This is a genomic window from Streptomyces sp. NPDC090077 (genome assembly GCF_044747545.1).
Taxonomy (GTDB): Bacteria; Actinomycetota; Actinomycetes; order Streptomycetales; family Streptomycetaceae; genus Streptomyces.
This window is the reverse complement of record NZ_JBIVEG010000022.1, coordinates 57672-114290: the sequence shown is the minus strand read 5'-3', so window position 1 is coordinate 114290 and position 56619 is coordinate 57672. Positions and strand designations below refer to the sequence as shown.

Genomic DNA, 56619 nt, shown 5'->3' with positions numbered 1-56619 from the left:
CACCGCTGGTCGGGCCGCCACGGGCGGTCTGCAGGGACTTCGGGTCGGCCGCGTAGATGACGGCCTTGCGGCACTCGATGTTGTCGAACGGCGCGACCGTCTGCGGGAAGGCGAAGTAGCGGATGTAGCCCGTGAACGGGTTGTCCGCGTTGGCCTTGAGCTTCTCGTCCTTGAGGATCTTGTTCTTCGCGGCCTGCTGGACACCGGTGCCGTCGACGGCCATGTCGATGTCGCCCGAGAGCAGGCGCTGGTCCATGTCGTCCGGGTTGGTGGTGACCGTGAAGGAGACCTTGTCCGGCAGACCCTTGCGGATCGGGTCCGTCTTCGGGTCCCAGTTCTCGTTGCGGACGAAGGTCGCGCCCTTGCCGGCGGTGAAGCTCTCGACCTTGTACGGGCCGGTGGACATCGGCTTGTTGGTGTACGTGGCGCCGGTGTCCTTGCCCGCCGGGACCGGCGAGGAGGACGGCATGGCCAGCAGGTAGCTGAAGTCGGAGTTCGCGCTCGCCAGGTTGAAGACGATCGTCTTGTCGTCCGGCGTCTCGACCGTCTTCAGACCCATCTTGTTCGGGTCGGTGTCCTTGTACGGGCCGGGGTACTTCTGGCCCTGGTCGAGGAGGTCGATCAGGTAGGTCGGACCGCCGGACAGCACGTCCTGCGCGAAGACGCGCTCGACGCCGTACTTGATGTCCTTCGAGGTGATCGGCGTGCCGTCCTCGAACTTCACCCCGTCCTTGAGCTTCAGGGTGTAGGTCTTGCCGTCGTTGCTGATGACCGGCAGGGCCTCGGCGAGGTCGGGGACGACCTTCGTGCCGTCCTTGCCCGGCTTGGCGTCGTAGGCCAGCAGGCTGCGCACGTAGAGGCGCTGCATGTTCCAGACGAAGCCGTAGTAGGCGCGCGCCGGGTCGAGGTAGTCGACGTCCTGCGGGGACCAGAGCTTGAGCTCGCCGCCCTTGGCGTCCGAGGGGTTGATCACGGCGGTGGCGGCACCGCTGTAGCCCTTGCCGCTGTCGCCGTCGGCCTTGTCGTCCTTCTTGGCCGCGTTGTCACCGCACGCGGCGGTCATCGAGAGGGCGGCGATCACGGCGGTGATCGCGAGAGCCTGCTTTCTGCGGGTCACGGTTGTCCAACCTCCATAGGTGGTGAATCGAAGAAGCGGTTCAGCTGCCCTTGGGGTCGAGTGCGTCACGCAGCCCGTCCCCGAAGAGGTTGAACGCCAGGACGGTGATGAAGATCGTCATACCGGGAACCACCATGTACATGGGGTCGTCCTGGTAGATGGGGACGGCGTCGGAGAGCATCTTTCCCCAGGAAGCGGTGGGCGGCTTGACGCCGGCGCCCAGGAAGCTGAGGGCCGCTTCGGTCAGGATGTTGGTCGGGATGATCAGCGTCGCGTAGACGAGGATCGGCGCGACCAGGTTCGGCAGCAGTTCCTTCAGGAGGATGTAGCCGCGGCCGGCTCCGAGGCTGCGCGCGGCCTCGACGTACTCGCGCTCCCGCAGGGAGATCGTCTGTCCCCGGACGATGCGGCCGATGTACGGCCAGCCGAAGAAGCCGATGACCAGGATGAGCACGCCCATCCGGACGCCCGAACCCTCGAAGCCCCAGACGGAGTTGGGGACCACGGAGACCAGGGCGATGGTGAACAGCAGCTGCGGGAAGGCCAGCAGCAGGTCCATCAGGCGGCTGATGACCCCGTCCACCCAGCCGCCGAGGAACCCGGCGAGGGCGCCCAGGAGGCTGCCGAGGACGACCGAGACGAAGGCCGCCAGGAAGGCGACGACCAGCGAGATGCGGGCGCCGTAGACGATCCGGCTGAACACGTCGCGCCCGTTGGTCGGTTCGACGCCCAGCAGGAAGTCGGAGCTGATGCCGCCGAAGGAGCCGAGCGGTGTGCCCAGGTCCGGATCGATCATGTCCTCGTGGAACTCGTTGGGGTCGTGGCCCAGCAGGTTCACGATCAGCGGCGCGAAGACCGCCACCAGGATCAGGAGGATCACGATCACGCCGCCGGTCAGCGCGACCTTGTCGCGCTTGAGCCGCATCCAGGCGATGCGGCCGGGCGAGCGGCCTTCGATGGCCTTGGCAGGGACTTCGGCTACGGACACGGGTGCGGGTGATTCCGCGTCCGTGTCGTGCAGTGGTGCCGTCATCGTGGTGGGGACCCCTCTCGGCCGACGGGTGGTCGGCCCATGCCCGCCGCTGTGGCGGCGTTGGTGCGGAGTGGCGCTCCCGTGCTCGGGGCACGTGAACGCGTACGAGGTGCGAGGTGCTGGCAGTGCTGGCAGTGCGGCCGTGCTGTGGGTGGAGCAGGGTGCGGTGCGTGCGGTGCGGTGCAGCTGAAGTGCGGGAAGTGCGGAAGCGCCACGTCGGGACGAGCGGCGGAGTCCACGTGCCGAACCGGGTCCTGGAGGACTGACCGGCTCTTGGGTGGGGAGTCTTCATTGGGCGCTCGACCAGCCGCCAGACCCGCAGATGAATGGATGCGCAACCGTGATCTGAGGCCGGGGTTCCCGTTATCCGGACTCCGTTCACGGCTCAGCGGAGCAAGACCGTCCGTTCGGTACGCAAACGGACATCACGCCCAACTGTAGGGAGGAGCACGCCAATTGGGCGCCCACCTACGGCGAAATCCGGACAAGACGAAGGCCGCCGGGAACCGTGGTTCCCGGCGGCCTGGTGTCCGTCGGACGGGGTCGTCCCAGAGTGCGGGCGCACCCCGGAAATCCCTGTAGGGAGCTCGGGGAAAGCGTCTCCCCACCCCCCTGAGGAGGTCAGTAGGCGGCGGCCTGCCCCTCGCGGTCGTAGAAGGGACGGGTCTGCGAACGCAGCCACATCGCCACCGGATCGTGCTCGTCCGCGAGCGCGACCGTGCACACCGGGACCCCCTCGGGCACGACGCCGACCGACTGGCGCATCATCTCCCGCACGGACTCCAGCGCGGGCGCCGAGGCGTCGTACAGGTCGAGTCCCACCGCGAGGTACGCGGACCCGAGCGAGGGCTGCACCCAGGCGCGGCGCAGCGACCGCACGGCCGGCGTGCGGTGCGCGTGCTGGGTCAGCAGCCCGTAGAACTGCGGGAGCTCCAGGGCCGGCTCGGACAGCCGCAGCGGGCCCGCCGGCATCCGGTCCAGGCCGGTGGCGACCCGGCGCAGGTCGGCCCAGGGGATGCCGAGGCCGCCGCCCTGGGCGTGCGGGTTGACCCACAGGCCCCAGCGGTCCGGGTAGAGGGCGCGGGCGATGTCCCGGCCCGTGACCACCTCGTAGCCGCGGTTCCAGCCGCTCGCGGCCAGTTCCTGCGGCGAGGTCACGCAGGGGGCGTAGCCCAGCCCCTCGACCTCCATGCCGCCGTACTGGGCGTCCGGTGAGCCCGGCTGCCCCTGCCACAGGAGCATCCACAGCCTGCCCTCGGCGAGGGCGTGCAGGAATGACTCATAGCTCTCATAGCGCCCGGGAGTCACCTGGCGCAGCATGTGCTCGACCTGCCCGGCCGCGGCCGTGCCTGACGCACTCACCCGGTACCCCTCTTCGTCTTCGTCCGCCCGTCGTCCACACGTCCCGACCAGCTTAAGCGGCGCTACGGGAGGTAGAAGGGGCGTACGCGCTCACGAATCCACTCCGTGACCGGGTCCTCGGCGGCGTCCAGCAGGATCAACTGCACCGGCCAGGGCGCCGGTACGCGGCCCAGGGCGCGGCCGAGCGCCTCCAGCGGGGCGCTGCGGGATTCGGGATCCCATCCCACCAGGCGGACTCCGATGTAGAGCTGGGGCTCGCCGCCCTCGACGCTGGCCAGGCAGCGGTGGGCGGAGGCGACGGCTCCGGTGGCCCGGAACTCCTCGGCGGCGACGGCGAGGAAGTCGACCGGGTCGTCCTGCCAGTCGGGCTCGAAGAGCCGGACGCGGCCGCCGGTGGCCGGGCCGTCGAGCTCGCTGCGCCCGGCCCGGCACAGCTCCGCTACGGCGGCCGGCGGCAGCGGGACCCCGACGGCCCCCTCGGGGTTCACGGCGATGCCGAGCTGCGGGGGCAGGCCACGGGCGAACTCGACGGCGGGGGCCACCGCGAAGTCCATGGCGGGGCCGGCCGCGAAGCGGAACTGGGCCTCGGAGCTGTAGACGGGGACGTACGCCGCGCCGTCGATCAGCATCGTGGGGAGGTCGAGGGAGGTGCTGTCGGGGCCGCCGCCGGCCGGCAGCGGGATCCAGACCTGGCTGCGGCCGAGCGCCTCGATGATCCGCGGGCCGGCGTCCGCCCGGCCGAGCGCCGCCCCGAGCACCTGCTCCAACTCGTTCGCCGGCCAGCCGTTGCCTTGCGCCTGCATCTGCCCGTGCCTCCGTGTGGGTCCGCCTTGTGTGGCCCCGAGGCTATCGGGGCCGGGGCCGGTGGGTCGGGTGCGGGGGGCTGCGCCGCTGCGCGGGGCGAGGTCCCCTGCCCTCCCCCGGACCCCGTTGCGCTCGAACGCCGCGCGGGCCGGAATCCGGGGGCGGAGTCAGCTCCCGAACGTGATCCGGGTGACGGCGGCAGCCGAAGGGCGGTCCAGGAGGGTGACCGAGGCGCAGCCGCGGGGGGCGCGGCCGGCCTCCGCGCCGCGCAGCAGCCGGGACACCGCCCCCCGGTGCCGGGCGAAGGCGTACGCCGACACCCGCCGGCCCCGGACCGCCTGCCCGGACAGGGCCTCCTCGGGGGTGGTGTCCAGCAGCAGCAGGTGCAGCGCCCGCCCGCGCCGCCGGGCGACGGCGGCCAGCAGGCCCCGGACCCACGGCTGGGTGCCGCAGTCGTGGACCACCACAGAGGCGCCGGAGCGCAGCTCGCGCCAGAGCCCCCCGTAGTGGGCGGCGCGCACCAGCGGCCGGTACACCGCGTACGGCAGGCGGGACGGCATGCGGCGCTCCCAGCGCTCCCGGGTGTCCTGCGAGTCGATGCCGGCTTCGGCGGCCCGCTTGATCAGGGTGCTCTTGCCGCCGCCGGGCAGCCCGGAGACCACCACGATGTCCCCGGCGGCGTAGCCCAGCCGGTGCGGCCGCGCGGGCTGTCCGCGCAGGTCGCGGACCGGTCCGCCGCCCGCCGCGGGCCGGGCGGTGCTCCGCGCCGCCGGGACCGCCCCGACGGCGCCTGTCGTCGTAGCCACTCCGAGTCTCCGCACAGTGATCGTCTCCCCCGAATCGGGCCGCGAGGGCCCCATGCCCACTGAATGTAAAGAGACGGTAATCCGACGGCCCCGGTTGCGGCCGGGCATTCCACAGCGCGGACGGCCGGCCCCGTCCGGACCGCAGGTTCTTCCGGGCCCCTCTGCCCTCTCCCGGCCGTCCCGTGCAATGATGTGCGCCATCTGGACACCAAACTGCATACCGGCCGCTTGAATCCGCGCGGGAGAGTCCCGGCAGGCCGTGAGGCCGTGCCCGGGCGCCGAAGGAGCAAGTACCTCCCTTGAATCTCTCAGGCCCCGTACCGCGTGGATGAGGCAGATCTGAAAAGCGAGCCCCGCCGCGTCCGTCCCCGACGGACGTCCGGCGCGTGCTCCACCCAAGGTGCAAGTCGGCGTTCCCCCTCCGGGAACTCTCGGCGAACCTCTCAGGTTCCGATGACAGATGGGGAGGAACCTCCTCGTCATGTCATGCCCTGGGACCCGGGAGCCACACCCATGAGCACTGCCCCCCGCCTGACCGCGCTCGACGCGCTGCACCGCTCGCTCGGTGCGACCATGACCGACTTCGCGGGCTGGGACATGCCGCTGCGCTACGCCAGTGAGCGCGACGAGCACAACGCCGTGCGCACCAAGGCCGGCCTGTTCGACCTGTCCCACATGGGCGAGATCACGCTGACCGGCCCGGAGGCCGTGAAGGCGCTGGACTACGCCCTCGTCGGGAACATCTCCACCGTCGGCGTCGGCCGCGCCCGCTACACGCACATCTGTCAGGAGGACGGCGGGATCCTGGACGACCTGATCGTCTACCGCCTCGGCGAGACCGAGTACATGGTCGTCGCCAACGCCTCCAACGCCCAGGTCGTGCTGGACGCGCTCACCGCGCGCGCCTCCGGCTTCGACACCGAGGTCCGCGACGACCGTGACGCGTACGCGCTGATCGCCGTCCAGGGCCCGGAGTCCCCCGGCATCCTGAAGTCGCTCACGGACGCCGACCTGGACGGTCTGAAGTACTACGCGGGCCTGCCGGGCACCGTCGCGGGCGTGCCCGCGCTGATCGCCCGTACCGGCTACACCGGCGAGGACGGCTTCGAGCTGTTCGTCTCCCCCGAGCACGCCGTGCAGCTGTGGCAGGCGCTGACCGAGGCGGGCGCGGGCGCCGGTCTGGTGCCGGCCGGCCTGTCCTGCCGCGACACGCTGCGCCTGGAGGCGGGCATGCCGCTGTACGGGCACGAGCTGACCACCGCCCTCACTCCCTTCGACGCCGGGCTGGGCCGGGTCGTGAAGTTCGAGAAGGAGGGCGACTTCGTCGGCCGCGCCGCCCTGGAGGCCGCCGCCGAGGTCGCGGCCACCAAGCCGCCGCGCAAGCTGGTCGGCCTGATCGCCGAGGGCCGCCGCGTCCCGCGCGCCGGCTTCCCGGTCGTCGCCGGCGGCGAGGTCATCGGCGAGGTCACCTCGGGCGCCCCGTCCCCGACGCTGGGCAAGCCGATCGCGATGGCGTACGTCGACGCGGAGCACGCCGCGCCCGGCACCTCCGGCGTCGGCGTGGACATTCGCGGTACGCATGAGCCGTACGAGGTCGTGGCCCTGCCCTTCTACAAGCGGCAGAAGTAACCCTCGTACCGGGCTCCCCCGTCTCAGTACGCAAGACCACCATTCGTATCCACCTCCCCGCATCCAGGAGAATCAGGTCATGAGCAACCCCCAGCAGCTGCGTTACACCAAGGAGCACGAGTGGCTGTCGGACGCCGTGGACGGCGTCGCGACGGTCGGCATCACGGAGTTCGCGGCCACCGCGCTCGGTGACGTCGTCTACGCCCAGCTCCCCGAGGTCGGCGAGACCGTCACCGAGGGCGAGACCTGTGGCGAGCTGGAGTCGACCAAGTCGGTCAGCGACCTGTACTCCCCCGTCTCCGGTGAGATCACCGAGTTCAACCAGGACGTCGTGGACGACCCGTCGCTGGTGAACTCCGCCCCGTTCGAGGGTGGCTGGCTGTTCAAGGTGCGCCTGTCGGAGGAGCCGAAGGACGCGCTCTCCGCCGACGAGTACGCCGCGCTCACCCACTCCGACAACTGACACCCCAGGGGCCCTGAATGTCCGTTCTGAACACCCCCCTCCACGAGCTCGACCCCGACGTCGCCGCCGCCGTCGACGCGGAGCTCGTACGCCAGCAGTCGACCCTGGAAATGATCGCGTCGGAGAACTTCGCTCCGGTCGCCGTCATGGAGGCCCAGGGCTCGGTCCTGACCAACAAGTACGCCGAGGGCTACCCGGGCCGCCGCTACTACGGCGGCTGCGAGCACGTCGACGTGGTCGAGCAGATCGCGATCGACCGCATCAAGGCGCTGTTCGGTGCCGAGGCCGCGAACGTCCAGCCGCACTCCGGTGCGCAGGCGAACGCCGCCGCGATGTTCGCGCTGCTGAAGCCGGGCGACACGATCATGGGCCTGAACCTGGCCCACGGCGGTCACCTGACCCACGGCATGAAGATCAACTTCTCCGGCAAGCTCTACAACGTGGTCCCGTACCACGTCGGCGAGGACGGCCAGGTCGACATGGCCGAGGTCGAGCGCCTCGCCAAGGAGTCCAAGCCGCAGCTGATCGTCGCCGGCTGGTCCGCCTACCCGCGCCAGCTGGACTTCGCCGCGTTCCGCCGGATCGCGGACGAGGTCGGCGCGTACCTGATGGTCGACATGGCCCACTTCGCGGGCCTGGTCGCCGCGGGCCTGCACCCGAACCCGGTGCCGCACGCCCACGTCGTCACCACCACCACGCACAAGACCCTCGGCGGTCCGCGCGGCGGTGTGATCCTGTCGACGCAGGAGCTGGCCAAGAAGATCAACTCCGCGGTCTTCCCCGGCCAGCAGGGCGGCCCGCTGGAGCACGTGATCGCGGCCAAGGCCGTCTCCTTCAAGGTCGCGGCCTCGCCGGAGTTCAAGGAGCGCCAGGAGCGCACCCTGGAGGGCGCGAAGATCCTCGCCGCCCGCCTGGTCCAGGACGACGTCAAGGCCGTGGGCGTGGACGTGCTCACCGGCGGCACGGACGTGCACCTGGTCCTGGTCGACCTGCGCAACTCCGAGCTGGACGGCCAGCAGGCCGAGGACCGCCTCCACGAGGTCGGGATCACGGTCAACCGCAACGCCATCCCGAACGACCCGCGGCCCCCGATGGTCACCTCGGGTCTGCGGATCGGCACGCCGGCCCTCGCGACCCGCGGCTTCGACGCCGAGGCGTTCACCGAGGTCGCCGAGATCATCGCGCAGGCGCTGAAGCCGAGCTACGACGCCGCCGACCTCAAGGCGCGCGTCTCGGCCCTGGCCGGGAAGTTCCCGCTGTACCCGTCGCTCTAGGCGCGGACCGGGGGCCCGGCCTTGTTTCCCACAAGGCCGGGCCCTTTTCATGACCGCCCGCACCCGTACGGGCACTCCCCGGCGCCCCGCACCCCCCTGACGGGGCCGCCCGGGCCCTCCGGCACCGGAACGCGACCCGGCTCACTCCTGGCGGCCCCGTCCGGGAGGCGAACCGTTCATCTCCACGCGTTACGCTCGTCTGCCGGACAAAATCCGCAGATCACCCCGTCTTGATCACCACACCCCTGCCCCCTCTCCACCCCACGAGCAGACAAGGGAGTCCGCCAGTGGCCATCTCCGTCTTCGACCTCTTCTCCATCGGCATCGGCCCGTCCTCCTCCCACACGGTCGGCCCGATGCGCGCGGCGCGCATGTTCGTGACGCGGCTGAAGAAGGACGGCCTCCTCGCCCAGACGGCCGCCGTGCGGGCGGAGCTCTTCGGTTCCCTCGGCGCGACCGGCCACGGCCACGGCACGCCCAAGGCGGTCCTGCTCGGCCTGGAGGGCCACTCCCCCCGCACGGTGAACGTCGAGACCGCCGACGACGAGGTGGAGCGGATCCGCAAGAGCGGCAAGCTGCGGCTGCTGGGTACGGACATAGGCGGTGCCCACGAGATCGACTTCCACGAGCCGAGCCAGCTGATCCTGCACCGCCGCCGCTCGCTGCCCTACCACGCCAACGGCATGACCCTCTTCGCGTACGACGCCTCCGGCGCCCCGCTGCTGGAGAAGACCTACTACTCGGTGGGCGGCGGCTTCGTCGTCGACGAGGACGCGGTCGGCGAGGACCGGATCAAGCTCGACGACACCGTGCTGAAGTACCCCTTCCGCTCGGGTGACGAGATGCTGCGCCTGGCGAACGAGACGGGCCTGTCGATCTCCTCCCTGATGCTGGAGAACGAGAAGGCCTGGCGCACCGAGGAGGAGATCCGCGAGGGCCTCCTGGAGATCTGGCGGGTCATGCAGTCCTGCGTCTCGCGCGGCATGTCCCGCGAGGGCATCCTCCCGGGCGGCCTGCGCGTCAAGCGCCGCGCCGCGTCCACGGCGCGCCAGCTGCGCACCGAGGGCGACCCGATGATGCACCGCAGCGAGTGGACGACGATCTACGCGATGGCCGTCAACGAGGAGAACGCCGCGGGCGGGCGCGTGGTGACCGCCCCCACGAACGGCGCCGCGGGCGTCCTGCCGGCCGTCCTGCACTACTACGTGAACTTCGTGCCCGGCGCGGACGAGGACGGCGTGGTCCGCTTCCTGCTCGCCGCGGGCGCGATCGGCATGCTCTTCAAGGAGAACGCCTCGATCTCCGGCGCCGAGGTCGGCTGCCAGGGCGAGGTGGGCTCCGCCTGCTCGATGGCGGCGGGCGCCCTCGCCGAGGTGCTGGGCGGCACCCCCGAGCAGGTCGAGAACGCCGCCGAGATCGGCATGGAGCACAACCTCGGCCTGACCTGCGACCCGGTCGGCGGCCTGGTCCAGATCCCCTGCATCGAGCGCAACGGCATGGCCGCCGTCAAGGCCGTCACCGCCGCGAAGATGGCGATGCGCGGGGACGGCAGCCACAAGGTCTCCCTCGACAAGGTCATCAAGACCATGAAGGAGACCGGCGCCGACATGAAGATCAAGTACAAGGAGACGGCCCGCGGCGGCCTCGCGGTCAACGTCATCGAGTGCTGATCCCCGGGATCCGGGAAAAACGAAAATGACCTCCAGTTCGGGGTTTGGACCGAGTTGATCACGCTTGCGAGGGAAGAAGCAGGTCCGGGCTGGTTTCTCGATGATCACGTGCGCCACTCTGGTCACGCGACGTCGCGTCACCCCCGGGCGGTCGGCCAACCGCCTTACCCCCTTGCTGTTTTGCGTACTGGAGGCTTCACCATGGCAGGCATCCGCAGCATCCGCGTGATGGCGGCGCTCGCATCGCTCCCCCTCGCCGCCGCCCTCTTCACGGGCACGGCCCAGGCGGACAACGGGGCCGGCGCCGCCGGCACCGCCTCGAACGCCGCCCTCGCCGGGATCCTCGGCAGCGGAGTGGGCGGCAGCAACCTCGGCAACTCCTCCACCGCGCAGCAGGTCGCGTCGGGCTTCGGGGCGTCGAACCAGAACAACGGCGCCCAGGCCAACGGCTCCGGCTTCACCGCGATCGGCCAGTCCAACAACCACGACTCGCTGATCTACAACCCGCTGCCGTAGCGGCCGGCCGCGCGGCCGGTCCGCCGCGCGCCACCGGGCCCGCCCTCCCCCCGGAGGGCGGGCCCTTCGCGTTCCCGTGGCCGAAAAGAGGCCCTGCGGCCCGGCTGCTCGGGACCTTCGGCCCCGGAGCGCGCCGCCGGGCCGGGGATACCGTGCCGGAAGGGCTGCGGGAAGACCCTGCGCGCGACGAGAGGCAGCCGCCGATGGCCACCATCACCGAACAGAGACTCCTGCCGCTCCGGCTGGAAGCCGCCCCCCTGTCCGTCCCCCTCACCGGCCGGTTCGTCTACCGCACGGACCGCCCGTACGAGGTGGCCGTCGACTTCCGCGGCGCCGGGACGCACCTGGCCCGCTGGGTCTTCTCCCGGGAGCTGCTGCTCGACGGGCAGAGCAGCGCCACCGGCGAGGGCGACATCCAGGTGTGGCCGCGCTGGAGCGGCTCGGAGCCGCGCGTCCTGCTCGGCTTCAGCAACGGCGAGCAGAGCTGCGTGGTCTCCGCCCGCGCCAAGGACGTGCGCGAGCTGTGCCGGCGGATGACGGAGCTGGTGCCGGTCGGGCAGGAGCGGCGCCACTACGACCTGGACGCACAGCTGAGCGCGCTGCTGGCTTTCTGAGGCGGCGCGCGCAACCGTACGCCCCCCGGCGGTGTCCTATGAGATGACAGGCAGTCCCCGTCTCACGGAACCGGGGAGACATCATGCGTCACCCGCACCGCCGCCGGCTCGTGGCCATCGCCACGGGTGCCCTGCTCACCGCCGGGCTCGCGCTCTCCGCGTCACCGGCTTCCGCCGCCACCACGACCACCCGCACCCAGACGCCCCTCGTCGTCAACGCCCGCTGGGGCGGGCACTGCACGTACGACCGGCTCGTGATCGACCTCCAGGGCTACGTGCCCCCGGTCACCGTCACGCCCGTGTCCGAGCTCGTCTACGACGGATCGGGCCAGCCGGTACCGCTGGCCGGGAAGTACTTCCTGGAGATCCGCCTGCACCCGGCCGCCGGTCACAACGACGCCGGGCAGAACGTCTACCAGGGCCCCAGGCTCCAGAAGATCTACCTCAGCAAGCTCAAGGGCATGGCCATGACCGGCGACTACGAGGGGTACGTGACCTTCGGCGCCGCCTTCGACACCAAGCCGACCTGGAAGACCTCCGTCCTGCACGCGCCCGAGCGGCTCGTGCTGGACTTCCCGCACCCCAACACCTGCTGACCCGCGTACCGCCCGGAGCCCGCCGGCCCGCTGCTAGCGGTGTTCCGGGTTGGGGAAGTCGAAGCGGCAGCCGGCGTCCCACAGGGAGCGCTGGTTGCCGTGGGCCGGCATGCCGCCGGAGCGCTTGAGGAGCGCTGCCAGGTGCATCAGGTTCCAGGACATGAAGGTGGTGTTCCGGTTGGTGAAGTCGTTCTCCGGACCGCCCGAGCCCGGGTCCAGGTAGGAGGGGCCGGGGCCGGCCTCCCCGATCCAGCCGGCGTCGGCCTGGGGCGGGATGGCGTAGCCGAGGTGCTGGAGGCTGTAGAGGACGTTCATGGCGCAGTGCTTGACGCCGTCCTCGTTCCCCGTGATCAGTGCTCCGCCGACGCGCCCGTAGTAGGCGTACTGGCCGTGCTCGTTCAGCAGCGACGAGCAGGCGTAGAGCCGCTCGATGACCTGCTTCATGACGGAGCTGTTGTCGCCGAGCCAGATCGGGCCGCACAGCACCAGGATGTCGGCGTCCATGATCCGGCTGTACAGGACCGGCCACTGGTCGCTGTCCCAGCCGTGTTCGGTCATGTCCGGCCAGACGCCGGTGGCGATGTCGTGGTCGACGGCACGGATCAGCGAGGTGCGGGCGCCGGCCGACTCCATCACGGCCCGGCTCCGCGCGATCAGGCCCTCGGTGTTGCTGGTCTCGGGGGAGCGTTTGAGGGTGCAGTTCACGTAGACGGCGGAGAGGTCCTCGTAGCGGGGGCTGTCGTCGTCGGCCATGTCCTCCACCGTGCCGGGCGCCCGGCGGACCGGCCAGCGGGCGGGGCCCGTCCGGGTGCGCGGCGGGGCGGCGGCCGGGTGGCCGGATCGGTCCGGGTTGTGACGGTCCGTACGGACGACTAGGGTCGTCTGGCCTTGGTGTTCGGGAAACCGGTGGGAAACCGGTGCGGCCCTCGCCACTGTGATCGGGAAGTCCGGCTCCACTCCCTCGCGGGAAGCCACTGGGCCCGCGTGGGAGACCGCACGGGCCCGGGAAGGCGGAGCCAGGGCATCAGTACCCGTGAGCCAGGAGACCGGCCGGGGCGCGTCGTCCATCCACGAGGTGCTGGAGAGGTCTCCCGAACCATGCATATAGCCGAGGGGTTCCTGCCCCCTTTGCACGCGGTCGCCTGGGGCGCCGCGTCCGCCCCCTTCGTCGTCCACGGGGTCCGCGCGCTGACCCGCGAGGTGAAGTCGAACCCGGAGAGCACCCTGCTGCTCGGAGCGTCCGGTGCGTTCACTTTCGTCCTGTCCGCCCTGAAGATCCCTTCCGTGACGGGCAGTTGCTCCCACCCGACGGGGACGGGGCTCGGGGCCATCCTCTTCCGGCCGCCGATCATGGCGGTGCTCGGCACGATCACCCTGCTGTTCCAGGCCCTGCTGCTGGCCCACGGCGGGCTCACCACGCTCGGCGCCAACGTCTTCTCGATGGCCATCGCCGGCCCCTGGGCGGGCTACGGGGTCTACCGGCTGCTGCGCAAGTCCGGCGCGCCCCTGATGGTGACCGTCTTCTTCGGCGCGTTCTTCGCCGACCTGGTCACCTACTGCGTCACCTCGGTCCAGCTGGCGCTGGCCTTCCCCGACCCGGCGAGCGGCTTCCTGGGCTCCCTGGAGAAGTTCGCGGGCATCTTCGCCCTCACCCAGATCCCGCTCGCGATCAGCGAGGGCCTGCTGACGGTGCTCGTGATGCGGCTGCTGATGCAGTCCAGCAAGTCGGACCTGGTCCGGCTCGGGGTCGCGAAGCTGACCGGCGGCAAGGGCGCGAAGCAGGAGGCGGCGGTCTGATGACCAGGAACGCGAAGATCAACACCCTGCTGCTGCTCGTGGTGGCGGCACTGGCCGTGCTCCCCCTCGCGCTGGGGCTCGGCGACGGCAAGGAGGAGCCGTTCGCCGGCGCCGACGCGCAGGCGGAGAGCGCCATCACCGAGCTGAAGCCGGACTACGAGCCCTGGTTCTCCCCGCTGTACGAACCCCCCTCGGGCGAGGTCGAGTCCGCACTGTTCGCCCTCCAGGCGGCGCTCGGGGCGGGCGTGCTCGCCTACTACTTCGGCGTCCGCAAGGGCCGCCGCCAGGGCGCGGCGCAGGCCCTCGCACAGTCCGGGGCCGGGGCCGAGCAGACCCCGGAGCCGTAGGCGGTGCTGCCGATCGACGTGGCGGCCCACTCCAGCCGCTGGCGGGGGCGCCACCCGCTGGAGAAGGCCCTGCTGGGCCTCGGGCTCACCGTCACCGCGGTGTGCCTGCCGCCCTGGCCCGGCGGGCCGCTGGTGGCGGCCGCGACCCTGGCCGTGCTGCTCGGCCCGGCCGGGGTGGCCCCGCGGCAGCTGTGGCGGGCCTTCCGGATCCCGCTGGGCTTCTGCGTGACCGGGGCGCTGCCGCTGCTGGTGTCGGTGGGCGGCCCGGACGGCTTCCTCGCCCCGGCCCCGGACGGGCCCCGGCACGCGGCCGAACTGCTGCTGCGCACCTCGGCGGCCTCGCTCGGAGTGCTGCTGTTCGCCTTCACCACCCCGGTCTCCGACGTGCTGCCCCGGCTGGTGCGGGCCGGGGTGCCGGCCCCCGTCGTGGACGTGGCCCTGGTGATGTACCGGATCGGCTTCCTGCTGCTGGACTCGGTGGCGCAGGTCCGGCGCGCCCAGGCGGCCCGGCTCGGGCAGACCGGCCGGGCGGCGGTGTGGCGCTCGCTGGCCGGGCTCGCCGCGACCTCGTTCGTCCGGGCCTTCGACCGCGCGGCCCGGCTCCAGGAGGGGCTGGCGGGGCGCGGTTACGACGGCGCGCTGCGGGTGCTCGTGCCCGAGGCGACGCTGTCCCGGCGGTTCCTCGCGGGGTCCGCCGCCCTGCTGGCCGCCCTGGTCGCGGGGACACTCGTACTGAAGGAGCTGTGGCTGTGACCCCGTTGGTGGAGCTGGTCGGCGCGGGGTACGCGTACGAGGACGGCCCGGCCGTGCTGTCCGGGGTGGACTTCGGCATCGCCGAGGGCCGCGCGCTGGTGCTGCTGGGCCGCAACGGCAGCGGCAAGACCACCCTGATGCGGTTGCTGAGCGGTGGCCTGCGGCCCGGTTCGGGCTCGCTGCGGCTGGGCGGCGCGGAGGTGGCGTACGACCGCAAGGGGCTGGTCCGGCTGCGCACCTCGGTGCAGCTGGTGGTGCAGGACCCGGACGACCAGCTGTTCGCGGCCTCCGTGGAGCAGGACGTTTCCTTCGGCCCGATGAACCTGGGGCTGCCGGCGGCGGAGGTCCGCGAGCGGGTGGACGCCGCGCTGGCCGCGCTGGACATCACGGCGCTGCGGGACCGCCCGACGCACCTGCTGTCGTACGGGCAGCGCAAGCGCGCGGCGATCGCGGGCGCGGTGGCGATGGCCCCCCGGGTGCTGATCCTGGACGAGCCCACGGCCGGGCTCGACCCGGACGGGCAGGAACGCCTCCTGGACGTCCTCGCGGGACTGCGCGCGGCCGGCACCACGGTGGTCATGGCCACCCACGACGTGGACCTCGCGGTGCGCTGGGCCGACGACGCGGCCGTGCTGACCCCGTCGGGGATCCGCACGGGCCCCGCCGGGGAGCTGCTGGCGGATCCGGAGCTGCTCGCGTCGGCGGGGCTGCGGTCGGCCTGGGCGCCGGTGGTGGGCGCGTTCCTGCGGGCCCGGGGGGTGCTGGCGGACGGGGCGCCGGGGCCGCGTACGCCCGAGGAGCTCGCGGCGCTGGGCTGAAATCGCCCGCACCTAGGATGGCGGCATGTCGCTGCCGCACGCCATCCTCACCGCCCTGCTGGAGAAGCCCTCGTCGGGGCTGGAGCTGACCCGGCGGTTCGACAGGTCGATCGGCTACTTCTGGTCCTCGACGCACCAGCAGATCTACCGGGAGCTGGGGCGGCTGGAGGAGGCGGGGCTGATCCGGGCGCTGCCCAGCGAGGTGCCCGTGCGCGGGCAGAAGAAGGAGTACGAGGTGCTGCCCGGCGGCCGCGCGGAACTGGCGCGGTGGGTGGACGAGAGCCAGGACCCGAAGCCGGTGCGGGACGCCCTGCTGCTGCGGATCCGGGCGGCGGCGGTGGTCGGGCCGCAGCGGCTGGGGCCGGAGCTGCGGCGCCATCTGGAGCTGCACCGGGCGCAGTTGGCCACGTACGAGGCCATCGAGGCGAAGGACTTCCCGCCGGGCCGGGACGCGGCCGCCGACCGGCTGCGCCGGCTCGTGCTGCACGGCGGCATCGCCCTGGAGGGGTTCTGGCTGAGCTGGCTGGAGGAGGCCCTGGCCGAGGTGGAGGCCCTGGCCGCGGCGGAGCCGCCGGAGGGCGGGGCCTGACGCGCCCCCGCCCCGGCGGGCGGGGCGGGGGCGGACGTGCTTACTTGTTCAGGGAGGCCCAGAACTCGTCGAAGCTCATCAGCTTGTCGCCGTCGCTGTCCTTGGCGGCGATCACGGAGTCCGCGACCGCGGCGGTGACGTAGTGGTCACCCATCGCCTTCATGGCCGCGCTGTACTCGTCGGCCGTGACGAAGCCGTCACCGTTCACGTCGAACTGGTCGAACGTCGCCCGTGCGCTCTCGATGTCAGCCACTGGGTCCACCCCTTCTCGGTGCTTGTTGACCGGCTCAGGGTAGCGGCCCCGGGCCCGGGGGGCTTCCGCGGGTCCCGTTCGGGCGGCAGATAGATATTCAATTACCCGCCCGTAAGCCGCGGGAACAGCACGCCCGACAGGCGGAATCAAGAATTCCAGCGAACAAGTCCGCCTACCGCTTGTCACGCTCCGGGATCACGGCCTAACGTACCGGCATTGCCGCCACACCAGGAGCGCAGGGCTCCCAGGGACATGCGGCAACAAGGGCGATCACAGGTGACGATCTCAGCTGACGCATCATTCGAAGTTCTGCCCTTCACCCGTACCTGCCGCCATATCTGGGAAGACGGCGACCATGTGCTCATCGGCGTGAGCCCCGGAAACAGCTACTTCAGCGCCGAGCGCGTGGCCGGCCTCGCCCGATGGGCCGTGAGCCGTTTCGCGCAGGTCGACTTCGTCTACGCGGACCTCCACGTGGACCGCATGTTCGGAGCCTTCGGCTACACCCCGGAGCATGCGGGCAGGCGTGCCTCGAAGGAGATCAAGGCGGTCCGGCGGAGGATCGTCAAAGGAGTCGAGGATTCGGGATCACCACACGCCGAGATACGAGTGCGGGCTCTTTCCGAGTTCCTGGCGAACCCCGTCTACCAACTACTGCACCGGCGCGTCCTGCATTTCCTGGAAACCGACGACACATTCCGCAAGGGCTGCGAGGAAATGGCATTGCATTTCATCGGGTCGAAGTTGCCCGAGGGTGAATCCATGACGGATTCCCAGTTGCGGGTGTGCTTCGACTACCTGGCGGCCGAGCTGCCCTTCTTCATCGACACCCCCAGCATTCTCGACGTGCCGTCCTCCGTGGCCGCCTATCACGTCAGGATGCCGATGACCGACGTGCTCTTCGCCCGCGGCGGGGGCCTCCGCGCGACCCGCAACCAGGCGTACGCCGTCGTGCGCCCCGGGACCGAGGACTCCGCAGCAGCCACCGGAGGGAGCGCCGATGAGCGTCGGGCGGCGTGAGGGCGCGGGGACCCCGGAGCAGCCGCTCCTGGACTTCCCGCTGTCGCGGCGCGGGGACGTCCTGCCGCAGGAGTGCTCCTGGCTGCGCGAGAAGGCGCCCGTCGCCCGGGTCCGCACCCTCACCGGGGACCCGGCCTGGCTGGTGAGCAGCCACGCGCTGGCCCGGCAGGTGCTGGAGGACGAGCGCTTCAGCCTCAGGGACACCGCGGCCGCCGGGGTGCCCCGCCAGTACGCGCTGACGATCCCGCCCGAGGTCGTCGACAACATGGGGAGCATCAACAGCGCGGGCCTGCGCGACGCGGTGATGAAGGCGCTCAGCCCGCGCCGGCCGGGGCTGCGGGAGGCGCTGCGCGACGCGGCCGGGGAACTCCTGGACGCGCTCGTCGCCGAAGGGGGCCCGGCCGACCTCCGGGCCGGCTTCGCCGACCCCTTCTCGGCCGCGCTGCACTGCCGGGTGCTGGGGGTGCCGTTCGAGGACTGGCGCCGGCTGATGTCCGGGCTGGACGTCGCGTTCATGACCGCTCGCGAGCCGTTCCCCGACTCGGCCCTCAACTGGTACAAGGACGTCGGCTACTTCACCGACCGGTTCCGGGATCAGCTGGCGCTGCCCGCCGAGGAGCGTACGGGGCTCCTCGGCACCTTCGCCGGGCTGCGGGAGGCCGATCCGGAGTCGGCGCACCTGACGGACGAGATGTTCGCGACCGTCGCCGTCTCCCTCTTCGGCGCGGGGGCGGTCTCCACCTCGGCGTTCCTGGTCCTCGCGGTCCTCGCGCTGCTCCAGCGGCCCGAGCTGATCGGCCGGCTGCGCGGGCATCCGGAACGGACGGGCCGGGCCGTCGAGGAGCTGCTGCGCTGGAACCTGTCCGTCGGGGACGGCCTGCCGCGCATCGCGCTGGCGGACGTGCGGGTCGGGGAGGTCCTGGTGGAGCGGGGCGAGCTGGTGCTCGTCCTGCTGGAGGGGGCCAACTTCGACCCGGCGGCCTTCGAGCGCCCGGAGGAGCTGGACCTGGAGCGGAAGGACGCGGGCGGCCACCTCGCCTTCGGCGCCGGGCGGCACTTCTGCCCGGCCTCGGCACTGGCCCGGGCGCACGCCGAGACCGCGCTGGAGGTGCTGGTGGAGCGGCTGCCGGGGCTGCGGCTCGCGGTGCCGGCGGAGAACCTGGTGTGGCGCACGGGCTTCATCAAGCGGCTGCCCGAGCGGCTGCCGGTCGCCTGGTAGCGGCCCCGCGGGCGCGGTGTCCCGGGTGCTGTGCGAGCTCCCGGGGCACCGTCGCGTCCGCTACCGGAAGATGCCCGTGTGGCCCAGGGAGTAGCGGCCCGGCTGGGGGTACACGGCGAGCCCGTGGGGGCCGCCGCCGACCGGGACGCGGGCCAGCTGCTTGCCGGTGACGGTGTCGATCGCGTAGACCTCGGAGTTGTAGCGGCCGGAGAGCCACAGCACCTTGCCGTCGGCCGAGACGCCGCCCATGTCGGGGCTGCCGCCGTCGGGCAGCTGCCACTTCTTGGTGAGGCGGTTCTCCTTGAAGTCGAAGACCGAGATGCTGCCCTCGCCCCGGTTGGAGACGTACATCTCCCTGGAGTCGCGGCTGACGTACAGGCCGTGGCAGCCCTTGCCGGTGGGCAGCAGCTTGGGGACGTCGAACTTTTCGCCGCTGAGCACCCACATGCCGTGCGCCATCATGTCCGCGACGTAGAAGGTCTTCCCGTCCGGGGAGATCTTCACGTCCTGCGGCATGGCCCCCTCGAAGGGCAGCTTCTGCTGGCCGATCACCTCCATCTTCTCGGTGTCGACCTTGAGCAGCTCGCCGGAGAACTCGCAGCTCACGATGAAGTAGCGGCCGTCCGCCGAGAAGTCGGCGTGGTTGACGCCGAAGCAGGTGACGGGGACGGTCTTGACCCGGTCCATGGTGTGCGGGTCGCGGAAGACCAGCTCGCGGTCCATGGAGGCCATCACCACCGCGTACTTGCCGTTGGGGGTGAAGTACAGGTTGTACGGGTCGTGCACCTCGACGGGCTTGCCGGCCTCGCCGGTGGCCGGGTTGATCGGGGTGAGCGTGTGGCCGCGGTTGTTGTTGACCCAGAGGGTCTTCATGTCCCAGGAGGGCACCACGTGCTGCGGCTGGACGCCGACCGGGATGGTGTCGATGACCTTGTAGGTGGCCGGGTCGATGACGGACACCGTGTTGGAGTTGGTGTTCGGCACGTAGACCCGGGACGGGAAGTCCTTGACCGCCGGGGCGAGCTTGTTCGGCCGGTCCGCGGCGTACACGTCGTGGGGGTCGAGCAGCGGGGGCATCCCGGCGAGGCCCTGCGGCACGGCCGGGACGGCCTTGGCGGGCACCCTGGCGGGACCCTTGGTGCCGAGCGCCTCGGCGGGCGCCTTGTCCGCCGATCCGCAGCCGGCCAGGGCGGCGAGGAGCAGACCGGCCAGGAGCACGGTGGCCTTCCGGGGAAGGCGGGTGGTCTTCATGAGGTCAGCAGCTCCGTGGTGGTCACCGCGCGCAGTTCGCGGCGCGCGAGTTCTTCGAGGAGGGGCGGCATCGCGTCGACCGTGTCCGCGTAGCCGAAGTGCAGGCTCACCACCGATCCGGGCCGGATCGTCCCGGTGACGTTGCGGATGACGGCCGCCGCGCCGGGCGAGGTGAAGTCGAGGGAGTCCACGTCGTACGAGAGGACGTGCGGGTAGCCGGCCCGCTGGGCGAGGGTGCGGACGAGGGGGGTGGCGTACTGGGTCTGCGAGGGGCGGAACCAGGTGCCGATGGAGCCGGTGAGCCGTTTGAGGCGCTGGGCGCAGCCGGTGATCTCGGCGTAGGCCTCGGTCTCGGACATGCCGTTGATCGCGAGGTGGCGCTGGGTGTGGTTGCCCAGTTCGTGTCCGCCGTCGAGGATCCGCCGGGCCATGTCGGGGTGTTCGTCGAGCCAGCCGCCGATGGCCAGTACGGTGACCCGCGCGCCGGCCTTCTCCGCCGCGGCGAGCACGGCGCGGGCGGTGGCGGGGTCCCCGTTGCCGTGGAAGGTGAGCGCGACGCGGGGCCGGTCGCGGGGGCCGTGCTCGATCTCCACGGGCTGGCCCGGGATGCGGCGGGGGGCGGGTGCCGCGGGCGGCTGCCCGGCCGGCCGGGCGGGTGTGGCGGGGGCGGCCCGGACGGGCCCCGGCGCCGCCGGGCCGCCGCCCGTCCCGCAGGCCGCGGTGAGGGCGCCGACGGCGGCCGCGGCCGTGGCGCGCAGGGCCGTGCGACGGTCTGGATAACAGAGCACCCGCCCATTTAAGAGCCGGAGGACTCCAAAGGTAATGATTGACCCAATTTGGGACTTTCGTCAGCCGGGCCTTCAGAGCAAGGTGTCCGCTATGTGATCAACGATTTACACACAGCGGTCGATACTTATTCATCGATTACGAGGCGCGTGGCCCATCTCACCTAAGATTTAGGTGGAAACTCTTGGGATATGCACACTTATGTCCGAGTCGGGACTTTTGGCGTTTGAGCCCTCGTCTGCCATAGTCGGAAGCACGGCTTCCCTTTGACCCGAGCGAAGTCCGCTCGCCGAGGATCACACACCCCATCGATCCTCGGCGTCCCATGAAACCCCCGTAGCGCCCCACCTCGGCGACAGGGGGTTTCTGGCGTTCCGGGGCCGTTCAGCGGTCGGCGACCCGCATCTCGAACCAGGTGATCTTGCCGCGCGGCAGCAGGTCGGCACCCCAGCGGTCGGAGAGCTTGTCGACGAGGAACAGCCCCCGCCCCGTGGTGTCCAGCTCGTGGACAGGCATCAGACAGGGCAGCCCGCGCGAGGGGTCGCGCACCTCCACCCGGATCCAGCCGCGCCGCCGCAGCATCCGTAAGCCGAAGGAGCGGGCCCCGGTGTGGCGCACGGCGTTGCCGACGAGCTCCGAGACCAGCAGGACGGCGTGTTCGGAGATCTGCGGCGACAGCCCCCAGAAGCGGATGACCACGCTCTGGGTGAGCCGGCGGGCCGTGCTCGCGGACTCCGGCATGGACGGCAGCGTCACCTCCGCCTCGGCCGGGTTCCCGTACAACTCCAGAGCCCTCAGGCCCTGTTCCTCCTCGGCCGCCGCCGTGAGCCGTACGGCCGAAGCGCTGCTGCGCTGCCGCGGCTGTTCCACACCCTCCAGGCCCGCCATGCACCCATCATGGACGGCCCGCGCACCCCTCCGGGCCGTTCCGCAGGAATACACCCCTCGGAACCATGGATTCCGAGGGGGTGTCCCGGCATATGCGAAAGGCAACCGAGGCCCGCACGAACCACCCTGACCTGGGGTGACGTTCGGCTGCGCGGCGATCACGGTCCGTGGATCACCAGGTCCCCTTAAGGTTGCCTTAAGGCCTGGCTAATCCACCCGCAGGGGTTCCGGGCGGCCGCGCTCCAGCGCTCCTCAGACGAACTTGGCCTTGCCGGGGCCCTCTTCGACGAAGCTGCGCATCCCGCGCTCGCGGTCCTCCGTGGCGAACAGGCCCGCGAACCAGTTGCGTTCGATGGTCAGGCCGGTGTCGATGTCGGCCTCCAGGCCGGCGTCCACACACTCCTTCGCGGCGCGCAGCGCGATCGCCGGACCCTGGGCGAGCTTCGCGGCCCAGGCGTGCGCCTGCTCGTACACCTCGGCGGCGGGCACGACCCGGTCCACCAGGCCGAGGGCGAGGGCCTCCTCGGCCTTGACCATGCGGCCGGTGAAGATCAGGTCCTTGGCCTTGGACGGGCCGATCAGCCGGGAGAGCCGCTGGGTGCCGCCCGCGCCCGGGATCAGGCCGAGCAGGATCTCGGGCTGGCCGAGCTTCGCGTTGTCGGCGGCGATCCGGTAGTCGGCGCACAGGGCGAGCTCGCAGCCGCCGCCGAGGGCGTACCCGGTGACGGCCGCGACGACGGGCTTGGGGATGCGGGCCACGGCGGTGAAGGCGTCCTGGAGCGCGCGGGACCGGGCGACCATGGCCGCGTGATCCATGTTCTGCATCTCCTTGATGTCCGCGCCGGCCGCGAACACCTTCTCCCCGCCGTAGAGGACGACCGTGCGCACGTCGGCGCGCTCGGTGGCCTCCACGGCGAGCTCGCGCAGCCGGTCCTGGGTGGCGATGTCCAGGGCGTTCATGGGCGGGCGGTCCAGCAGGATGGTGCCGACGCCTTCGGAGACTTCGAGAGAGATGGTCATACGGGGAAGGTTAGCCGCGGTTAACGCGGAGTGGCCCGGTGCTGTGGGTCACAGCACCGGGCCACCGGCTCACGTACGCGGATCGGCTACTTGATCCACTCCGCCCAGTCCATGTTCCAGCCGTTGAGGCCGTTGTCCGGGGCGATCTGCTTGTCCTTGGAGTTCTTCACGACGACCACGTCGCCGATCAGGGACTCGTTGAAGAACCACGCGGCCGGGGTGTTCGGGTCGCCGGCGCCGCGCTCGTCCTCCAGGCCGACGCAGCCGTGGCTGACGTTCTCGCTGCCGAAGGTGGAGGAGGGGGCCCAGTAGTTGCCGTGGACGAAGGTGCCGGAGGTCGACAGCCGCATCGCGTGCGGGACGTCCGAGATGTCGTACTCGCCGCCGAAGCCGACGGTGGCGCCGTTCATCCGGGTCACCTTGTACTTCTCGCTGATGACCATCTGACCGTTGTAGGTGGTCGTCGACGGGGCGCCCGCGGTGATCGGGATGGTCTTGAGCACCTGGCCGTCGCGGACGACCTCCATCTTCTTGGAGGTGGCGTCGACGGTGGTGACCTGGGAGCGGCCGACGGTGAAGGTGACCGTGCGGGTCTGCTTGCCGTAGACGCCGGGACGGCCCTCGACGCCGTCGAGCGCGAGCTTCACGGTGACCTTGGTGCCCGCGGCCCAGTACTTCTCGGGGCGGAAGTCGAGGCGGTCGTTGCCGAACCAGTGGCCCTCGACCGGCACGTTGGGCTCGGCGGTGACCGTGATGGCCTTCTCGACGGCCTCGGTGTTGGTGATGCCGCGGGTGAAGTTGATGGACACGGGCATGCCCACGCCGACGGTCGAGCCGTCCTCGGGCGTGTAGTGGCCCACGAAGGTGTTCTGCGGGGTCAGGGTGGTGAAGGTGGTGTCCTTGGCGGACTCGCGGCCGGCCTCGTCCTTGGCCACCGCGTGCACCTTGTACTCGGTGGCGGCGGCCAGGTTGCGGGCGGGCTCCCAGGTCGCGCCGTCGGCGCCGAGCTTGCCCTCCACCGCGTTGCCCTTGGTGTCGGCGACCGTCACGGTGGTCAGCTTGCCCCCGCTGCTGGTGATCTTCAGGATGCCGCTGGTGGCGACTTCCTTGGACCCGTCGTCCGGCTTGACGTTGACCACGGCCTTGGACGCCTCGGTGCCGGTCTTCGCCGTACCGCCGCCGGCCTTGCCGTTGTCCCCGCCGCTGCCCCCGCTGTTGCCGCCGCCGCTGCACGCGCTGGTCAGCAGCAGGGCCGCCCCCAGCAGAACGGCCGGCAGGCCGGTGCGGACGCGGCCGCGTATCGGCTGCAGGTTCACTCGTGTTCTCCCCATGTCCCCCGCGCACGGACAGTCGCGCGCTTGTCGACAGGAAATCACATGGGGAGATTACGAATAGGCACAGTCGTGTCACCGTTCCGTCCCAAGTGCCGGGACGGAAGGCCGGTCAGGCCTTGCGGTCACCGCCCAGGGGCCACTCGCCGGGGTTCCAGGCGGGACCGTCGTGGCCGGGGCCGTCGTGGTGGGGACCGTCGTGGTCGGGACGGCCGTGGTCCGGCTTCCCGTGCTCCGGCTTCCCGTGGTCGGGCTTGCCGTGGTCCGGCTTGTCCTTGCAGTGGCAGGTCTGGCCGTCGTGCGCGCGCTGGTTGAGGAGGGTGACGGCGATCCGGTGGCCCGGGGTGCGCGGGTCCAGGGTCAGCGGGCCCGTCACCGGGTCGCGCGGCAGCACGTAGCCGTCGGGTACGTCGACCTCGACCACGTAGTAGGAACCGTCCGGGAGCTCGTCGAAGGCGCAGACGCCGTCCCGGCCGGTGGTGCACTCGTCCCCGACCCGCTCGTCGGCGTTGTCGCCGCCCCGCTGGAGACCCGCTGCCCTGCCGGTCTCCCGCCACAGCTCGAACTCCGCGCCGCGCAGCGGCCGCTTCGTCTTGGCGTCCTTCTTCAGCACCTTGATGATGCCGTCCGGGTCCTCGTCCGCCTTCTTGTTCGGGACGGTGACGATGACGATCTCCTCGGTCTCACCGGGTTCCAGCTCGAAGGCCGTCACCGGGTCGCGGGGCCGCTCGTAGCCCGCCGGGAGGCCCACCTCCCGCCAGTAGTAGCGCTCGCCGACCGGCAGCTCGACCGTGCAGGAGCCCCGCTCGTCGGTGACGCAGGCACCGTCCCCGAGCAGGGTGTCGGGGTTCGTCCCGGTCTGGAGGCCGTCGGTGCCGTTGCTCTCGCGCCACAGCTCGAAGCGGGCGCCGGACAGCGGTTCGCCGGTGTCCTTGTCGATCTTGCGCAGGACGACCCGGGCGCTCTCGTCCGGCGGCTCGGGGGTCCTGGTGTTGACGGCCGTCCAGCGCACGCCCTGGGCGGCGTTCTCGGCCGTGAGGACCAGGGTGTGGACGGGCTGCGCGGGGAGGTCGTAGCCGGTGGGCGGAGTGACCTCGCGCCAGTAGTACGTGCCGAGCTCCTGCTCCCGCGCGCAGATCGCGTCCGGCGCCTCGGTGGTGCAGTCGGCGACCTTGGTGTCGGCGTCGGTACCGGTGGCCTGGAGGCCGTCGGCCCCGTTGGTCTCCTCCCACAGCTCGAACTTCGCCCCGGGCAGCGGACGGCCGTTCTCGTCGTGCTTGACCACGGACACCGAGCCCCTGGCCGGCGGCACCGGTGCGCAGTCGGGCAGGTCGCCGTTGAAGGGGTAGGCGTGGAACTCGGCGCCCAGGCCGGTGGTCGGCGTCGGGCTGGTGTGGGTGACGCTGCCGGCGGTGAAGAAACGGCCGTTCATGCCGATCACGGAGACGTTGGCGACCGACGCCTGCGGGCCGATCAGGACGCTGCCGCCGAGCTGCGCCGAGCCGGCGATGGTGGCCGACTCCGCGTTGGGGAAGTTCCACAGCAGCCGCTCGCGCAGTCCCGCGGGGAGCAGGGAGTTGTTGACGCGCAGGGCGGGGTTCTCCCCGGTGACGTTGACCAGGACCGTGGCGTTGGCCGGGATCCCGGCGAAGCGGAGCGTCTGCTGCCGGCCGGAGGGGCCGGAGAGGTCGAAGTCCACGTTGAAGACCTGGAGCGGCGAGCGGCCGTCGCCGGTGAAGACGGTCTCCTGGTCGGTGTACACGGCTTGGCCGGTGGCCGGGCGCGGGACTCCTCCGGGCAGGGCGTAGCAGGTGCTGGCGGAGGTGAGGGCGCCGCGCAGGCGGGTGTAGGGGTCGGCGGCGTTCTCGTCGCGGGTGCGGGTGCCGGTCACGTCGCCGGTGAGGGTGCCCGCGTAGCGGACGACGCCGCCGTCGGCGAGGAGCCTCTGGCCGGTGGCCACGGTGACGTTGCCGCCGGTGGTCAGGAAGTCCGATCCGTTCGGCGGGGGGACGCGGGAGCCGACCCCGGCGATGCCCACGTTGTAGACGCCGGCCGTCTTGTTCATGTCGAAGTCGCCGAGGACGACGACCTTGCCCTCGGCCTCGGCGGCGCCCAGCCGCACCAGCATGTCCCCGCCGACGAAGACGTTGATGTTCCGGTCCCGGCCGGCGAAGGGCCCGTTGCCGACCTCCGGATAGGGGTCCGGGCAGCCCTCGCCGGGAAGGGTGCCGCCCGGGATGCAGGGTCCGAGGCCGCCGGGCAGCGGGGCCCTCAGGGTGCGCGCCGCCGTGGGGGTTTCGGTGCCGGGGCCCGCCGCGAGGGCGGTGGGGGCCGCCCCGCTGGCGAGTACGACGCCCACGGCCAGCCCGAGGGTCCAGTTCCTTGCTGACATGACACTCCGTCCGCTGTCTCGGCCACCTGCCCGCGCCGATGGCCCTGACAGGCTGCGGGCGGGCTGCGGCGCGGCGGACGGAAGACACACGGCGCGTACGGCATTCCGGTCTGACAATCACTCGATTGCGCCGCTCCTCCGGGGTGCGGTGAGGTCCGGTGTGTGTCAGCCGATGGCGGAGCCGGCCACCCAGTCGGCCCAGGACATGTTCCAGCCGCCCAGTCCGTTGTTGGGGGCGACGGTCTTGTCCTGCGAGTTCACGACCTCCACCACGTCGCCGATCAGCGTCCGGTCGAAGAACCAGCCCGCCGGGGTGTCCGAGCCGCCGCCCTTGTCGTCGCGCAGGCCCACGCAGCCGTGGCTGGTGTTGGTGGAGCCGAAGGTGTCGGGGCTGGCCCAGTAGTTCCCGTGCAGGAAGGTGCCGGAGGCGGTGAGCCGCATGGCGTGCGGGACGTCCGGGATGTCGTACTCGCCCTTGCCGTCGTCGCTGGTGAAGCCGACGGTGGCGCCGTTCATGCGGGTGACGTCGAACATCTCCATCACCACCATCTTGCCGTTGTAGGTGGTGTTCTTGGGCGCCCCGGCACTGATGGGGATGGTGGACAGCAGCTGTCCGTCCCGGCGGACCTCCATGGTGTGCGCCTCCGCGTCGACGGTGGAGACCTGGGAGCGGCCGACGGTGAAGCGGATGGTCTTCTCCTGGATGCCGTACGAGCCGGGCGCGCCCTCGACGTCGCGGAGCTTCATCTTCACCGTGACCTCGGTGCCGGCCTTCCAGTACGTCTTGGGCCGGAAGTCGAGGCGCTCGGAGCCGAACCAGTGTCCGACGACCTCCACGGCCGGTACGGAGGTGACGGTGATGGCCCGCTCCACGTCGGCGCGCTGCTTGATCGACCGGTTGAAGTTGAAGGAGACGATCATGCCGGTGCCGACGGTGGAGCGGTTCTCGGGCTTGAAGTAGCCGATGAACCGCTCCTCGGGGACGTAGGTGGTGAAGGTGGTGTGCCGGGCCTGGCGGCGGTTGTGGCCGTCGAGGGCGACCGCGTCGACGGTGTACTTGGCGGCCAGCGCGAGCCGTCCGGCGTCGGGGTCGGGGCTCCAGCTGAGGCCGTCGGCGGCGATCTCGCCGGGGACCTCCTCCTCCTGGGCGTCCTCGACCTTGGTGACCCTGACCCGTTCGAGGCGGCCCTCGGGGACGTTCACCCGCAGCGGGCCCTCGGCCGGTACGCCCTTGGCGTTGTCGTCGGGGGTGATCCGGATGGCCTCGTCCGGGGAGCGGGGTTTGCCCGGCAGGGAGATCTCGACGGGCGACCCGCCGTCGCCGGTGCAGCCGGCCAGCCCGCCCAGCAGGCCCGCCCACGCCGCCACGGCGGCCAAGCCCGCCCCTGCCCGCCTCGTCAGAAGAGTCACGTTCCGTCCAACGACCGGGGCCCTCCGGGGGAAACGTGAGGGCCGGGCACGTTCCGGGCAGAACAGTCCGGGCAGAACAGTGGGAAGGACCAGACGGGGCGGGCCCTGGCCGGGACGCCGGGGCGCACTCCCCCCGCCGGTCCCAGGAGCCGTGGAGGCGGGCAGTGTCGAGCGCAGCCGAGCAAGAGGCGGTGGAGACCGCCGGCAGCGATGCCGGCCGGGCCGCCGAGGTGATGGACGCCGTACGGGAGCGGGTACAGGCGAAGGTGTTACGGGCGGCCGCGCACCCGCCGCCACCGGTGTGGCCGGGTTCCTCGCACCCGCTCGGAGCCCGCCACCACGCGGGGCCGGCCGGGGCGGAGGGCACCAACTTCGCGCTCTGGGCCCCGGGGGCGGAGGCGGTGGAGCTGTGCCTGTTCGACGCGCTCGGGGCGGAGACCCGCTGCACCCTGACCGAGCTGACGCACGAGATCTGGCACGGCTTCGTGCCGGGCGTGCGGCCCGGGCAGCGGTACGGCTTCCGGGTGCACGGGCGCTGGGACCCCTGGACGGGCGCCCGGTACAACCCGGCGAAGCTGCTGCTGGACCCGTACGCGCGGGCGGTCGACGGCGACTTCTCGCTGCCGCCCGAGGTGTACGGGCACGTCCGGGACTGGCCGCAGCAGTACATCGCGGACACGGTGCGCGACGACCGGGACTCGGCCCCGTACGTCCCGAAGGGAGTGGTCGTCCACGATGACGACGACTGGTCGGACGACGTCCGGCCGAAGACCCCCTGGGCCGACACGGTGATCTACGAGCTGCACGTGCGCGGGTTCACGATGCGCCATCCGGGTGTTCCCGAGGAGCTGCGCGGCACGTACGCGGGGCTGGCCCATCCGGCGGCGGTGGGGCACCTGAAGGCGCTGGGCGTGACGGCGGTGGAGCTGCTGCCGGTGCACCAGTTCGCGCACGAGGACCACCTGCTGCGGCGGGGCCTGCGCAACTACTGGGGCTACAACTCGGTGGGGTACTTCGCCCCGCACGCCGGGTACTCCGCCAGCGGGACGGCGGGGCAGCAGGTGGGCGAGTTCAAGCGGATGGTGAAGGCCCTGCACGCGGCGGGGATCGAGGTCATCCTCGACGTGGTCTACAACCACACGGCGGAGGCCGGGGAGCTGGGGCCGACGCTGTCGCTGCGGGGCGTCGACAACCGGGGCTACTACCGGCTCCAGTCCGACCAGCGCCGCTACGCCGACTACACGGGCTGCGGGAACACCCTGCACGCCGGGCGCCCGCACGTGCTGCGGCTGATCACGGACTCGCTGCGGTACTGGGTGACCGAGATGGGGGTGGACGGCTTCCGCTTCGACCTGGCGGCGGCGCTGGCCCGCTCGATGCACGACGTGGACATGCTGTCGCCGTTCCTCGCGGTGATCGCCCAGGACCCGGTGCTGCGGCGGGTCAAGCTGATCGCGGAGCCGTGGGACGTGGGCTCGGGCGGCTACCAGGTGGGGGCGTTCCCCCCGCTGTGGACGGAGTGGAACGACCGGTACCGGGACGCCGTGCGGGACTTCTGGCGGGGCGCCCTGCCCGACGTGCGGGACCTGGGGTACCGGCTGTCGGGCTCCAGCGACCTGTACGCGTGGGGCGGGCGGCGGCCGTACGCGTCGGTGAACTTCGTGACCGCCCACGACGGGTTCACCCTGCGCGACCTGGTGTCGTACGAGCGCAAGCACAACGAGGCGAACGGGGAGGCCAACCGGGACGGCACCAACGACAACCGGTCCTGGAACTGCGGGGCCGAGGGCGAGAGCGCGGACCCGCGGATCGGGGCGCTGCGGCGGCGGCAGCTGCGCAACCTGCTGACGACACTGCTGCTGTCGACGGGAGTGCCGATGCTGGTCGCGGGCGACGAGTTCGGGCGGACGCAGGGCGGCAACAACAACGCGTACTGCCAGGACAACGAGACGGGGTGGGTGGACTGGTCGCTGCTGTCCGACCCGGAGTGGAGCGGGCTGTTCGCGCTGACCCGGCGGCTGCTCTCGCTGCGCCAGGCCCATCCCGTATTGCGCCGGCGGGCGTTCTTCTCGGGGCGGGCGCAGGGTGCGGACGGGCTGCGGGACCTGGCCTGGTTCACCCCGGCGGGGGCGGAGATGACGGAGCGGGACTGGTACGCACCGGCCGCCGCGGTGGGCCTGTACCTGTCCGGGCGGGACATCCCGGGCCGGGACGAGCGGGGCCGCCAGGTGACGGACGACAGCTTCCTCGCGCTGCTGCACGCCGGGGACCGGCCGGTGGAGTGGGTGCTGCCGGGGGCGCCGTGGGCGGCGGCGTACGAGCTGGTGCTGGACACCTCGCGGGAGTCCCAGGAAGCCGCGCCCGGGACCCGGCACCGGGGCGGGGAGCCGCTGACGGTGCCCGCCCGGTCGGTGCTGCTGCTGCGGGTGGTGGGCTGAGGCGGCGGCCCCGCGCGTTGACCGATCCGGAGCGGAAGCCTTCGTTCCCCCTGCGATGATGTGCCCTTCCCGCGAACACGCGAACACGTGAACGCACGCACGCACATACGGACAGGGGCAGGCATGGGGAAAGTCGGGACCGCGCTCCGGGAACTGCGGGGGGCGCAGAAGTCGGCGAAGGGGGTGTCGCTCTACTCCCGGTTCGTCAACCGGCCCGCCGGCCGGTACCTGGCCGCCGGGTCGTACGCCCTGGGCCTGACGCCCAACCAGGTCACCCTGGTCAGTGCCGCCTTCAGCTTCGCGGCCGTCACCGCGGTCGCCCTGGCCGCACCCTCCTGGGGACTGGGGGCGGCCGTCTGGGCGGCGCTCGCGGTCGGCTTCGCCTTCGACTCGGCCGACGGCCAGCTCGCCCGGCTGCGCGGCGGCGGGAGCGCGGCGGGCGAGTGGCTCGACCACGTGGTGGACGCCGCCAAGCTGACCGCGCTGCACTCCTGCGTGCTCATCGCCTTCTACCGCTTCCCCGAGGCGTACGGCACCGGGGAGCCGGCATGGCTGCTGGTGCCGCTGGGCTTCCAGTTCGCCGCCGTCGTCACCTTCTTCGGGGGGCTGCTGACCGAGAAGCTCAAGCCGAAGGCCGCCCCGGGCAGCCCGGCCGCCGCGCCGTCGACCCTGCGCGCGGTGGCGCTGCTCCCCGTGGACTACGGGGTGTTCTGCCTGGTGTTCCTGCTGCTGGGCGGCGGGCCGGTGTTCCGCTGGGCGTACGCGGGCCTGGGCGCGGTCGCCGCCCTGTTCCTGCTGGCGTTCCTGGCGAAGTGGTTCCGCGAGCTCAGCGCCGTTCGGCGGTGAGCTGCTGCTCCGGCAGCGGCGGCTGTCCGGGCCGGGCGAGGGCGTCCAGGGCCCGGCGCAGCTGGGTGCTGGAGGTGTGCACGGTGTAGGGGAAGTAGACGACGTCGACCCCGTGGGCGGCGAAGTCCCGTTCCAGCTTCTCCCCCTTGGGGGTGCCGCGCCAGTCGTCGCCCTTGAAGATGACGTCGAAACGGACCTGCTTCCAGGTCTCCACCTTGTCCGGGACCGTCTCCACGAAGGCGGCGTCGACGTACTTGACGCTGCGGACGATCTCCAGCCGCTCGACGAGCGGGATCATCGGCCGCTGGCCCTTGGCCAGTTCGGCCATCTCGTCCGAGACCACCCCGGCCACCAGGTAGTCGCACCGGCTGCGGGCGTGGCGCAGGATGTTCAGGTGTCCTATGTGGAACAGGTCGTAGGCACCGGGCGCGTAGCCCACCCGGTACGGCCTGCGCGCGGACGGCTCAGGGTCGGTCATGTCGCGCTCCGTCATCGGTTACCCCCCAGGGGCCGCACCCCCCGGTGCGGCGGTCAACCGACAATAGCGTGCGCGTTCCCAAACCGGTCGGGTGAACGAATAGGGTGACTCGCGCATCATCCAGGGGAGAAGGGGACGTTCAGTGTCCACATCCGGTCACCGGCGCTTGCTGCTGGTTTCCACCAACTACGCCCCGGAGCATGCGGGCATCGGCCCGTACGCCACCCAGATCGCGGAGCACTGGGCGAGTACCGGCCACGACGCGCACGTTCTGGCGGGCATGCCGCACTACCCGGCCTGGTCGGTCGAGCCGGAGTACAAGGGGGTGTTGCGGCGCACCGAGGAGCGTGCGGGGGTCACCGTGCACCGGCGTGCGCACACCGTGCCTCCCCGGCAGACCGCCGTCCGGCGCGCCCTGTTCGAAGGATCGATTCTGCTGCACGGCGCCGTGGCCCCGCCCCGGATGCCGAAGCCCGACCTCGTCATGGCGCAGATGCCGAGCCTGGCCGGCGGGGTGACGGCCGCCCGGCTCGCCGCCCGCTGGAAGGTGCCGTTCGTACCCGTCGTCCAGGACCTGATGGGCGCCGCGGCTGCGCAGAGCGGCATCAGCGGCGGGGACAAGGCGGCCGCGTTCGCCGGGCGCGCGGAGGCGTACGCCCTCAAGCGGGCCACCCTGGTCGGCGTCATCCACGAGACGTTCGTGGACCGGGTCGTGGCGATGGGCGTGGACCCGGCGAAGATCCGCCTCGTCCCCAACTGGTCGCACGTGGCCAAGCCCACCAAGCCGCGCGGGGAGACCCGCCACCACCTGGGGTGGGCGCCCGGCCAGACCGTCGTCCTGCACTCCGGGAACATGGGCCTCAAGCAGGGCCTCGAAGTCCTCGTCGGAGCGGCCCGGCTGGACCCCGACGTCCGCTTCGTCCTCATGGGCGACGGCAGCCAGCGCGCGGCCCTCGCGAGCCTGGCCGCCGACGTGCCGAACCTGGACATCATCCCGCCCGCCTCCGACGGCGGGTTCCCGGACGTCCTCGCCGCGGCGGACGTCCTCGCGGTCACGCAGCACGCCGCCGTGCTGGACATGAGCGTGCCGTCCAAGCTCACCTCCTACTTCCAGGCCGGCCGGCCCGTCGTCGCCTCCGTCGCGGCGCAGGGCGGCACCGCGCAGGAGGTGCGGCGCTCCGGCGCCGGGGTGCTCGTACCGCCGGAGGACCCCGAGGCGCTGCTGGAGGCCGTCCGCTCGCTGGCCGACGACCCCGCGGGCGCGGACGCCCTCGGCGCGGCCGGGCCCGTCCACGTGGCGGCCCACCTGAGCCGCGAGGCGGGCCTGGCCCGCATCGACGCACTGATCGACGAAGCACTCGGAGGGAACCGCCGGTGACCGAGACGAACCGCCCCGCGCCGGCCCCGGCCGAGGACGAACCGGACCTCCTGAGGGACCAGTTCAAGCAGCTCCTGCGCTACCGCCGGCTCCTCGGCGCCGGCGTGGCCGTCGGCCTGCTCGGCGGCGTCTACCTCGGCGTCTCCACGGCGGACACCTACGTGTCCGTCGCCGACGTGGTGCTGCGCGCGCCCGCCGACGATCCCTTCAACCCGAGCCTCTCCCCCGACAAGGCCATCAACATCGGCTCGGAGCGGCAGGTCGCGCTCTCCAGCTCCATAGCCGAGCAGGCCGCGAAGACCCTCGGCGTGGCCGCCAAGGACCTCCCGGCCCTCCGCGGCGGCCTCCAGGTGACCAACCCGCCGCAGACGATGGTGCTGCGCTTCACCTACACCGCCGCCTCCCCCAAGGAGGCCGCCAAGCGCGCCAACGGCATGGCCTCCGCCTACCTGCTCAAGCGGCAGGAGTCCCTCGCCGTCACCCGCGACACGATGGTCAAGGGGTACGAGGCCCAGCGCGACCCGGTCGCCAAGCAGCTCGACGAGGTCGCCCGGCAGATCAACAACATGCCGGCGGGCACCGCCCGCGACGCCTCCCTCTCCTCGCGGACCGACCTCCAGAACAAGGTCAACACCCTCAACGGCAACATCGCCAAGCTCCAGGCCCTGGACATGACCCCGGGCCGGGTCACCAGCGCCGCCACCCCGCCCGCCGCCCCCGACGGGCCCGGCGTCCCCATGTCGCTCGCGCTCGGCGCGGCCGTCGGACTGGCGCTCGGCCTGCTCGCCGCGTGGGTCCGGCTGGTGTTCGACCCGGCGCCGCGCTCCGAGGGCGACGTGGCCCGGTCCCTGCGCGCGCCCGTCCTCGGCTACCTGCCCCGGGACCGGACCGGCGGCGGACCGCTCCTCGCGGCCGGGGAGGCCGATCCGCGGCTCGCCGAGGAGTACCGCTCGGTGGCCTTCCGCCTCGCCTACGACGCCCGGTTCGCCGACCGGCGCCGGCTGCTGGTGGTCGCCCCGCGCGGCAGCAGCGAGACGGCCGCCGCGGTGGCCGTGAACCTGGCCGCCTCCTTCGCCGAGACCGGCAAGGACGTCCTGCTGATCGAGGCCGACCTGCGCACCCCGGTGCTCGCCAGCCAGCTGCCCACCGACACCGCCGGGCGGCCTCGCTGGAGCACCCTCTCGGACGGCTCTGCGAGCGGCGACTCCGAGTGGCCCGACGGGCGCCGGGTCGTCGTGGACGCCGCCGAGTCCGGCGACTTCGACCTCATCCCCGGCGACCGGGTGCGCAACGTGGCCCGGGCGCTGACCTCCCGGCGCACCGGCCAGCTGATCGCCGAGGCCGACACCCCCAACTCCACCGTCGTGGTGCTCGCCCCGCCCGTGCTCTCCTACGCCGACGCGCTCGCCCTGGTCGACCGCGTGGACGGGGTCCTGGTGGTCTGCGACCCGCGTGCCGTGCACCGCAGCGACCTGTCCCGGATCCGGGAGCTGATCGGCGGCGCCGGCGGGACCGTGCTGGGCGCGGTGCTGCACGCCCCGCTGCCCTCGGGCAAGCGCGGCGGGCGCTCCGCCGTCGCGGCCGGCTCCGCCCCGGGCGAGGCGGGCGACACCGTGGCGCTGCGCACGGTCCGCACGGGCCAGAGGTGAGCCGGCGGGGTCTCGCCGCGGTCTCCTCGGTCCTGGACCAGGCCGCCTCAAGCGCCACGAACATCCTCGTGCTGGTGCTGGCCGCCCGGCTGTCGTCGGCGTCCGGGTTCGCCGCCTTCTCGATGGTCTACGTGGCCTTCAGCGTGCTGCTCGGGCTCAACATGGCCTACGTCGGCCAGAGCCTGGTGCTGGAGAAGGGCGAGGGGCTGGGGCGGGCGTGCCGCTCCTCCGTGCTGTTCACCGCCGCCGCGTCCGCCGCGGCCGGGCTCGTCCTGGCCGGGGCGGGTCTCGCGGTGCCCGGGGACGCCGGGCCGGCGCTGCTCGCGCTGGGTCTCGTCCTGCCACCGGTCCTCGTGCAGGACGGGCTGCGCTACTGCTTCTCCGCCCTGCGGGTGCCCGAACGGGCGCTGGCCGCGGACTCGCTGCGGCTGGGGTGCGTGGTCGCGGCGCTGGCCGTGCAGCCGCAGGGGGCCCCGGCGGGCCGGCTGGTCCTGGTGTGGGGGCTGTCCGCGCTGCCCGCCCTGGGGATGGGCCTGTGGCTGCTGCGGCCGTACGTCCGCGGGGTGCGCGCCGACCTGCGGCCCTATCTGCGGCGCGGGCACCTGGGGCGGCGCTTCGTGGTCGAGTTCGCCGTGGGCAACGGCTCCAGCCAGCTCGCGGTGCTCGGGCTGGGCGCGTTCGCGACGCCGCTCGCCGTCGGCGCGCTGCGCGGCGCCAGCACCCTCTTCGGCCCGCTGAACGTGCTGTTCAACTCGGCGAACGCCTTCGGGCCGCCCGTGGTGGGCCGGGCCTCCGGCAAGCGGGGCGTGGTCCGGCTGACCCTGCTGATGGGAACCGTCCTCGCGGTGCTGGGCGGGGGCTGGGCGGCGGTGCTGTACGCACTGCCGGACCGGCTGGGCCGGCAGCTGCTCGGCGACACCTGGCCGGCGGCCGCCGCGCTGCTGCCCGCCACGGGCGCGCAGTACGCGGTCATGGGCCTGGGCACCTGTGCCCTGCTCACGCTGCGCGTGCTCGAACCGAGGGCCACGCTCTCGCTCCAGGTGGTGTTCTCGCTGCTGTCGGTGGCGCTGCTGCTGGGCGGGTACGCCGTGTGGGGCGTCGCGGGCGCCGCCTGGGGGCTGGCCCTGGGCTCCGCCGCGAAGGCCGCCGCCGGGTGGCTGCGGGTGGCCCGGCTGGAGGTTCCGGCGGGGGTCGCGGCCGCCGCCTGAGGTACACGGGAGCGGGCCCGGGACGGTGGTCGTCCCGGGCCCGCGGTGCGTCCGGATCAGGACGCCGGATCAGGTGGGGCTGTTCAGTTGTAGGTGCCGGTGATCGAGACGCCGGTGCGGGTGCCGGGCACGCCCGCCAGGTCGACCGGGGCGGCCGGGCTCCAGCTGCCGCTCACGGCGCGGATGGTGTGCAGCACCCGGCCGTCCGTGGTCACGAAGGCCGCCTGCAGCTCGTTGTTCACCTGCGCGGCCGCCACGTCCGTCACCGTCACGTTGGAGGGCACCACGGAGGAGAGGTCGTTCATGACCCACTGGCCGCTCGCGAAACGGGCCCCGTGGAAGCGCTTGGCCCCGCCCTCGGTGGTCACCACCAGCTGGAGGTCACCGCCCGTGCCCGCCACCGCGACGTCGTCGATGCCGGTCACGCCCGTCTCGGTCGAGGCGTTGCCCCAGCCCGTCCACGTACGGTCGGCGTGCCGGACCGTGTGGAACAGCGAGCCGTTGGACACGGCGACCACCTGGGTGTCGGTGCCCGTCTGCGACAGGGCCACCTTCGTCACCGGCGCACCGCCCGGGTTGCCGACCGCACCGAACGGCGCCCACGTCCCGTCCGCGTGCCGGACCGTGTGGTAGACCTTCCCGTCCGCCACCACCACGACCTGCACCTCGGTACCGGAGGAAACCGCCGCCACCTGCGTCACGTTGGCGAGCTGGCCGGCCTCCCCGTGGACGTCACCGAAGCCCGCCCAGGTCCCGTCCGCGAGCCGGACCGTGTGGTACAGCCTGCCCTCGTTGTTGATCGCGAAGAGGTGGGTGTCGCCGTTGACGCCCGCCTCGGCGGTGGCCCGCACGCCGCCCGGGACCTCGCCAGCCACGTCCTGGACGTCGCCGAAGCCGGTCCAGGTCCGGTCCGCCTTGCGGACCGCGTGGTAGAGCCCGCCGCCCGACTCGACGGCGACCTGCGCCCGCCACTGGCCCGTCGGGGCCGGCGGGGTGGTGTTCGGGGGCGGGGTGCCGGGGACGCCGACCGGGGAGACGAAGGCGAGGGCCTTGCCCGCGCCCGGGTTGACGTACGTACGCCAGTTGAACCAGCCCTTGGCGGAGACCTTGCGGCTCTCGTTGCCGCCGACGGTCTGGATCTGCGAGCCGTCGGAGGAGACCGCGACCACCAGGCTGACGTGGTTGGCCTCGCCGCTGACCGATCCGTCGTCGTCCCACAGGACGGCGTCGCCCACCTGGGGTCCGCTGGTGTGGAGGGTGCCGTTGCGCTGGCCGTAGCTGTAGAAGGAGGCGGCCGCGGCGTTGAGGCCCGAGGTGTTGGCGCCGGCCTGCTTCCAGACCCAGCGGGAGAACTCCGCGCACCAGGCGTTCGGGTAGACGCAGCCGTAGTACGGGGTGCAGTTGTTGCCGACCTGCGAGCGGGCTATGTCGGCGACGGTGGGGGCGTCGGCCGCCGCGGGGGCCGCCGAGGCCATCCCGAGCACGGGGGCGAGGACGACCGAGGCGAGGAGGAAGGAGCGGACGCGGGCCGACTTCGGGGTCGTGAACATGGCGGGTGTGTCCTTTGCGGAAGGAAGTCCGGAAGAAGAAGGGGGCGGTGCGGGGCGCTGGGGCCGCGTCAGTTGTAGGTGCCGGTGATCGAGACGCCGGTGCGGGTGCCGGGCACGCCCGCCAGGTCGACCGGGGCGGCCGGGCTCCAGCTGCCGCTCACGGCGCGGATGGTGTGCAGCACCCGGCCGTCCGTGGTCACGAAGGCCGCCTGCAGCTCGTTGTTCACCTGCGCGGCCGCCACGTCCGTCACCGTCACGCCGGCGGGCACCACGGACGAGAGGTCGTTCATGACCCACTGACCGCTCGCGAAACGGGCCCCGTGGAAGCGCTTCGCACCGCCCTCCGTGGTCACCACCAGCTGGAGGTCACCGCCCGTGCCCGCCACCGCGACCTCCTCGATGCCGGAGACCCCGGTCTCGGCGGAGGCGTCGCCCCAGTTGGTCCAGGTGCCGTTCGCGTGGCGGACCGTGTGGAAGAGGCTGCCGCCCGAGACGGCCACGACCTGGGTGTCGGTACCCGTCTGCGACAGGGCCACCTTCGTCACCGGCGCACCGCCCGGGTTGCCGACCGCACCGAACGGCGCCCAGGTCCCGTTGGCCCGGCGGACCGTGTGGTAGACCTTCCCGTCCGCCACCACCACGACCTGCACCTCGGTGCCGGAGGAAACCGCCGCCACGTGCGTGATGTTGGCGAGCTGGCCGGCCTCGCCGGCCACGTCGCCGAAGTCCGACCAGGAGCGGTCGGCGAAGCGGATCGAGTGGAAGAGCTTGCCCTCGTTGGTGACGGCCAGGACGTGCGTGTCGCCGTTGACGCCCGCCTCGGCGGTGGTGCGCACCCCGCCCGGGACCGCGCCGGTGACGCCCTGGACGTCGCCGAAGCCGGTCCAGGTCCGGTCGGCGTTGCGGACCGCGTGGTAGAGCCCGCCGCCCGACTCGACGGCGACCTGGGCCCGCCACTGGCCGGTCGGGGCCGGCGGGGTCGTGGTGTCGGAGCAGTTGCGGCTGGTCAGCGTCGTGCCCATCTGGAAGGGCTCGCCGTCGAAGACGGACTGCTTGACCGTGCCGTTGTACCGCTGCTCGTAGTGCAGGTGGGCGCCGGAGGAGTTGCCGGTGTTGCCGACGATGCCGATCTTCTGGCCGCGTGCGACGCGGGTTCCGGCGCTGACGTCGTAGCCGTTGAGGTGGGCGTACAGGGTCGTCGAGCCGTTGCCGTGGTCGATGACCACGTACTTGCCGTAACTGCGGTACGAGCCGTCGGGGTTGGTGAGGGTGGTGGCGGTGCTGACGACCCCGTCGGCACTGGCGAGCACGGGCTGGTTGGCGGTGGTGCCGCCGTGCGTCCAGTCGATCGACTGCAGGGACGGGCTGTGGCCGCTGTACGTCTTGCCCAGCCAGGCCTGGTTGCAGCCGAAGGGCATCTGGTAGGCGGGGCCCGCGGCGTAGGACGGGGACGCGGCGAAGGCGACCAGGCCGGAGGCGGCGAGGGCGAGACCAGTGGCGGAGGTCAGCGCACGACGGGTGAAGGTGGACATGACGGGGCTCCTGGGTTCTGTCGAGAGGTGTCGTGGGTGTCGTGCGCTGGTCAGTTGAAGGTGGCGGTGATGGACACGCCGGTGTGGTCGCCGGCGACGCCGGTCAGGTCCATGGGGGCGGCGCCCGTCCAGGTGCCGTTGGTGTGGCGGAGGGTGTGCAGGACCCGGCCGTCGGTGGTCACGAAGGCCGCCTGGAGTTCGTTGTCGACGGCCGCGGCCGCGACGTCCGTGACGGTGAGTCCGGCGGGGACGACGGAGGAGAGGTCGTTCAGGACCCACTGGCCGCTCGCGAAGCGGGCGCCGTGGAAGCGCTTGGCCCCGCCCTCGGTGGTCACCACCAGCTGGAGGTCGCCGCCGGTGCCCGCGACCGCGACGTCGTCGATGCCGGTCACGCCCGTCTCGGTGGAGGCGTTGCCCCAGTTGGTCCAGGTGCCGTTCGCGTGGCGGACCGTGTGGAAGAGGCTGCCGCCCGAGACGGCCACGACCTGGGTGTCGGTGCCCGTCTGGGACAGGGCCACCTTCGTGACGGGGGCGCCGCCCGGGTTTCCGACCGCGCCGAACGGCGCCCAGGTCCCGTTGGCCCGGCGGACCGTGTGGTAGACCTTCCCGTCCGCCACCACCACGACCTGGAGCTCGGTGCCGGAGGAAACCGCCGCCACCTGCGTCACGTTGGGCAGTGCGCCGGCGGCCGCGTGGACGTCCCCGAAGGTTCCCCAGGTGCGGTCCGCGTTGCGGATGGTGTGGTAGAGCCTGCCCTCGTTGCTCACCGCCAGGACGTGCGTGTCGCCGTTGATGCCGGCGTCGGCGGTGGTGCGCACCCCGCCCGGGACGGCGGCCGCCTGGCTGTCGACGTTGCCGAAGCGGGTCCAGGTGCCGTTGTCGAAGCGGGTGGCGTGGTAGATCCCGTTGCCGGACCCGATCAGTACCTGTGCCTTCCAGGACTGCGCGGGGGCCGGCGGGACCGGCGCGTCCGGGTACGGGTCGGCGTGGTCGTTGCCGAGTCCGGCGAGCCGGCCGCAGGTCGGCCACGCGCCAGGGCCCTGGCCTGCGAGGACCTTCTCGCCTATCAGGATCTGCTGCTTCTTGGTGGCCTGGTGGGCGTAGGCGGCGTACGCCGTGCCCCCGTAGGCCCGCCAGGTCGACGCGGAGAACTGCAGTCCGCCGTAGTAGCCGTTGCCGGTGTTGATGCTCCAGTTGCCGGAGCTCTCGCACTGGGCGACCTTGTCCCAGGTCGCCACGCTGGCGGCCGAGGCCGGGGCGGTGCCCAGGGACAGGAGCACGGAGGAGCTGACGGCGACGGTGGCGGTGACGGACGCGAGCGTGGTGAGCCGACGGCGAGCAGACATGACAATCCCCCAGATTTCGGACGCAGATGGGCCGCGTGTGCGCACTGGCACTGACCCGTGATGACGTGGCGCTCCAGGTGTGCGCCCCTCGGCGCCGGCCCGGTTCCCCCCGGCGCCCCACTGCTGCGCCGTTGAGAGGATCATGTCTGCCGGGCCCGGGGGCGTTCCAGGGGTTCGGGGTGGCACGGAGGTGTCTGGCGCCATGCGGCCAGCCCGGCCGGGGGGTTGCGCCGGTCAGCGCAGGGCGGCGCCCTTGTCCTGGCGGTACGTGGCCACGAGCGCGAGGCACATCGCGGCGATCGCGACCCGGCCGGAGGCCTGGAGCAGCGGACCCCGCAGCAGGATGAAGGAGTACCCGGCCACCAGCGGGACCACCACGGAGATCAGGCTGCCCGGAGCGGAGCGGCGCGTGGCCCGCTTCGCGTAGCGGCGGTCGACGCGCGCGGCGGCGTACCCGATGCCGAGGAGCCCGGCGCCCATGCCCAGCGGGCCGAAGTCCAGCCAGAGTTCGGCCCAGACCGGCGAGGAGAGGTTGGTGTTGACCGTGCCCATCCACTGGCCGACCATCACGCCCGTGTCCCGCGGCTTCCCCGGCCACACCGAGCGGGGCACCGCGAAGAAGACGGATCCGGCGAGCTGGCGCCCGTAGAAGTGGCCCGGACCGGAGTCGGAGAAGGTGATGGTGTTGGCGAACATGCCGATCTGGTCGTAGTCCTTGAGGGCCATGGGCTCCAGGAACGAGGTCGTCTCGACCGGCTTGTAGTTCTTCTCGTCGTAGCGGAAGCGGTCCGCGAAGGGGAAGACGAGCAGGGCGACCACGACGGCCATCGACAGGGCCACCCGGTACATCGCGGCGCTCACCGGGAAGACGGTGAACAGCAGCGCGAACAGGACGGTCAGGAACCAGTAGCGCGGGTTGGAGACCGGGTTGTTGACGATCAGGTTCAGCACCGCCAGCGCCGACCAGGTGGCGATGACCGACACCTTGCGGCGGGCGAACTTCGAGGTGATCAGCCACCGCGTGTACAGGAGCAGCGCGAGCAGCGCGGGCACGGTGCCGAAGCCGCGCAGCAGGGCCTGCCCGGCCTGGCCGTCGCCGTTGGAGACGCCCGCCTCCTGGATGCCGGCGATGATCTCCTGCCGGCTGGAGAAGAAGACGGCGGGGCCGCCGAGTTTGACGATGAAGGCCGCGCTGCCCAGGAAGGCGAGGGCGGTCAGCAGCCGCAGCCGCCCCCGGTGGGCCATGACGGGCCGCGGTTCCTTCGGGGAGCCGCCCGCACGGCCCGCGGGCCGGTGGCGGGCGAGCAGCACGCCGACGTCGAAGGCGGTGCAGCCGAGCAGGACCAGCCCTATGGCGAGGGTGAGGTCGGAGCGGGGCCCGACGACGGGGGTGGGAACCCGGCCCAGGACGGCCTGGGCGAGCGGGGCCACGCCCATGGCCATGTAGACGAAGAGCCAGAAGGAGCCCTGGAGCAGCTTGCGGCGGCTCGTCAGGATCATCGCGGAGAGCCGGGCGCCCGCGTACATGGTGAGCAGCAGCTGGAGCCAGTAGGCGGCGTCGTGCCGGCCGTCGCCGGACTGGACGGCGACGAAGAGCGGGAGGAAGACGGTGAACCCGAGGGCGAGCGGTACGGACAGGGCCCGCGACAGCAGGGTGCGGGGGGTGGTGACCCTCCCCCACTGGGACTCGTCCTCGACGGGCGGCGGCCCCGGCTGCACGGCGGGCTTGCGTATGTCCGTGGCCACTGTTGCCCCCACCCCTGTGCGTGATCAGCGGGCAGTCTAATCTGAGCGTTCGGCGCCCGGGGAGGCGCGCCCGGGGTGGACGACGAGGGGCTTCTGTTGCGCGATCTTCCTGCCTTCACGCTGGCCGGATACGACAAGGGGCGCGGGTTCCTGACGCAGGCTCTGTGGTTCGCCGTGATGAACACCCTCTTCATGTCGTGGTTCTGTCCCGCCCGGCTGCGCGTCGCGCTGCTGCGGGCCTTCGGGGCGAAGATCGGCGAGGGGGTGCTGATCCGGCACCGGGTGCGCGTGCTGTGGCCGTGGAAGCTGGAGGTCGGCGACCACACGTGGATCGGCGAGGGGGCCTGGCTGCTCAACCTGGAGCCGGTGACCATCGGTTCGCACGTGTGCCTGTCGCAGGAGTCGATGCTCTGCACCGGCTCGCACGACCACCGGGCCGCCGACTTCCGCTACCGCAACGCCCCGGTGACCGTCGAGGACGGCGCGTGGGTGGCCGTACGGGCGACCGTGCTGCCGGGCGTGACCGTGGGCCGCTGCGCGGTGGCCGGAGCGGGCTCGGTGGTCCACAAGGACCTCCCCGAACTGACCCTGCAGACCCAGGACGGCCGCCGCCGCCCGGTGGAGGAGCCCAAGTGAAGGTCCTGCACGCGGTCACGCTGCACTCCCCCTCGCACGCCTTCGGCGGCCCGGTGCGGGTGGCCCTGAACCTGGCCAAGGGGCTGCGGGCGCGCGGCCACGAGGCGCGGCTGCTCGCGCTGGGCGAGGGCTTCGACCCGTGGCCCGCCTCGGTGGAGGGGGTCCCGGCGAAGCTGTTCCCGGCCCGGCGCATCCTCCCCCTCGGCTTCAGCGGGATGACCTCGCCCGCGCTGCTGGCCTCGGCGTCCCGGCTGGTGCGGGAGGCGGACGTGGTCCACGTGCACCTGGCCCGGGACCTGGTCACCCTGCCCGTCGCCCTGGCGGCCCTGCGGGCCCGCAAGCCGCTGGTGCTCCAGACCCACGGCATGGTGGACCCGAGCGACAGGCTCCTCGCGAAGCTGCTGGACGCGGTGGCGGTACGCCGCCTGCTGCGCAGTGCGGACGCCGTGCTGTACCTGACCCCGCACGAGCGGGAGGGGCTGGACGCCGTGGTGGGCTCGCCCCTGGCGCGGGCCGTCCGGCTGGTCAACGGCACCCCGGCCCAGGAGGAGCGCCCGCCGCTCGCCGGCCCCCCGCGGGTGCTGTACTCGGCCCGCCTCCAGGCCCGCAAGCGCCCGGTGGACTTCGTGGACGCCGCCCCGGCGGTCCTGGCGGCCCACCCGGACGCGGAGTTCGTGGTGGCCGGCCCGGACGAGGGGGAGCTCGCGGCGGTCCGGGCCCGGATCACCGCCCTGGGGCTGACCGACCGCTTCACGGTGCCGGGCCCGCTGTCCGGCGCGGAGGTCCTCGCCGAGCTCCGCCGCGCGCACGTCTACGTACTGCCCTCGGTGGAGGAGCCGTTCCCCATGTCGGTCCTGGAGGCCCTCGCGGTGGGCGTCCCGTCGGTGGTCACCCACTCCAACGGCCTGGCCCGCGAGGTGGCGGCGGCCGGCGCGGGCCGCGCCGTCGACCCCGGCCCGGAGGGCGTGGCGGAGGCGGTCCTCGACCTCCTGGACCCCGCCGTGAACGCCGGGGCCTCCGCGGCCGCCCGCGAGCTGGCCGCGAAGGCCTTCTCGATGGACTCCGTACTGGACACCCTGCTGGGCGTCTACGAGGGGGCTGCGGGTCAGGCCGGGAGCCAGGCGTAGCAGCCCGTCGAGGTGAACCGGTCGGCGCCGGCCGGGACGGCCGCCGTGATCCGGTCGCCCGGCTTGGGCGGGGCTTCGGGGCCCGAGGCGAGGACGGAGCCGTCCTTGGACCTGACCTCCCAGGTGCAGGCCGTGTTCTGGGTGGCGGCCCGGTAGGTGCCGGGGGCCGGGGCGGGGCGGGTGCCGTCGGCGAAGCCCTTCTGGGCCGCGTCGAGGACGGGCTTCTGCTCCGGGCAGAGGAAGGTGATCGCGTCCTGCGCGCCGGTGACCTCGCCGGAGACGATGGACGCGGCCGCCGCGTCCTTGTCCCGCTTGGCCGTGCGCTCGACCCGCTGGCAGGTCTCCTGGCCGGTCTGGAGGACGGCGGCCGGGTCGGTCTTCTCGGGGACGCGCCCGCTCAGGTACTTCTTCTCGTTCTCCTTGAAGCTGCCCGTCCTGGGGATCAGCTTCGCGTCCGGCAGGACCGGGCCCGTCGGCTTCGCGTCGGGGTTCGCCGGGGTGGTGGGCGCCGTCGTGGCGTCCGCCGGGTCGGGGACCGGGGAGGCGGCCGGCGGCTTCGGGGTGGCGGCGGCCCGGGGGGTGCCGGCCCCGCCGCCGTCCTGGGAACTGCAGCCGGTCAGCGTCAGGGCGGCGGTGAGCAGGACGGCGGCCGCCGCGGGGCGTCGGTACATCAGGTGGCTCCCGTACGTACTGGGTGGGTAGGCGCACGGGGCCCGGCGCAGCGTGCGCCGGGCCCCGTGCTCCGTCAGGCGGTTACTTCGGGCCGAAGGTGAGGACCAGCTGCGGAGCGGCGTCCGCGGCGGTCGACTCCGAGGACCAGATCCACAGCGGGTCGGTGCCCGTGCTGGTCAGCGCGAGGCTGTAGCTGCTGCCCAGCACCGCGGAGACCGCGGCGGTGTTCAGCTCGACGTTCTGGACGGCCGAGCCGTCCGGCACGCCCGCGATGCTGCCGAGCGGGGTGGTGCCGAGGGCGGGCTTGGTCGTGAACGTCGTGCCGGCGCCGGTCCAGGTTCCGGTGACCGGGACCACGGAGACGGTGTCGGCGGTGCCGGCGCCGGCCTGCGTGGAGGTCTTGAACTGGAGGGAGGCGGTCTTCAGGACCTGTCCGGCCGGGGCGGCCGGGAGGGGGAAGCGCAGGTACGACTCGTAGGCCGAGGTGCCGCGCACCGCGAGCGAGGACGAGGTGCCGTAGGCGGTGCCCGGGGCGCCCTGGTTGACGTAGGTGTCCTCGGAGGCCGTGACCTTGGAGACCGTGTCGGCCGGGGCCTTGGCCAGGTCGAAGTGGGCCTTGACCTGGGCCTGGGTGAGGGCCGTCGGGTAGACGGCGGTCTCGTCGATCTGGCCGGCGAAGAAGTTGCTCGTCGGGCGGTTCGGCCAGCTGGCGAGGTTGTCGCCGCCCACGTGCCAGAAGCCGGCGTACGGGGTGGAGTCGGTGGCGCTGTTGGTGCCCTTGTTCTGGCCGTCCACGTAGAGGGTCATGCCGCCGGGCCCCTGGGTGCCGACGACGTGGTGCCACTTGTTGTCGTTGTACGTCTCGAACAGGCCGGTGGTGATGGTCCTGGCCGTGCCGTTGTAGACGCCGAAGGCGAGGCGGCCGGTGTTGGTCATGTACAGCTGCTTGTCGTACGTGCCGCTGCTGTTGGCCGTGTTGTTGCCGAAGCCGATCAGCTTGCCGCCGCGCGTGGTGTTGGTCTTGAACCACGTCTCGACGGTGAAGGAGGCGCCGACGCTCTGCCGGTGGTCGCTGTGGACCTGCTGGCTGGTGCCGTTGAAGCCCATGGCCGTGCTGGTGCCGGTGACGGCGCCGGGGCTCTGGCGCAGGGCCGGGGCGTTGACCTGGACGCCGCCGGTGTTGCCGCCGTTGGAGGAGTCGGCGACGTACGGGCTGACGGTGTCGTCGTAGCGCCAGTACAGGTTGGCGCCGTCGGCGCGGACCCGGTCGGGATAGGCCTGCACGGAGGCGGGGACGGTCACGGCGGCGTTCGCCGACAGGGCGCTCGTGTTGCCCGCGCCGTCGGTGGCGGTCACCCGGTAGGTGTAGGACTGGCCGGCCTTGACGGTGGTGTCGTTCCAGGAGGCCTGGGGCCGCTCGAACTCAAGGGAGTCGGCGGTCACGGTGGCGATCGGGGTGGCCGAGCCGTTGCGGTAGATCCGGTAGGTCAGCCTGCTGTCGTCCTGGTCGTAGCTGGTGCGCCAGCGGACCTGGGCCTCACCGGGCTTGACGCTGCCGGCGCTGGCCACGGGGGTGGTCGGGGCGCCGACGTCGCCGGTGTTGGCGAAGCGGGTCAGACCCTGCTGGGCCTGGCCGTTGATCAGCGTGAACTCACCGCCCGCCCACAGGTACTTGACGCCGTCCTTCTCCGCCACCGACATGACGCGCGGGCCGATGCCCTCGCCGATGCCGTCGTTGGCGGTGGGGTGCCAGCCGAGCTTGCGGGGGCCGCGCACGAAGCCGTCCACGGGCGCGGGGGCGGCGCCGGTGTGGTCGGTGGGCTGCGCGAGGAAGAAGTTCCGCTTGCCGTCGGGGAACTCCAGCTCGCTGGAGCAGTCGTGGGCGTGCGAGGAGCTGTAGAGGACCCCGTCGTACGGCAGCACGTACTGGGTCGCGCCGAGGCAGCGGTCGCGCCACTTCTCGGCGAAGGCGAGGTTCAGGCCGATGCGGCCGTCGAAGACGCCGCCGCCGGAGCCCTCGTTCGCGGTGTAGTAGCCCGTCGCGTCGGCCGAGATGTGCTTGACGACCGAGTTGGAGGGGATGTTCGAGTACGTCTTGGCGACCGCGCCGGTGGCGGCGCTGACGACGGCCAGGGCGTGCGTGTTGGTGCCGTTGACGGAGAAGAAGTCGCCGCCGAGCAGGACGCTCTTGCCGTCGTTGCTGACCTTGACGGCCCGGCCGGGCTCGTCCGCGTTGGCGGTCCAGGGCTTCAGGGCACCGGAGGCGGCATCGACCGCGGCGAACCGCTCGCGGGTCTGGCCCTCGACGGCGTTGAAGTCGCCGGCGACGTACAGGGTGTCGTCGGTGACGTCGAGCGCGCGCACGGTGGCGGGCACGCCCGGGTGGAAGGCGGCCTTGGGGGTGCAGGTCTCGATGTCGACCGCGGCGAGGCTGGAGACCGGGGTGCCGTTGACGGCGCCGAAGTAGCCGCCCGCGTACAGGGTCTTCTTGTCCTTGGAGACGGCCAGCGCCCGGACCGTCGCGGTGCCGTCGCTGACGGTGAAGGCCAGCTTGCAGGCGGTCGGGTTGCCCGTCGCGGCGTCCAGCGCCACGAAGTTGACCGCTTCCTGCTCGGCGCCGCCGACGGCGTCGGGCGGGCGGACCGCGGAGAAGGTGCCGCCCGCGAAGACGGTGCCGTTCGCCTGCTCCATGGCGAAGACGACGCCGTTCGGCTGCCAGGTGGGCAGCTCGTCGGCGGTGAACGCCACCGGCGGTGTGATGGCGGCGGCCTCGGGTATCAGCACCAGGCCGAGGCCCGTGCCGGCGCCGGCCAGTGACAGTGCGAGGGCAGCTGTCAGCCCTCTGGATCTACGCATGAGCCCCCCAGGGCTGTTTGCCCGGTTTGATGGCTGGAACTATCCGAACAGTCGTATGTACTGGCGCAGACTAGGGCTCACGCGGGGCCCCGGTCACCTCACTTGACCCGCTGCATACCAACGTGGAACCAACGGAGTTCAGGCTGGAGGGTGCGCCGTGGACACACGGCGGGTGCGCACCCGGCCACACCCGTACGGAGCCCTGAGCTCGCGGGTATGACCGGGACACGGCAAATCGTAGGCGAAAGCCGGAGCCTCAGCGGTCGATCCGGACGGTGGCGCCCGCCAGTTGGTCCTCGACCTGGCGCACATCGGCGTCCACCATGATCCGCGCCAGCTCGGGCACCAGGACCGTCGGCTTCCAGCCAAGGATCTCGCGGGCCTTGGAGGCGTCGCCGATGAGGGCGTCGACCTCGCTGGGGCGCTCGTACTTGGGGTCGTAGCGGACGTGGTCGGTCCAGTCCAGGCCGGCGTGGGCGAAGGAGGACTCGACGAAGTCCCGTACGGTGGCGGCGACTCCGGTGGCGACCACGTAGTCGGTCGGCTCGTCCTCCTGGAGCATGCGCCACATCGCGTCGACGTACTCCGGGGCGTAGCCCCAGTCGCGGACGGCGTCGAGGTTGCCGAGGTAGAGGTGGTCCTGGAGGCCGGCCTTGATGCGGGCGACCGCCCGGGTGATCTTCCGGGTCACGAAGGTCTCGCCGCGGCGGGGGGACTCGTGGTTGAAGAGGATCCCGTTGACGGCGAACATGCCGTACGCCTCTCGGTAGTTGACCGTGGTCCAGTACGCGAACACCTTCGCCCCGCCGTACGGGCTGCGGGGGTGGAAGGGGGTGTCCTCGTTCTGCGGGGGCGGCGTGGAGCCGTACATCTCGGAGGACGAGGCCTGGTAGATCCGGGTGTCGACCCCGCTGGCCCGGATGGCCTCCAGCAGCCGCAGCGCACCGAGTCCGGTCACGTCGCCCGTGTAGAGGGGGGCGTCGAAGGAGACGCGGACGTGGGACTGGGCGCCGAGGTTGTAGACCTCGTCGGGGCGTATGTCGCGCAGCAGGTTCACCAGGGCGACGCCGTCGGAGAGGTCGGCGTGGTGCAGGACGAAGGAACGGTTCGCCGTCTGCGGGTCCTGGTAGATGTGGTCGATCCGCTCCGTGTTGAAGGTGGAGGACCGCCGCACGAGCCCGTGCACCGTGTAGCCCTTGGAGAGCAGGAGCTCTGCGAGGTACGAGCCGTCCTGTCCGGTGACGCCGGTGATCAGTGCGGTCTTGCCCATGTGGTGTCCCCCTGGGATCCGTTGCTGTTCTGATGTGCTCCGGCCTCTGGCACGGCCGGTCTCCTGCTGTTCGCCCTCGGCCCGGCGCGCAGGGCCCCCCGACGGCCCTGCGGCATTCCGGCAGGCGGCGGGCCGTGCCCGCCCGTCCCTGGTCCGGGACTGGATGCGTACCGTACACGCCCGCTCCGCATATGCCAGCCCCGCCGTACGATCCGGCCCGGCGGCCACCGGGTGGCGGCCCGTGCCTTCCTGACGCCGGGTCCGGGCTCCCCGGAGTCCCGCGGCAGCGGACTGGCATGATCGGCGGTATGACAAGCACCCCGCCCCTCCTGCCCCCGCACGCCCGCGTCTTCGTCGCCGGACACCGCGGCCTCGTGGGGTCCGCGGTCGCGCGCCGCCTCACCGCCGACGGCCACGAGGTGCTCACCCGCGGGCGCGCCGACCTCGACCTGCGCGACGCCGCCGCGACGGAGGCGTACCTGCGCGACGTCAGGCCGGACGCGGTCGTGCTGGCCGCCGCCAAGGTGGGCGGGATCATGGCCAACAGCACGTACCCGGTGCAGTTCCTGGAGGACAACCTCAGGATCCAGCTCAGCGTCATCGCGGGTTCGCACGCCGCCGGGGTGGGCCGTCTGCTGTTCCTCGGCTCCTCGTGCATCTACCCGAAGCTGGCCCCGCAGCCCATCAGCGAGGACGCCCTGCTGACGGGTCCGCTGGAGCCCACCAACGAGGCCTACGCCCTCGCCAAGATCGCCGGCATCGTGCAGGTCCAGTCGTACCGCAAGCAGTACGGGGCCTCGTACGTCTCGGCCATGCCCACGAACCTCTACGGCCCGGGCGACAACTTCGACCTCCAGTCCTCGCACGTGCTGCCGGCCCTGATCCGCCGCTTCCACGAGGCGGCTGCGGAGGGCCGGGACGAGGTCGCCCTGTGGGGCAGCGGCACCCCGCGCCGGGAGTTCCTGCACGTGGACGACCTGGCGGCGGCCTGCGCGGTGCTGCTGGAGCGCTACGACGGCGACGAGCCCGTCAACATCGGCTGCGGCGAGGACCTCACCATCAAGGAGCTGGCCGAGACGGTCGCCGAGGTCACCGGCTTCCGGGGCCGGCTGGCCTGGGACCCGTCCAAGCCGGACGGGACCCCGCGCAAGCTGCTCGACGTCTCCCGCCTGACCGCGCTGGGCTGGAAGCCGGGCATCGCGCTGCGGGACGGCATCGACGCCACCTACCGCTGGTGGCTCGACCAGGGCTGACCTCACCTCGCGGCCCCTCAGTACGCTCCGCGGCCGTCGACCACGGCGCGGAGCGTACGGCCCATCACGTCGACATCGCTGGTGAAGGACCAGTTGTCCACGTACTGAAGATCAAGCTGAATCGTTTCATCCCAGGACAGGTCCGACCGCCCGCTGATCTGCCACAGGCCGGTCATCCCGGGCCGCACGGCGAGCCGGCGCAGCTCGACCTCGTCGTACTCGGCCACCTCCTCCGGCAGCGGCGGGCGGGGGCCGACCAGGGACATGCTGCCCGTCAGCACGTTCACCAGCTGCGGCAGTTCGTCCAGTGAGGTGCGGCGCAGCAGCCGGCCCACCCGGGTCACCCGGGGGTCGCGGCGCATCTTGAACATCAGGCCGTCGTTCTCGTTGGCCCCCGCCAGCTCGGCCTTGAGGCGATCGGCGTCCGTCACCATCGTGCGGAACTTCCACATGACGAAGGGGACCCCGTCCCGCCCGATGCGCCGCTGGCTGTAGAAGGCCGGCCCCTTCGAGCCGAGGCGGATGGCCAGGACGAGCCCGAGGAACAGCGGCGACAGCAGCAGCAGCCCGACGGCGGCCCCGGCCCGGTCGAGCACCGTCTTGAGCAGGGGCTGCACCCCGTGCCGCACGGGCGGCACGACCCGCAGCACGGCGAGCCCGCCCGCCGAGAGGGTCTCCAGCCGCTTGACGGAGACCTCCACCAGCCCGGGGAACACCGCCAGTTCGAGGCCCTCGTCGTGCAGGGCCCAGGCCACCCGTCGCAGCCGCTCCCCCGTGAACCGCGCCCCGGGCGCGACGAGCACCAGGTCGGCGTGGTGGCGGCGGACGGCGCGCAGCACGGCGGAGGCGTCCCGGTTCGGCGCCTTCGGCACCGAGGCGTCCAGCCTGGCCGCGACCGGTATCCCCCCGGTGACGGGGCCCCCGCCGACGGGGGCGATGCCGACGACCACGTACGGGTGGTCGGTGCGCGCGGCGAGGTGCGCGACGAGGAGCTCGGCGGCGGCGGGCTCGCCGACCACCAGCACCCGGCTGACGGCCTGGACCTCGCGACGGGCGGCCGTCAGGTGGCGGTACGTCAGTTTGTGGCAGGCGACGGTGACGAGGAGCGCGGGCAGGAGTGCGCCGAGGGCGGCGAGGCGGGGGGTCTCCTCGGCCGTCACCACCCGGGCGACGGCCAGGACACCGATCAGAATCAGCCAGTCGTGCAGCACGGGGAGCACTCCGCGGGATTCTCCGAGCACGCGGGCCGCGTACCGACGCCGCAGCGTCTGCACCCCGGTCCAGGCGAGGGCCGCGCCGAGTGCGCAGTGCAGGGGCCTGGCCTGCCCGGCGGCGTGGAAGACCAGGCCGACGGGCACGGCGGCGCCGACGAGGTCGGCGGTCACGGCCACGGGCAGGTACCACCGCGCCTTGTCGCCGAGCCGCCCCGCGGGGGCCGTGGCCGGACCCTCGAACCCGGCCGCCCCGGGGGCCACTCTTTGCTCAGGAAAACGGACATGCCTCATGGGTCCCCCTGGCACGTGGTCTATGTCGGTGACGCTTGTCCACTGCTTCCCCTGGCAGCGAACACATGTCGCACCGGGAAACAGTACGACAAACACCCGTACGGTAAATGCCGTTCGCGTGAACGGGACCCCTCGTTGCTCAAGTGTTAACAGCCGGTAGCAACCGTTCCACGCGTCCGCGGGATGCGTCCCACACGAAGGTGAATGGTTCGGATACCGGATCCGTATCTTCGGACAACGGACTGTTTCCGGCCAACCTTTTGATGTGGCCCTGACATCGCCGCCCACAGCTGGCACTCTTCGATCCGTTCATCGCACCAGCCCTGATCTGCCCGGAGGCCCACCCAGCCATCCGGAACCCCCCTTGCAGAAGGAGTCTGCGTTGAGTCCCACCCCCCAGCGGCGTGCCACCGCGGCCGGCGCTCTCGTAGCCGCGGCCGCCCTGCTCGCCGTAGGCATACAGGCCGGTACCGCCACCGCCGACGCCACCGCGTCGCAGGCCCGCACGGCCGCCCAGCCCAACCCGGGCGCGGCCAATGTCGTACTCAGCGCTTCGGAGCGTGCGACGCTCATCACCGAGGCCAACTCGACCACCGCCCAGGCCGCGAAGGCGCTCGGCCTCGGTGGCGGCGAGAAGCTGATCGTCCGCGATGTGGCCAAGGACGCGGACGGCACCACGCACACCACCTACGAGCGGACCTACGACGGTCTGCCCGTGCTCGGCGGCGACCTCACCGTCCACGCCAAGGGCGGCGTCACCAAGAGCGTGACCAAGGCGACCCAGCACGAGATCAAGGTCTCGGACACCAACGCCACCGTCACCCCGTCCGCCGCCGAGGGCCAGGCCGTTTCAGCCGCGAACGCCGAGGGCTCCAAGCAGACCAAGGCCGACAAGGGTGCCCGCAAGGTCATCTGGGCCGCGGACGGCGTCCCGGTCCTCGCCTTCGAGACCGTCGTCGGCGGCCTCCAGGACGACGGCACCCCGAGCGCGCTGCACGTGATCACCAACGCCAAGACCGGCGCGAAGATCTCCCAGTGGCAGGGTGTCCAGACCGGCACCGGCAACACCCAGTACAGCGGGCAGGTCACCCTCGGCACCTCGCAGTCGGGCAGCAACTGGACGCTGACCGACGCCGGCCGCGGCAGCCACAAGACCTACAACCTGAACCGGGGCACCTCCGGCACCGGCACCCTCTTCTCCGGTCCGGACGACGTCTGGGGCAACGGCGCCGCCTCCAACACGGAGACCGCCGGCGCGGACGCCCACTACGGCGCCCAGGTCACGTGGGACTACTACAAGAACGTCCACGGCCGCAACGGCCTGCGCAACGACGGCGTGGCCCCGTACAGCCGGGTCCACTACGGCAACGCGTACGTCAACGCCTTCTGGGACGACTCCTGCTTCTGCATGACCTACGGCGACGGCGACGGCAACAACAAGCCGCTCACCTCGATCGACGTGGCCGCGCACGAGATGACCCACGGCCTCACCTCGGTCACCGGCAACATGACCTACAGCGGTGAGCCCGGCGGCCTGAACGAGGCCACCTCCGACATCATGGCGGCGGCGGTCGAGTTCTACGCCAACAACCCGCAGGACGTCGGCGACTACCTGGTCGGCGAGAAGATCGACATCCGCGGCAACGGCACCCCGCTGCGCTACATGGACAAGCCGAGCAAGGACGGCTCCTCCAAGGACGCCTGGTACTCCGGCATCGGCGGCATCGACGTCCACTACTCCTCGGGTCCGGCCAACCACTGGTACTACCTGGCCTCCGAGGGCTCCGGCGCCAAGGTCATCAACGGCGTGAGCTACGACTCGCCGACCTCCGACGGCCTGCCCGTCACCGCGATCGGCCGTGACGCCGCCTCGAAGATCTGGTTCCGCGCGCTGACGGTGGGCTACTTCAAGTCGACCACCAACTACGCCGACGCCCGCGTCCAGACCCTGAAGGCCGCCGCCGACCTGTACGGCCAGGGCTCGGCCACGTACAACAACGTCGCCAACGCCTGGGCCGCCATCAACGTCGGCCCGCGCATCAACGACGGCGTGACGGTCTCCCCGATCGCCAACCAGAACACCCAGATCAACACCGCGGTGAGCCTCCAGGTCCAGGCGACCAGCACCAACCCGGGCGCGCTGACCTACGCGGCGACCGGCCTGCCGGCCGGCCTGTCGATCAACTCCTCGACCGGTCTGATCTCCGGTACGGCGACCACCGCGGCCACGTCCAACGTGACCGTCACGGTGACGGACTCGGCGAACAAGTCGGCCACGGCGTCCTTCACCTGGACCGTGGGCACCTCGCAGCCGAACGTGTTCGAGAACACGAACGACTACGCGATCGCCGACAACGCGACCGTCGACTCGCCGATCACGGTGACCCGCACCGGCAACGCGCCGAGCACCCTCAAGGTCGACGTCAACATCGTCCACACCTACATCGGTGACCTGAAGGTCGACCTGGTCGCCCCCGACGGCACCCTCTACAACCTGCACAACCGCACCGGCGGCAGTGCGGACAACATCGTCAAGAGCTACACGGTGAACGCCTCCTCCGAGGTCGCCCAGGGCGTCTGGAAGCTCCGGGTCAACGACAACGCGAGCCTGGACACCGGCAAGATCGACAGCTGGAAGCTCACCTTCTGATCCCCTCGGGGCAGGAAGTGAACCGCCGCTGAACCGCTGAAACCACGGGGCCGCCCGGGAGGAAACCTCCCCGGGCGGCCCTGTCCCATGTGGCGGGACGGTCCGTCAGCCGATGGACCGCAGGACCCGGTTCATGAGGGCGCCCGGAGCCATGCTGCGGTCGTCGTCGTCCCAGTCGTCGCGGTCGTGGCGGCCGTGGTGGCCGCCGGACGGCTTCACCTCGACGGAGCGGACGTTGAGGTCGCGCGCGCGCTCGCCCGGCCGCAGCACCTCCTGGGCCTCGCCCCCGCAGCTGTCGCCCCGGTAGACGAGGGCCAGCCCGTCCGTTTCGTTCTCCACGAAGAAGGCCGGACTGTTCCGGCTGGTGCCGGTCAGCCGGTAGCAGGTGTCGTAGTTCCCCGGCTCGATCGACCGGCGCCGCACGTCCCCGTCGTCGTCCGCGTACCGGTAGTGGATCTCACCGAGGCCGTAGTTGCGGTCGTCGGCCAGGGACTGGCCGGCGGTCGGGAGGACGAGCGCGACGGAGGCCAGGAGCGCGGCCGCGGCGGTGGAGCGAAGACGCATGTGAGGGTCCGTTTCTCGGGGGGTGTGGGGGACCGGGTCCGGTGGACGTCCGCGGGCAGCCTAGGAGCGGGCCCGGCGGCGGGAGCACCGCCATGCGCAGCACGTTCGAAGGTTCACCCTCCCGAGGAGCCGCCCGGAACGCCCCGGCGCCCGTACGGCCGTATGCCGTACGGGCGCCGGGGCGCGGGGCTCAGCCGGACGTCCGCCCGGACCCGGGAGCGGCGGCCGGGGCGACCGCCGGAGCAGCGGCCGCAGCGCCCGCCGGAGCACCTCCCTGCGCCGGGACCGGGGCCCCCGCGGCCGGGCGGCCGACCAGCAGCGCCACCGCCAGGGCGCCCGCCAGGCCCATTGCCCCCGACACCAGGAAGGTGTCCCGCAGCCCGCTCGCGAAGGCCGCGTCCACCCACTCCCGCGCCGCCGGCACCGCCAGCAGCCGCCCCGCCCCGCCGGAGGCCAGGGCGTCGGCGAGCTCCCGGGGCCGCCCGCCGAGCCCGTCCGCCAGCCCGGCGTGGAACACCGCGCCCAGCACCGCGATCCCCAGGGCGGTGCCCAGCTGCCGCGCGGTGTTCAGCGCACCGCCGGCCATGCCCGCACGGGCCGGGGCCACCGCCCCCATCGCGGTGGCCGCCAGCGCCGGGGTCGCCATGCCCACGCCCACGCCTGTCACCAGCAGCCCGGGCACCAGCGCGGTCCAGCCGTCGCCCGCGTCCAGCATCCAGGCCTGGAGCAGCGCCCCCGCCCCGATCAGCAGCAGCCCGCCGCCGATCGTCAGCCGGGCCGGGGCCCCGTGCAGCAGCCGCCCGGCCAGCGCCGCGACGACGAAGCCCGCGAGGCTCATCGGCAGCAGCACCAGACCGCCGCCCACCGGGCTCATCCCCTCGGCCGACTGGAGCCAGAGGGAGACGTACATCAGGTACGAGAACGCCGCACCGGACAGCAGCAGCCCGGCGGCCATCACCGCCACGAAGACCGGGCTGCGGAACAGCGAGAGGTCGAGCATCGGGCGCGGGCCGCGCAGTTCGACGAGGACGAAGGCGGCGAAGGCGGCCACCGCCAGGCCGAACAGCCCGAGGGTGGCGGCCGAGGTCCAGCCGTTCTCCCCGACCCGGATCAGGGCGTACGTCAGGGCCCCGGCCCCGACGGTGAAGGCGGCCATGCCCGGCAGGTCGAGGCCCTTGGCCCGTGGGTCGCGGGACTCGGCCACCGCCTTCAGGGTCACCCAGACCGCCAGCGCGCATACCGGCAGGTTGATGAAGAAGATCCAGCGCCAGCCGAAGTGCTCGGTCAGCAGCCCGCCGATGACCGGCCCGGCCGCGGCGGCCGCACCGTTGACCGCGCCCCACACGCCGAAGGCGACGCCCCGGTCGCGGCCCTGGTAGGCCGAGCTGAGCAGGGCCATGGTGGTGGCGAACATGGCCGCGCCGCCGATGCCCTGCACCGCGCGGAAGGCGATCAGCGCGGCCGGTCCGTCCGCGAGCCCGCAGGCGAGGGAGGAGGCGGCGAAGAGCACCAGCCCGCCGAGGTAGACCCGGCGCCGGCCGATCCGGTCGGCGAGCGAGCCCGCGCCGAGCAGCAGGGCGGCCAGGGCGAGGGCGTAGACGTCCATCACCCACTGGAGGCCGGCGAAATCCGTGCTCATGTCGGCGGCCATGTCCGGCAGGGCGACGGTCACGATCGTGACGTCGACCAGGAGCATGAACGCCCCGAGGCACACCGCCGTCAGCGGCAGCCACTTGCGCATGGGAGGTCTCCTCGTATCGGGGGGGTGGGGCGGGGAGCACCCCCGCGTGACCCCACCGTCGCAGCGGCCCGGCCCGGAACCCCACCCGCGAGCCGCTGTCTGCCGGATTTCCCTCATGGACGGACCCGTCATGATGGAAACCATGAATGACGAGGAGCTGGACGGTCTCGACCGTGCGCTGATCCAGGCCCTGGTGATCGACGGCCGCGCGGCCTTCAGCCGGATCGCCGAGGTACTGGAGGTCTCCGACCAGACCGTCGTGCGCCGCTACCGGCGGCTGCGGAGCGCCGGCCTGGTCCGGGTCGTCGGCCTGCCGGTGGGCAGCCGCGTCGGGCTGTTCGAGTCCTGGCTGCGGGTGCAGTGCGCCCCCGACGCGGCGCTCCCGGTGGCCGAGGCGCTCGCCCGCCGCCCGGACA

General features: G+C 72.2%; 49 protein-coding genes and 2 riboswitches (2 of these 51 running past the window's edge). Of the genes, 24 read left to right on the top strand and 25 right to left on the bottom strand.

Going from position 1 to position 56619, the window contains the following annotated elements:
- From ACIPW5_RS29365 to ACIPW5_RS29345, 5 genes are all read right to left on the bottom strand, one after another.
- Positions 1 to 1063, bottom strand: partial view of an ABC transporter substrate-binding protein gene (locus ACIPW5_RS29365; RefSeq protein ID WP_401251145.1) — the 5' portion only. 647 nt of this gene lie to the left of the window's left edge; only the first 1063 of its 1710 coding nucleotides appear in the window; its start codon is at positions 1061 to 1063; its stop codon lies beyond the left edge, outside the window.
- Positions 1064 to 1157: 94 nt separating this feature from the next.
- A complete protein-coding gene (locus ACIPW5_RS29360; protein ID WP_401251127.1) occupies positions 1158 to 2150 on the bottom strand; it encodes an ABC transporter permease in 993 nt (330 codons plus the stop codon).
- 621 nt (positions 2151 to 2771) lie between these two features.
- Positions 2772 to 3512 carry an enhanced serine sensitivity protein SseB C-terminal domain-containing protein gene (locus ACIPW5_RS29355; RefSeq protein ID WP_401251124.1) on the bottom strand — a complete coding sequence of 247 codons (741 nt, stop codon included), beginning with the start codon at positions 3510 to 3512 and terminating at the stop codon, positions 2772 to 2774.
- Between the two features lie 62 nt (positions 3513 to 3574).
- Positions 3575 to 4315, bottom strand: coding sequence for an enhanced serine sensitivity protein SseB (locus ACIPW5_RS29350; protein ID WP_401251121.1), 741 nt, complete (start codon positions 4313 to 4315; stop codon positions 3575 to 3577).
- A 168-nt stretch (positions 4316 to 4483) separates the two neighbouring features.
- Positions 4484 to 5143 (bottom strand): AAA family ATPase, encoded by a 660-nt coding sequence (locus ACIPW5_RS29345; protein ID WP_401251142.1) that lies wholly within the window; start codon positions 5141 to 5143, stop codon positions 4484 to 4486.
- A 208-nt stretch (positions 5144 to 5351) separates the two neighbouring features.
- A riboswitch (glycine riboswitch) is annotated at positions 5352 to 5455 on the top strand.
- 180 nt (positions 5456 to 5635) lie between these two features.
- On the opposite strand from ACIPW5_RS29345, the gene gcvT reads away from it, so the two are divergent.
- The 7 genes from gcvT to ACIPW5_RS29310 all read left to right on the top strand — a co-directional run bounded on the left by gcvT (position 5636) and on the right by ACIPW5_RS29310 (position 11884).
- Positions 5636 to 6751 carry a glycine cleavage system aminomethyltransferase GcvT gene (gene gcvT, locus ACIPW5_RS29340; RefSeq protein ID WP_401251119.1) on the top strand — a complete coding sequence of 372 codons (1116 nt, stop codon included), beginning with the start codon at positions 5636 to 5638 and terminating at the stop codon, positions 6749 to 6751.
- Between the two features lie 79 nt (positions 6752 to 6830).
- A complete protein-coding gene (gcvH, locus tag ACIPW5_RS29335) occupies positions 6831 to 7214 on the top strand; it encodes a glycine cleavage system protein GcvH (RefSeq protein WP_401251117.1) in 384 nt (127 codons plus the stop codon).
- A 17-nt stretch (positions 7215 to 7231) separates the two neighbouring features.
- Positions 7232 to 8488 carry a serine hydroxymethyltransferase gene (gene glyA, locus ACIPW5_RS29330; RefSeq protein WP_401251114.1) on the top strand — a complete coding sequence of 419 codons (1257 nt, stop codon included), beginning with the start codon at positions 7232 to 7234 and terminating at the stop codon, positions 8486 to 8488.
- A 287-nt stretch (positions 8489 to 8775) separates the two neighbouring features.
- Complete coding sequence (locus tag ACIPW5_RS29325) at positions 8776 to 10158, top strand: L-serine ammonia-lyase (protein ID WP_401251112.1); 1383 nt, start codon at positions 8776 to 8778, stop codon at positions 10156 to 10158.
- A 201-nt stretch (positions 10159 to 10359) separates the two neighbouring features.
- Complete coding sequence (locus tag ACIPW5_RS29320) at positions 10360 to 10674, top strand: hypothetical protein (protein ID WP_401251109.1); 315 nt, start codon at positions 10360 to 10362, stop codon at positions 10672 to 10674.
- A gap of 203 nt (positions 10675 to 10877) precedes the next feature.
- Positions 10878 to 11288: an SsgA family sporulation/cell division regulator gene (locus tag ACIPW5_RS29315; protein ID WP_401251107.1), complete on the top strand. Its 411-nt coding sequence runs from the start codon at positions 10878 to 10880 to the stop codon at positions 11286 to 11288.
- A gap of 83 nt (positions 11289 to 11371) precedes the next feature.
- Complete coding sequence (locus tag ACIPW5_RS29310; protein ID WP_401251104.1) at positions 11372 to 11884, top strand: hypothetical protein; 513 nt, start codon at positions 11372 to 11374, stop codon at positions 11882 to 11884.
- Positions 11885 to 11917: 33 nt separating this feature from the next.
- Here ACIPW5_RS29310 and ACIPW5_RS29305 read toward each other — a convergent pair whose 3' ends face one another.
- The gene (locus ACIPW5_RS29305; protein WP_401251101.1) at positions 11918 to 12637 is read right to left on the bottom strand and encodes a flavodoxin family protein; all 720 of its coding nucleotides are present in this window, start codon (positions 12635 to 12637) and stop codon (positions 11918 to 11920) included.
- A 119-nt stretch (positions 12638 to 12756) separates the two neighbouring features.
- A riboswitch (cobalamin riboswitch) is annotated at positions 12757 to 12954 on the top strand.
- Positions 12955 to 12982: 28 nt separating this feature from the next.
- Between ACIPW5_RS29305 and ACIPW5_RS29300 the strand changes: the two genes are divergently transcribed.
- The 5 genes from ACIPW5_RS29300 to ACIPW5_RS29280 are packed head-to-tail and all read left to right on the top strand — an operon-like array spanning position 12983 to position 16188.
- On the top strand, positions 12983 to 13681 hold the full coding sequence (locus tag ACIPW5_RS29300) for an energy-coupling factor ABC transporter permease (RefSeq protein WP_401251099.1): 699 nt from the start codon (positions 12983 to 12985) through the stop codon (positions 13679 to 13681).
- Positions 13681 to 14028 (top strand): energy-coupling factor ABC transporter substrate-binding protein, encoded by a 348-nt coding sequence (locus tag ACIPW5_RS29295; RefSeq protein ID WP_401251097.1) that lies wholly within the window; start codon positions 13681 to 13683, stop codon positions 14026 to 14028. The genes ACIPW5_RS29300 and ACIPW5_RS29295 overlap by 1 nt, the downstream gene beginning before the upstream one ends.
- 3 nt (positions 14029 to 14031) lie before the next feature.
- The gene (cbiQ, locus tag ACIPW5_RS29290; protein ID WP_401251094.1) at positions 14032 to 14781 is read left to right on the top strand and encodes a cobalt ECF transporter T component CbiQ; all 750 of its coding nucleotides are present in this window, start codon (positions 14032 to 14034) and stop codon (positions 14779 to 14781) included.
- Complete coding sequence (locus ACIPW5_RS29285; RefSeq protein WP_401251091.1) at positions 14772 to 15599, top strand: energy-coupling factor ABC transporter ATP-binding protein; 828 nt, start codon at positions 14772 to 14774, stop codon at positions 15597 to 15599. Before cbiQ ends, ACIPW5_RS29285 begins: the two co-directional genes overlap by 10 nt.
- A 25-nt stretch (positions 15600 to 15624) precedes the next feature.
- Entirely contained in the window at positions 15625 to 16188 is a 564-nt protein-coding gene (locus ACIPW5_RS29280; RefSeq protein ID WP_401251088.1) for a PadR family transcriptional regulator, read from the top strand.
- A gap of 40 nt (positions 16189 to 16228) precedes the next feature.
- Here ACIPW5_RS29280 and ACIPW5_RS29275 read toward each other — a convergent pair whose 3' ends face one another.
- Positions 16229 to 16441, bottom strand: coding sequence for an EF-hand domain-containing protein (locus ACIPW5_RS29275; protein WP_401251085.1), 213 nt, complete (start codon positions 16439 to 16441; stop codon positions 16229 to 16231).
- A 276-nt stretch (positions 16442 to 16717) separates the two neighbouring features.
- Here ACIPW5_RS29275 and ACIPW5_RS29270 point away from each other — a divergent pair, with 276 nt between their 5' ends.
- Both ACIPW5_RS29270 and ACIPW5_RS29265 read left to right on the top strand, forming a co-directional pair.
- A complete protein-coding gene (locus ACIPW5_RS29270) occupies positions 16718 to 17461 on the top strand; it encodes a tRNA-dependent cyclodipeptide synthase (protein WP_401251082.1) in 744 nt (247 codons plus the stop codon).
- Complete coding sequence (locus ACIPW5_RS29265; RefSeq protein WP_401251079.1) at positions 17442 to 18680, top strand: cytochrome P450; 1239 nt, start codon at positions 17442 to 17444, stop codon at positions 18678 to 18680. Before ACIPW5_RS29270 ends, ACIPW5_RS29265 begins: the two co-directional genes overlap by 20 nt.
- 60 nt (positions 18681 to 18740) lie before the next feature.
- Here the strand turns inward: ACIPW5_RS29265 and ACIPW5_RS29260 are convergent, their stop codons facing one another.
- From ACIPW5_RS29260 to ACIPW5_RS29230, 7 genes are all read right to left on the bottom strand, one after another.
- A complete protein-coding gene (locus ACIPW5_RS29260) occupies positions 18741 to 19931 on the bottom strand; it encodes a YncE family protein (protein ID WP_401251076.1) in 1191 nt (396 codons plus the stop codon).
- A complete protein-coding gene (locus ACIPW5_RS29255; RefSeq protein ID WP_401251073.1) occupies positions 19928 to 20719 on the bottom strand; it encodes a polysaccharide deacetylase family protein in 792 nt (263 codons plus the stop codon). Before ACIPW5_RS29255 ends, ACIPW5_RS29260 begins: the two co-directional genes overlap by 4 nt.
- A 382-nt stretch (positions 20720 to 21101) precedes the next feature.
- A complete protein-coding gene (locus tag ACIPW5_RS29250) occupies positions 21102 to 21710 on the bottom strand; it encodes an ATP-binding protein (RefSeq protein WP_401251070.1) in 609 nt (202 codons plus the stop codon).
- A 147-nt stretch (positions 21711 to 21857) separates the two neighbouring features.
- Complete coding sequence (locus ACIPW5_RS29245; protein ID WP_401251068.1) at positions 21858 to 22625, bottom strand: enoyl-CoA hydratase/isomerase family protein; 768 nt, start codon at positions 22623 to 22625, stop codon at positions 21858 to 21860.
- An 86-nt stretch (positions 22626 to 22711) separates the two neighbouring features.
- The gene (locus ACIPW5_RS29240) at positions 22712 to 23956 is read right to left on the bottom strand and encodes an Ig-like domain-containing protein (RefSeq protein WP_401251065.1); all 1245 of its coding nucleotides are present in this window, start codon (positions 23954 to 23956) and stop codon (positions 22712 to 22714) included.
- 112 nt (positions 23957 to 24068) lie between these two features.
- The gene (locus ACIPW5_RS29235) at positions 24069 to 26348 is read right to left on the bottom strand and encodes a choice-of-anchor A family protein (RefSeq protein WP_401251062.1); all 2280 of its coding nucleotides are present in this window, start codon (positions 26346 to 26348) and stop codon (positions 24069 to 24071) included.
- Between the two features lie 165 nt (positions 26349 to 26513).
- Positions 26514 to 27725 (bottom strand): Ig-like domain-containing protein, encoded by a 1212-nt coding sequence (locus ACIPW5_RS29230; protein ID WP_401251059.1) that lies wholly within the window; start codon positions 27723 to 27725, stop codon positions 26514 to 26516.
- A 197-nt stretch (positions 27726 to 27922) separates the two neighbouring features.
- Here ACIPW5_RS29230 and glgX point away from each other — a divergent pair, with 197 nt between their 5' ends.
- Entirely contained in the window at positions 27923 to 30196 is a 2274-nt protein-coding gene (gene glgX / locus ACIPW5_RS29225; protein ID WP_401251056.1) for a glycogen debranching protein GlgX, read from the top strand.
- A 123-nt stretch (positions 30197 to 30319) separates the two neighbouring features.
- The gene (locus ACIPW5_RS29220) at positions 30320 to 31042 is read left to right on the top strand and encodes a CDP-alcohol phosphatidyltransferase family protein (protein ID WP_401251053.1); all 723 of its coding nucleotides are present in this window, start codon (positions 30320 to 30322) and stop codon (positions 31040 to 31042) included.
- Here ACIPW5_RS29220 and ACIPW5_RS29215 read toward each other — a convergent pair.
- A complete protein-coding gene (locus ACIPW5_RS29215) occupies positions 31023 to 31520 on the bottom strand; it encodes an adenylyltransferase/cytidyltransferase family protein (RefSeq protein WP_401251050.1) in 498 nt (165 codons plus the stop codon). The two genes, ACIPW5_RS29220 and ACIPW5_RS29215, sit on opposite strands and share 20 nt — an antisense overlap.
- Positions 31521 to 31692: 172 nt before the next feature.
- Here ACIPW5_RS29215 and ACIPW5_RS29210 point away from each other — a divergent pair, with 172 nt between their 5' ends.
- Genes ACIPW5_RS29210 through ACIPW5_RS29200 form a run of 3 tightly spaced genes read left to right on the top strand, consistent with a single transcriptional unit; the run spans position 31693 to position 35755 of the window.
- The gene (locus tag ACIPW5_RS29210) at positions 31693 to 32898 is read left to right on the top strand and encodes a glycosyltransferase (protein ID WP_401251140.1); all 1206 of its coding nucleotides are present in this window, start codon (positions 31693 to 31695) and stop codon (positions 32896 to 32898) included.
- Positions 32895 to 34547, top strand: coding sequence for a lipopolysaccharide biosynthesis protein (locus ACIPW5_RS29205; protein ID WP_401251047.1), 1653 nt, complete (start codon positions 32895 to 32897; stop codon positions 34545 to 34547). The genes ACIPW5_RS29210 and ACIPW5_RS29205 overlap by 4 nt, the downstream gene beginning before the upstream one ends.
- Complete coding sequence (locus tag ACIPW5_RS29200; RefSeq protein ID WP_401251045.1) at positions 34544 to 35755, top strand: hypothetical protein; 1212 nt, start codon at positions 34544 to 34546, stop codon at positions 35753 to 35755. Before ACIPW5_RS29205 ends, ACIPW5_RS29200 begins: the two co-directional genes overlap by 4 nt.
- Before the next feature lie 83 nt (positions 35756 to 35838).
- Here ACIPW5_RS29200 and ACIPW5_RS29195 read toward each other — a convergent pair whose 3' ends face one another.
- From ACIPW5_RS29195 to ACIPW5_RS29180, 4 genes are all read right to left on the bottom strand, one after another.
- Positions 35839 to 37305, bottom strand: a complete 1467-nt coding sequence (locus ACIPW5_RS29195; protein ID WP_401251043.1) for a CHAP domain-containing protein — start codon at positions 37303 to 37305, stop codon at positions 35839 to 35841.
- Positions 37306 to 37373: 68 nt separating this feature from the next.
- The gene (locus tag ACIPW5_RS29190; RefSeq protein ID WP_401251040.1) at positions 37374 to 38837 is read right to left on the bottom strand and encodes a M23 family metallopeptidase; all 1464 of its coding nucleotides are present in this window, start codon (positions 38835 to 38837) and stop codon (positions 37374 to 37376) included.
- Between the two features lie 50 nt (positions 38838 to 38887).
- Positions 38888 to 40183 (bottom strand): transglycosylase family protein, encoded by a 1296-nt coding sequence (locus ACIPW5_RS29185; RefSeq protein ID WP_401251037.1) that lies wholly within the window; start codon positions 40181 to 40183, stop codon positions 38888 to 38890.
- A gap of 234 nt (positions 40184 to 40417) precedes the next feature.
- Positions 40418 to 41929, bottom strand: coding sequence for a hypothetical protein (locus tag ACIPW5_RS29180; RefSeq protein WP_401251034.1), 1512 nt, complete (start codon positions 41927 to 41929; stop codon positions 40418 to 40420).
- Positions 41930 to 42025: 96 nt separating this feature from the next.
- Here ACIPW5_RS29180 and ACIPW5_RS29175 point away from each other — a divergent pair, with 96 nt between their 5' ends.
- Both ACIPW5_RS29175 and ACIPW5_RS29170 read left to right on the top strand, forming a co-directional pair.
- Positions 42026 to 42565 carry a WcaF family extracellular polysaccharide biosynthesis acetyltransferase gene (locus ACIPW5_RS29175; protein ID WP_401251031.1) on the top strand — a complete coding sequence of 180 codons (540 nt, stop codon included), beginning with the start codon at positions 42026 to 42028 and terminating at the stop codon, positions 42563 to 42565.
- A complete protein-coding gene (locus ACIPW5_RS29170) occupies positions 42562 to 43692 on the top strand; it encodes a glycosyltransferase (protein WP_401251028.1) in 1131 nt (376 codons plus the stop codon). The genes ACIPW5_RS29175 and ACIPW5_RS29170 overlap by 4 nt, the downstream gene beginning before the upstream one ends.
- On the opposite strand, the gene ACIPW5_RS29165 is transcribed toward ACIPW5_RS29170, so the two are convergent.
- The 3 genes from ACIPW5_RS29165 to gmd all read right to left on the bottom strand — a co-directional run bounded on the left by ACIPW5_RS29165 (position 43671) and on the right by gmd (position 48490).
- Positions 43671 to 44363, bottom strand: coding sequence for a hypothetical protein (locus ACIPW5_RS29165; RefSeq protein WP_401251025.1), 693 nt, complete (start codon positions 44361 to 44363; stop codon positions 43671 to 43673). The two genes, ACIPW5_RS29170 and ACIPW5_RS29165, sit on opposite strands and share 22 nt — an antisense overlap.
- Positions 44364 to 44445: 82 nt before the next feature.
- Positions 44446 to 47220 (bottom strand): LamG-like jellyroll fold domain-containing protein, encoded by a 2775-nt coding sequence (locus ACIPW5_RS29160; protein ID WP_401251022.1) that lies wholly within the window; start codon positions 47218 to 47220, stop codon positions 44446 to 44448.
- A 256-nt stretch (positions 47221 to 47476) separates the two neighbouring features.
- Positions 47477 to 48490 carry a GDP-mannose 4,6-dehydratase gene (gene gmd / locus ACIPW5_RS29155; RefSeq protein ID WP_401251019.1) on the bottom strand — a complete coding sequence of 338 codons (1014 nt, stop codon included), beginning with the start codon at positions 48488 to 48490 and terminating at the stop codon, positions 47477 to 47479.
- A 308-nt stretch (positions 48491 to 48798) separates the two neighbouring features.
- Between gmd and ACIPW5_RS29150 the strand changes: the two genes are divergently transcribed.
- Positions 48799 to 49743, top strand: a complete 945-nt coding sequence (locus ACIPW5_RS29150) for a GDP-L-fucose synthase family protein (protein WP_401251016.1) — start codon at positions 48799 to 48801, stop codon at positions 49741 to 49743.
- 17 nt (positions 49744 to 49760) lie between these two features.
- On the opposite strand, the gene ACIPW5_RS29145 is transcribed toward ACIPW5_RS29150, so the two are convergent.
- Entirely contained in the window at positions 49761 to 51248 is a 1488-nt protein-coding gene (locus ACIPW5_RS29145; protein ID WP_401251013.1) for a sugar transferase, read from the bottom strand.
- Positions 51249 to 51630: 382 nt separating this feature from the next.
- Here ACIPW5_RS29145 and ACIPW5_RS29140 point away from each other — a divergent pair, with 382 nt between their 5' ends.
- Positions 51631 to 53898 (top strand): M4 family metallopeptidase, encoded by a 2268-nt coding sequence (locus ACIPW5_RS29140; RefSeq protein WP_401251010.1) that lies wholly within the window; start codon positions 51631 to 51633, stop codon positions 53896 to 53898.
- A 105-nt stretch (positions 53899 to 54003) separates the two neighbouring features.
- On the opposite strand, the gene ACIPW5_RS29135 is transcribed toward ACIPW5_RS29140, so the two are convergent.
- Both ACIPW5_RS29135 and ACIPW5_RS29130 read right to left on the bottom strand, forming a co-directional pair.
- Positions 54004 to 54462: a hypothetical protein gene (locus ACIPW5_RS29135; RefSeq protein ID WP_401251007.1), complete on the bottom strand. Its 459-nt coding sequence runs from the start codon at positions 54460 to 54462 to the stop codon at positions 54004 to 54006.
- Between the two features lie 190 nt (positions 54463 to 54652).
- Positions 54653 to 56203, bottom strand: coding sequence for a DHA2 family efflux MFS transporter permease subunit (locus ACIPW5_RS29130; protein ID WP_401251004.1), 1551 nt, complete (start codon positions 56201 to 56203; stop codon positions 54653 to 54655).
- Between the two features lie 142 nt (positions 56204 to 56345).
- Here ACIPW5_RS29130 and ACIPW5_RS29125 point away from each other — a divergent pair, with 142 nt between their 5' ends.
- Positions 56346 to 56619, top strand: the beginning of a protein-coding gene (locus ACIPW5_RS29125; RefSeq protein WP_401251001.1) for an Lrp/AsnC family transcriptional regulator. The gene runs 728 nt beyond the window's last position; 274 of the gene's 1002 nt are visible here — the first part of the coding sequence; it begins with the start codon at positions 56346 to 56348; the stop codon falls past the right edge of the window.

Coding starts and splice junctions, on each gene's coding strand:
- ACIPW5_RS29360 (WP_401251127.1), bottom strand. CDS start 2,150: ATGACGGCACCACTGCACGACACGGACGCGGAATCACCCGCACCCGTG.
- ACIPW5_RS29350 (WP_401251121.1), bottom strand. CDS start 4,315: ATGCAGGCGCAAGGCAACGGCTGGCCGGCGAACGAGTTGGAGCAGGTG.
- gcvT (WP_401251119.1), top strand. CDS start 5,636: ATGAGCACTGCCCCCCGCCTGACCGCGCTCGACGCGCTGCACCGCTCG.
- gcvH (WP_401251117.1), top strand. CDS start 6,831: ATGAGCAACCCCCAGCAGCTGCGTTACACCAAGGAGCACGAGTGGCTG.
- glyA (WP_401251114.1), top strand. CDS start 7,232: ATGTCCGTTCTGAACACCCCCCTCCACGAGCTCGACCCCGACGTCGCC.
- ACIPW5_RS29320 (WP_401251109.1), top strand. CDS start 10,360: ATGGCAGGCATCCGCAGCATCCGCGTGATGGCGGCGCTCGCATCGCTC.
- ACIPW5_RS29315 (WP_401251107.1), top strand. CDS start 10,878: ATGGCCACCATCACCGAACAGAGACTCCTGCCGCTCCGGCTGGAAGCC.
- ACIPW5_RS29310 (WP_401251104.1), top strand. CDS start 11,372: ATGCGTCACCCGCACCGCCGCCGGCTCGTGGCCATCGCCACGGGTGCC.
- ACIPW5_RS29305 (WP_401251101.1), bottom strand. CDS start 12,637: ATGGCCGACGACGACAGCCCCCGCTACGAGGACCTCTCCGCCGTCTAC.
- ACIPW5_RS29300 (WP_401251099.1), top strand. CDS start 12,983: ATGCATATAGCCGAGGGGTTCCTGCCCCCTTTGCACGCGGTCGCCTGG.
- ACIPW5_RS29295 (WP_401251097.1), top strand. CDS start 13,681: ATGACCAGGAACGCGAAGATCAACACCCTGCTGCTGCTCGTGGTGGCG.
- ACIPW5_RS29280 (WP_401251088.1), top strand. CDS start 15,625: ATGTCGCTGCCGCACGCCATCCTCACCGCCCTGCTGGAGAAGCCCTCG.
- ACIPW5_RS29265 (WP_401251079.1), top strand. CDS start 17,442: ATGAGCGTCGGGCGGCGTGAGGGCGCGGGGACCCCGGAGCAGCCGCTC.
- ACIPW5_RS29260 (WP_401251076.1), bottom strand. CDS start 19,931: ATGAAGACCACCCGCCTTCCCCGGAAGGCCACCGTGCTCCTGGCCGGT.
- ACIPW5_RS29245 (WP_401251068.1), bottom strand. CDS start 22,625: ATGACCATCTCTCTCGAAGTCTCCGAAGGCGTCGGCACCATCCTGCTG.
- ACIPW5_RS29240 (WP_401251065.1), bottom strand. CDS start 23,956: ATGGGGAGAACACGAGTGAACCTGCAGCCGATACGCGGCCGCGTCCGC.
- ACIPW5_RS29235 (WP_401251062.1), bottom strand. CDS start 26,348: ATGTCAGCAAGGAACTGGACCCTCGGGCTGGCCGTGGGCGTCGTACTC.
- ACIPW5_RS29220 (WP_401251053.1), top strand. CDS start 30,320: ATGGGGAAAGTCGGGACCGCGCTCCGGGAACTGCGGGGGGCGCAGAAG.
- ACIPW5_RS29215 (WP_401251050.1), bottom strand. CDS start 31,520: ATGACCGACCCTGAGCCGTCCGCGCGCAGGCCGTACCGGGTGGGCTAC.
- ACIPW5_RS29195 (WP_401251043.1), bottom strand. CDS start 37,305: ATGTTCACGACCCCGAAGTCGGCCCGCGTCCGCTCCTTCCTCCTCGCC.
- ACIPW5_RS29190 (WP_401251040.1), bottom strand. CDS start 38,837: ATGTCCACCTTCACCCGTCGTGCGCTGACCTCCGCCACTGGTCTCGCC.
- ACIPW5_RS29185 (WP_401251037.1), bottom strand. CDS start 40,183: ATGTCTGCTCGCCGTCGGCTCACCACGCTCGCGTCCGTCACCGCCACC.
- ACIPW5_RS29165 (WP_401251025.1), bottom strand. CDS start 44,363: ATGTACCGACGCCCCGCGGCGGCCGCCGTCCTGCTCACCGCCGCCCTG.
- ACIPW5_RS29160 (WP_401251022.1), bottom strand. CDS start 47,220: ATGCGTAGATCCAGAGGGCTGACAGCTGCCCTCGCACTGTCACTGGCC.
- gmd (WP_401251019.1), bottom strand. CDS start 48,490: ATGGGCAAGACCGCACTGATCACCGGCGTCACCGGACAGGACGGCTCG.
- ACIPW5_RS29150 (WP_401251016.1), top strand. CDS start 48,799: ATGACAAGCACCCCGCCCCTCCTGCCCCCGCACGCCCGCGTCTTCGTC.
- ACIPW5_RS29145 (WP_401251013.1), bottom strand. CDS start 51,248: ATGAGGCATGTCCGTTTTCCTGAGCAAAGAGTGGCCCCCGGGGCGGCC.
- ACIPW5_RS29135 (WP_401251007.1), bottom strand. CDS start 54,462: ATGCGTCTTCGCTCCACCGCCGCGGCCGCGCTCCTGGCCTCCGTCGCG.
- ACIPW5_RS29130 (WP_401251004.1), bottom strand. CDS start 56,203: ATGCGCAAGTGGCTGCCGCTGACGGCGGTGTGCCTCGGGGCGTTCATG.